This is a genomic window from Sphingobacterium sp. UBA7253 (genome assembly GCF_002472745.1).
Classification (GTDB): Bacteria; Bacteroidota; Bacteroidia; order Sphingobacteriales; family Sphingobacteriaceae; genus Sphingobacterium; species Sphingobacterium siyangense.
The window spans coordinates 1-57,671 of the sequence record NZ_DKSP01000119.1 but is presented as its reverse complement, the minus strand read 5'-3'; the positions used below and the strand labels follow the sequence as shown (position 1 = coordinate 57,671).

Below are 57,671 nucleotides of genomic sequence, written 5' to 3'. Positions count from 1 at the left end.
CGAAATATTCACAATACTGCCCTTAGAAGCTTTCAATGCATCCAAGGCATGATGTGCCATCAGATAGTAGTGAATTAAGTTCTTATGCAGAGAAACAACAAATTTTTCATAATTACCTGATGCTAATCCGACACCATCATTTTGCCCAGCATTATTCACCAAACCATCGATACGGCCATATACTTCCAATGTTTTTTGGACTGCTCGTTCACAATCTTCGGGTTTAGATAACTCTGCTTCAATACAGAGTGCATCCACACCAAATTGCTTGATTTCTTGCTTGACTTTTTCATTATCCGCCTGTTTACGGCCAACAATGACCGGAATAGCCTGTTCTTTAGCTAAGGCATGAACTACGGCCCGCCCGATACCTTTTGCTCCGCCGGTAACAATAACAACTTTATCTCTTAAATGAAGATCCATAATACTTTTATTGAATGGTTTGTTTCATTGATTGTGCTTAACATTCGCAACAATGAACTCGTTCTCTGGTTATTGATTAATTTTATATTGACGTTATTCAGCCCATTTATCCGGCTTCTTGGCCAATAAAAAACTTCAGCATGTTATTTTTCCCTTTCATAACATACTGAAGTTTTTCCTTTTAAAGATTATATACACGTATAGCGTTCTCTGCCCAAAATGCGTTCTTCTCTGCAGCTGTAAATTGCCCTAGTTTATCTTCAACTATGGCAATACTTTCTTCATAAGATGCCGCCAATAGACATACCGGCCAATCTGACCCATACATAATGCGCTCCTTTCCAAAACGTGCAAAGATATGCTCCAGATATTGTTTAAAATCATCAAGCTTCCATCCCTCCCAATGGGCCTCTGTGGCAAGTCCAGAAACTTTACATACAACATTCGGAAAAGCCGATAGCGCATCAATAAACGCTGCCCACTCATCAAATGCTTTCGACTTGATTGGCGGTTTGGCAATATGATCCAACACAAATTGTAGATTTGGATTTTGCTGCACACAATCTAGCGTTGCTACATAATGACGTGGACGGATGAGCAGATCATAAGTATAACCATAATCTGCCAATGCCTTCAGTCCATTTAGTACGGCAGGGCGGATAAGAAAATCAGGATCCGCTTCTCCTTCAACAATATGACGAAATCCTTTGATGACCGTATCTGATTGATAGGCATCCAACTGTTGTCGAATATCTGCTGCTTGAAGATCAATCCAGCCCACAACGCCTTTAATAAAAGGATAATCATTAGCCAGCTGAACCAAATAAGCAGTCTCTTCTTTGGATTGATCTGCCTGAACAGCAACACTCCCTCCGAATCCATTTCGTTCAAGCACAAACTGAATATCCAAAGGGCTGAAATCACGTCTTATGACCTGCATTTCTTCGGTAATCCAACGATCTCTAATTGGGTCGAATTTCCAGAAATGCTGATGGGTATCTATACGCATAATAAAATGAAAACCTGATGAGCAATTAATTTTTTGAATACGCTACAACAGTCTGACGGGACTCCCCAAGACCATCTGCTCCTAACTCGATAACATCACCGGGTTTCAAGTAAATCGGTGGATTAAATCCTAACCCAACACCTGCAGGTGTACCTGTTGAAATAACGTCGCCAGGCAACAAGGTCATAAATTTAGACACATACGATACCACATGTGCTACCGAGAAGATCAAATCCTTGGTATTGCCATCCTGATAGGTTTTTCCGTTTACCTTTAACCATAGGCGCACATTGTTGATATCTTTGATTTCCTCTTTTGTCGCCATGAAGGGTCCCATTGGTGCGAAAGTATCACATCCTTTTCCTTTATCCCAGGTACCGCCACGCTCCAACTGATACTCACGTTCGGAAACATCATTGTGCAACACATAACCAACTACATAATCTAAGGCCTCATGCTCTTCTACATAAGAGGCTTTTTTGCCGATCACGATACAGAATTCCACTTCCCAATCTGTTTTTAAAGAATCTTTAGGAATCATGACATTATCGTATGGCCCTACCAACGAAGTGGTCGATTTCATAAAGATGATCGGTTCAGCAGGAATAGGTGCATTGGTTTCCTTTGCATGGTCTAAATAGTTCAATCCAATACAAACAATTTTGGATGGGCGGGCAAAAGGTGCTCCGATACGCTCGTCTTGAGGAACTTCAATCAACTTACCTTCATTTGCCTTCACAAATTCTTCTAAACGAGCTACACCATCCTCAGCAAAGAATTGTTCATTGTAATCACCACCAAATGCGCTTACATCGTAATTTACACCATCGATCTGAACACCGATTTTCTCTTTGCCTTGAGCTCCAAAACGTATTAATTTCATTTTTATAGTATTGAGATAATAGATATTTTATTTTTAGCTTTTTAATTGTTCAATTTAATAAAACCACCGTCAATTGGATAGTCATTCCCAGTAATAAAGCCCGCGTCGTCACTACACAGAAAAAGTGCTAATTTGGCAATTTCCTCCGGTTGTGCCATTCGGCCTATTGGCTGGCTTGCTGATAATTTTTCAAACATTTCTTCCTCTTTTCCAGGATAGTTTTTTGCGATAAATCCATCGACAAATGGCGTATGTACACGTGCAGGCGAAATGCTATTGCAACGAATACCGTATGCCATGTAATCCCTTGCAACAGACATTGACATCGCGTAAATAGCACCTTTGCTCATCGAATAAGCAAAACGATCCGTGATACCAACCCATGCAGCGATGGATGCTAGATTAAGGATTGCTCCAGAACCTTGCGCTTTCATCATCGGCACGATAGCATGCAATGCATTATAAGCGCCCTTAACATTCACATTAAAAACACGCTCAAAATCTTCTGATTGACAATTTTCCAAATTACCAACATGAGCAATACCTGCATTATTTACTAAAATATCAATTTTTCCGATATTTTGTGCTATAGCAGTAATTTCTTGCTGATCAGTTACATTACAACGATTAAACACAGCCTGACCACCCAAAGCCAAGATCTCATCAACCACCGCATTACCACCGTCTTCATTCAAATCCAGAATATGAACTTTTGCTCCTTCTGCAGCAAATTGCAGACTGATCGCACGGCCTATCCCACTACCACCACCGGTAATTACAGCTACTTTTTGTTCTAATTTTCCCATTGTTATTTAATTGTTAATGTCAATACCAAATCTGCTTCATCTGTCGATGTTGGCAAATCCACGCGTAGACTATTGTTCTTATGACTAAACTTAATCTCTTTCTTTCCGATAAATGTGCTTACTTTTTTCACTTGATAAGGCAGGTTATTGATCAACAATTCCTTTTTATCCGTTTTAAACACATGTAGATACACCTGGTTTCCTTTTTTTGTCAACGCATAATCGTCTGTTGGCGACACCGCTCCCCCCTCTGTTCCATAGATTGTTTCACCATAAAGCGATAGCCATTTTCCAAGTTCTTTCAAACGCTCCTGTTGATAGTCCTGAATCTCACCGTTCGGCATTGGACCTACATTGAGCAATAAATTGGAGCCATGACCAGCTGCCTTGACCAGGTATTTCAGCACTTCCTGAAAAGATTTTCGTGTCCGATCTTTCAGTTCAAATCCCCACGATCCAGCAATTGTTCCACATACTTCCTTCGGTAATATCCCAACATCATGTGCTTTCGTGCCGAACCCAGTGGTATTCTCCCCAGGTAAATCACGTTCGAACATCTGAAAATCTTCACCTTCAAATGGTGCCAAATGGTGATTGTTACCCACCAAACATTGTGGCTGTAACTTATGAATCAATTCATAGATTTCTTTGAAATGCCAATCTTCATTGGGCTTGTCCCAATGACCATCAAACCAAATCCCATCGATGTTGCCATAATTGCTCAACAGCTCCGTTAATTGGCTTTTCATAAACTGGACATAATGATTCCAATCCCCTTTTGTTGAATCGCGGCCCGCAATGCCGCCGCCCGTTTTACCAACGGGTAGATAATCATCCCGGTGCCAATCCAAAAGTGAATAGTAGAACATCACTTTTATCCCTTCAGCATGGCAAGCTTCCACCAACTCTTTCACAATATCGCGTTTGAAGGGCGATTTCTTCACCACGTTATAATCCGAAATCTGGCTATCCCACATCGAAAACCCATCATGATGCCTGGTAGTAAAGGTGATATACTTTGCTCCGGCCTGTTTAAATAACTTCGCCCATTCTTTCGCATTGAAGGAAATTGGATTGAAAAATTTAGGCAGCAATGCATATTCATCCAAACTGATATTTTGGTTATTCATGACCCATTCACCATCTCCCAGCACACTATATACCCCCCAATGGATAAAAACACCAAACCGAGATTGTTCAAACCATTCCCTATTTTTTAAATTTTCGGGACTCGGTTGATAATGTTGCTGGCTATAGCTCGCGGATACAGATCCCATCAGCAAGGCCAAACCACAGATTACATGTTTAAGTTTCATATGTAAATAATTAGTTGTCATGGATTTTCAATAAACTCATTATACTCAACTACAATGAAACACCTCTACGCCATGGAATGAAATCGTCTTGCCCCAACAACACCGCTTTTGGTTGCACTTCACCGGAAGCAACTTCTATCACATAATCCAAAATACGATGTGCAACTTCCTCAATAGTCTCTGTACCTTCGATAATGGTACCACAGTTCAGATCCAGGATATCGGGCATTTTCTCAAAAGTTTTGGTATTTGTTGAAAGTTTCACAACCGGTGTAATCGGGTTACCCGTGGGTGTACCTAGGCCAGTCGTAAACAAGACGATATTGGCACCTGCGGCCACCTCTGCAGTGGTACTTTCCACATCATTACCTGGAGTACATAATAAGTTTAACCCCGGACCGTTGGCCAATTCAGGATAATCAATCACTGCTGCAACAGGTGAGGTTCCTCCTTTTTTGGCTGCTCCTGCAGACTTAATCGCGTCAGTAATTAAGCCATCACGAATATTTCCCGGAGAAGGATTCATATAGAAACCCGAGCCATCAGCCTCGGCTTTTGCATTATAAGTACGCATCAGCGACATAAAACGCTCCGCAGTTGGCTCATCGATACAACGATCACTCAACTCCTGTTCCACGCCACATAATTCAGGGAACTCCGCCAGAATCACCGATCCGCCTAAAGTCACCAAAATATCCGACACAAAACCGAGCGCAGGATTAGCAGAGATACCCGAGAATCCGTCCGAGCCACCACATTCCAGTCCAATACACAATTTGTCCAATGTGGCTGGTTTGCGCTCATTTTTATCAGCTTGCATCATCCCCGCAAAAGTTGCTTTAATAGCCTTTTGCATAAGTTCCTTTTCAGTTCCTTCTTTCTGCTGCTCGAAAATATATAGCGGGCGATCAAAACCAGGGCTTCGCTTTTCAATTTCCGCCTTCAGAATAGAAGCCTGCGCATGCTGGCATCCTAAACTCAATACGGTTGCCCCCGCAACATTCGGATGGGTAATATAGCCAGCCAAAAGACCGCATAATGCATCCGAATCCATACGCGTTCCACCGCATCCCATCTCATGATTCAAAAACTTGATTCCATCGACATTTTTGAATAGGCGTTCCTGCTCACTGGAAGTCGAATTAGCAAGCAGATCCTGACTAAGGATCGCATTTACATCAGCACCAGACTTATATAAGCCGATGAGATCTTCGACCTCGGAAACGTAATTATTTGCTTTTACTTTATAGCCCAGCTTCTCCTCAAAAGCAGCTTTCAAGGTCAATACATTTCTGTTTTCGCAAAAAACTAACGGAATAACCAACCAGTAATTGGCCGTTCCAACAGTCCCATTTGAACGGTGAAATCCATTGAACGTTTTATCTTTAAATGCAGCAACATCAGGTTTTGTCCAAGCTGTCTTACGGTTGCCCATTCTAAAATCTTCCGACGCATGGCGCAAGTTTTCGGTGGTAATAAGTTCCCCTTCAGCTAAAGGAGTATTCAATTTCCCTACCAGAACACCATACATCAATATCTCTGTATCTTGTTCCATTGGCTGGATCGTGAATTTATGTTTGGCAGCAACAGCTTGCTTTAATGTAAATTCCTTACCTTCAAAAACAATTGTTGTTCCCTCAGCCAAGTCCTGTAATGCAACAAGGACATTATCCATTGGATGGATCTGTAAATAGCGCTGTATAGCCATAATTATACTAATTCAAATATTTTCGTCATCATTACCCATTTCTCTCCTGGCTTTGCCCCCCGAATAGCCGCCTGATATTTCCACATCAGCTGTTCCCATTCCTGAACTTTTTCATTGGCAGCATCCATAGCTGATTTTTTCTCAAATGAAAAATCTTCACCCACCTCCATGTTCATAAACAATCTATTTTCAAAACGATAGATCTCCATCTGCAGAATACCTGCATCCAGAATCGAGCGTTTTATTTCCGGCCACACTTCGCGGTGGTAATCCTCATATTCCTTGATCAATTGTGGATCGTCCACAAGATCCAAGGCCATGACATATCTTTTCATTACTAACTAATTAATGTGATTTAAGATTTTCTGTTTCCGCAATACTGACATTTCTATTTTGGAAAGCAAACAATAAGACAACAATAAAACAAACCAATGGTACAAAATAGCCGTATTGGAAATGTCCCGTTTTATCGGAGATAAAACCCAATATTGGAGGCAATAAAGCACCACCTACAATAGACATGACGATCAAACTAGAAGCAGATTTGGTATCGGCACCAATACCTTGTACACCAAACGCGAATATTGTCGGAAACATAATGGACATAAAGAATGCAATGCCAATCAGCGCATAAAGGGTCTGAATACCCGATCCGAAAATGACAAATAGGGATAGAACGATCGCTATAGCGGAATAGATGATCAAGAGCTTGGATGCTGATACAAAACGCATAAAAAATGTACCGATAAACCGGCCCAACATAAAAGCCAATCCAGCGAACCCAGCATAATCGGCACCATCCTTACCCGATATTCCGGCAGCTTCTGTTGCATATAATACAAGGAAGCTTAAAATACAAACTTGCGCTCCCACATAGAAAAATTGAGCCACCACTGCCCAACGCACATTTTTATGACGCAATGCGTGGAAAAAACCGGCTCTACCTTCTTCCTCAGCATCTTTGATATCAGGTAATCTGGTAAAGAAAAACAACGCAGCAATCAATAAGATCAATATCCCCAGTACCACATAAGGCAATTTCACAGCAGCTGTTTCCGACTGAATATACGCCATCTTTGCCTGCTCAGCCATTTGCGCCAGTTCTTCCTGTGATTTGGGTTCATGGGATAAAATAAATTTTCCCCCAAAAATCGGAGCAACAAAGGCTGCTAACCCATTAAAAGACTGCGCAAAATTTAGTCTTTGCGCCGACGAAGCTGGATCTCCCAAAATCGCTACATACGGATTTGCAGCGGTTTCCAGAATGGTAAGACCACAGGCTACAACGAACAATGCCCCCAAAAAGAAAACATAACTTATCGTATTGGCCGCAGGTACAAAAAGAAAACAGCCAATGGCAAAAAAGATCAATCCGATCAGAATACCAGCTTTATAGCCGTATCTTTTCATGATAATTCCAGCAGGAATCGCCATCACAAAATAAGCGATAAATACAGCCGAATCGACTAAGGAAGCCTGAAAATGGGATAAACTAAACGCATTCCTCAAATGCGGAATTAAGATTGGATCAAGGTTATGAATAAATCCCCAAAAAAAGAACAAGGATGTCACCAAAATCAAGGCAAATGCGTAACTCTTTTTATTCGTCATATTTTTCAAATGGTTATAAGTAGTTATTTAATGTAAAATAAGCTTAAAAATGCTAGACAATATTCAAGTATATTATCAAATTATTAAGCTATATTACCATATCTAAACTGAATTATGTAACTTTACTGCATATATTTCATAATTATGAAAGCACAGCTGCTTCATTTAAATAGCAATCTTGAGCATTCGTTCAACGCGAGAAGAGACAATACGCCCCAATACCATAATCTTTGGCATTACCATGAAGAACTGGAATTAATTTATTTTGCCAAAGGCTCAGGCACCCAATTTATTGGCGATAGTGTCCGGCGCTTTGAATCAGGCGATATTACCCTTGTTGGTTCAAACCTGCCTCACTATTGGTTATTTGACGAAATTTATCTTCAAGAGGAAGGAGCAGAAAGCGCAGATATTCGTGTAATTCATTTTAAGGAAAACTTTTGGGGAAATGATTTCATTAATTTACCTGAAAATAAATCCATCAAAGACCTTATACGCGTATCCAAAAGAGGCATTTCATTATTGGAGAGCAGCCGACTAAAAACTGTGCAATTAATTGACGCTATCTTGGCAGCAACAGGTACCACACGTATTATTCATTTATTAGAAATCTTACAATTTATTTCGGCCGAAGAACAACATGATCTGTTAACGAGCCCCACTTTTACCATCCAGCTGCAAGATCAGGACGCCAACCGAATGCAGATTGCCATGCAATATATCGGTGAAAATTATCGCGACCAGATACGGCTGCAGGAACTTGCTTCCCTAACGGGAATGACGCCCAATTCTTTCTGCCGCTATTTCAAATCACAAATCGGAAAAACACTCTTTCAGTTTCTGATCGAAATGCGTGTGAAGACAGCCTGCAATTTATTAATAGAAAACAAACAGACGGTGAAGCAGATCTGCTTTGAATCAGGTTTTCAAAACTTTTCGAGCTTCCATAAATACTTCAAAAATGTAACTGGCACTACACCGCTCAGCTTTCAGCGATCAAAAACTTAAGACAATTTTACCCAATAAGCTTGAATCTTCCATCAATCGATGGGCTTCAGCAGCCTCCGCAAAAGGAAGCACGCGGTATAAGGTAGGTTTGAAATCGCCAACGCTGAGCTTCGGCCATACTTGAGACCAGATATCATCCCGTAGCACTTGCTTAAATTCACGGTCTCTCGCCCGCAGCGTACTTCCCGTTAGAACAATCCGTTTCTGCATTAATTTGAGCAAGTTTAACTCGACTCTTGCGCTTTCCATCGCATTAATGTAAACCAATCGACCATCAGGGTTCAATAGATTGATATTTTTCTCAAAATATGATCCGCCAATACTATCTAAAATAACATCAACTCCCAAAGGCTTCAGCGCCTCCAGAAAATCCTCCGTTTTATAATTTATTGTTTTACTGGCTCCCAATGATTTACAAAAGCTAGCCTTTTCAGATGAGCTGACTGTCGTATATACTACCGCACCAAACAAGGTCGCTAACTGAATGGCCGTACTGCCAATCCCTCCAGCACCACCGTGCACTAAAAAATGATCGTCGGCCTGCAACTTACCCCTTCGAAAGACATTGTCCCAGACTGTAAAAACGCTCTCGGGCAGCGAGGCTGCCTCCGCAAAACCCAAATGGTCGGGAATAGGTAAACAATGTCCCTGATAGACTTTCGCATAGGAAGCATAGCCACCACCGGCAACAAGCGCACATACACGATCACCAATAGCCCAATCGACCACATCCTTACCTTTAGCGACTACAATCCCTGCTATTTCCAATCCCGGTATTCGCCCATCTACACCGGCTGGTGCCGGATAGTTACCTTTACGCTGAAAGACATCAGGTCTATTCACTCCTGCAGCCTTTACTTCCACCAAAACTTCAAGTTCACCGATCTGCGGCATCTCCACATCACGGACTTCCAAAACTTCCGGTCCCCCCGGTTCAGTAATAATGACGGCTTTCATCATGATTTTTTCGGGTATTTCTGTAATCTTATATTGAGCGAAAGCATAAAATAACGAGCCAGGCGATTGTTCCGAACATCTAAAATATCATTTCCCACCACGGCACGTGAAATACCAGTATTCTGATTCATCAGATCGAATCCCTGAAATCTCAACATCCCCAAGTTATTCCTTCCAAAAGTATATTCCATATAGGCATTGATTATCGTCGGATTAATATTGTTCCATGAGCTCGAATAACCCGCATTAAATTTTTGAGAAAGCTCAAGTCCCATGGTAAAATGTTTCCCTAAATAAGCTTTAGATCCCAACCCAACAATCCCTGAATGTGCCGTGATATTATCTTGTACAGGCCAGTCAAATGTCGCCCTGTTTAAAGAATAGTTTCCATTTAATTCGGCTTCAAAGATATCACTCCAGGTATAGCGGAATTGAAGAGCCTGCGTAAACAAAAAGTGTCCACCAAAGCTCTTTTTATCATTGACATAGGAAATATTGTTGTAATAATCTGCATTACCATTCAAGCTCATCTGCAAATTATCCGACAATAAAGAAGCTGTAAACAAATAATAGCTCTTAATATCATAATAACCTTCTGTATTGCGATAGGTCGTTTTCTGTATCGTTGAATTGGGTTCAATTGTCCGGTTTGCTACAATCTTGTCATTTACCAAATTAAAAGCCAGACTCGCTTCTAAATATTGCCCTCTTCGTGTAATGGACTTCCGATACTTTGAAACAATACTATGTGCAAATTCGGATTTCAAATCCTTATTTCCGATCACAATATTTTGTGTGTTGGTATTATCCACCACAGGCTGTATCTGATAGAAGCTAGGCTGGTTATTACGTCCATAATAGTCCATGGAAAGATCCTCTTCTTTGGTAAACTTCCATTTCAATCCAGCAGAAGGCACGAGGTTAACATTTGAATAGGAGGTTTTTATCAGTTTGTCCGTTGAACTTCCCGTTAATTCGGAAGGCTGAACAGCAAAACCGAAGTTCACTTTCACTTTCTCGCTTAAATCTTGCCGATAAATCATGCCGACTTTATTGCTAGCAAAGGAATAGTCGTACTTCAAACTAAGGGAGTCTACCAGTATGGGGCCGTTGTTAAAATTATTGTTATTATCAAAAGTGGAGCGGCGAGCATCAATTTTGGTATAGTCGAAATCGTAATTAATCTCCAAGGTACCACCTAAATCAACAGGCTCCACCAACGACAACCGACTTTGGATATTTTTATTTTCATTGCTGGAACGGACCATTTGATTCAGATAAGTCTCTGTTATTTTTGGCACATTCGTGCTACTGTCGATCGCTCTATTAAAATCGCGCACTTCCTCATCTTTATCCAGGGAATTAAAATCCGTATGCAATGTATAAAGTACTTTCCGCCCCGGTTTAGTAAAACTTCGCACGTAAAAAAGATCTAAAGCCGCTGCAGGACTTTCTGTACTATTGGCCGCGCCATAGTTTCCCGTACTGCTCAACCGATTATTTTGAATCCTTCTATCTTTTAACGTATTGCTGGTCGAATTGGTCCAAGATAGTTTGGGTGATATTTTAAGCTGATCTTTGGGCGACAGCTTCATATCAAAATCCCAGTCCATTTTATGTATACGATCGATTGATTTTATCTTGTAGTCTTCATAATTACTAATCAAATTATTCGCTGCTTTGCCGTATCCATATATCGATTGTAATAAGGAATTTCCCTGGATATAATTATTGCGCTGCGTAAAGGAATATTTACCGCTTGCTGTTACCGTTTTAGAAAGTGGACTAGAGAAACTCCCCCCGACAGATCCGATTTTATTGACCCCATCCGTTGGATCCGCAAAGTCGGCTAGCTCGCCCATTTCCCGTTCCCGCTCCCCTCCATTGGGAGAGCCGAAAGAAAAGAGATTGGTATTCGTATTATTCACCGATGCGATAACAGAGTACTCTTTACCGTCATTGAAACGATTCAGCCCAGCACTCCCCAAATAACGATCTACCGAACCACCGCCAAGCGTGGCTTGACCAAAAGTAATTTTCTTCTTATCATCTTTGAGCACGATATTCAGGACTTTCTCAGATTCTGCACTTTTAATTCCTTTTGCGGTCGCCTCATCACCATAAAAATCAATAACCTGTACACTTTTCACAAAATCTGCAGGAAGGTTACGTGTAGCAGTGAGCACATCGCCACCAAAGAATTTTTTTCCATCCACCTTAACAGAGGATATGGGCTTACCGAAGGCATAGACAGAACCATCACGGGAGACCTGTATATTGGGCAATGCTTTAAGAGCCTCTTCTAAGAGTGCCCGACGATCAAATTGAAAGGCATCTAGGTTAAATTGAACAGTATCCTGCTTATATACAATGGGTTTATATTTCAGTACAACAACTTCTTTTAAAAGAGATACATGGGGAAACATGGTCAATTTTCCGACATCCAATTTAGCTGTCGTGCTATTATATAACGGATAACTACGCTCCAATATACTTAAGCCCAGCTGGCTACAGCTAATACGAATATCATTACCGAGTACACGACTAAAATGAAAATAACCTGTTGCGGAAGTGGATGAGAACAAGGTATCGCGAGAACTCGTCAGATGAACACTGACGCCATTTAAGGGCCTTCCTGCAGTATCTACAACAATTCCATAAACTTCTTTTTTTGACACCTGCCCTAAAGCGCTTTTGGGTAAAAAAAACAAGTTCGTTATAGCTAAAAAAAGTACTAACCGGATAATATTCCCGCCCCTTAGTTCCATCAAATAGACTTTGCAATAATACAATTCAATATAAGAATTCTTAAGCTATTAACGTAAAAAGTTGTGATTTTGTATATAAAAAAACGAGCTGTTTTCTCAACAGCTCGTTTTTTACACTATTTTTTACAATTTATTATTCACCCGCAAAGGCAACCTTAACGAGGTGTTTGTCAATTTCCCAACGACCAGTACCGTCTTCACCAATCACATCGAACAACTCAAGGATACGTCTTGCAACAAACTCCTCTTCTACTTGCTCTTCCAAGAACCATTGTACAAAATTAAAAGTAACATAATCCTTCGCTTTAGCACATTTATCGGCGATGTTGTTGAACTGTTCAGTAACAAACATCTCTTGTTCCAATGTTTGTTCAAAAACGCCACGGAACGATTCAAAATCTTGAGGGATACCTGTAACTTCCGGAGAAATTGCACGACCACCGCGGTTGTTGATATAATTGAAAAGCTTCAACATGTGCTCACGCTCTTCGTTGGATTGCTTCGCAAAAAATTCTGAAGCATTTTCCAAACCTTGATCATCACACCATGAAGACATTGCCAAATATAAGGCTGAAGAATGAGCTTCAACTTTAATTTGTGCATTCAATATATTTTCGATCTCTTCTTTCAAAGAAGATTTTAATTTCAATAAATCTTTCATATTTACCTTAAGTTTAATTTCTAAAATATCAACAGGTGAAACACATTATCACCTGATTACACTACAAAGATACAGTAGATCTTCAAAATCTGTATCAAGAATATGCAATACAAATTCAGTCTAAATTAGACATGGAAACCGCAACTTGTTTAGAATCAATACAATTACAAATACATAATATTGACACTTTCAATAAGCGATAAATTAAAACAATAAGTGGCTTAAAGGCCTAAAAACCATTGAATGTCAATAAAACCAGAGGACGACCACATTGACACTTATTTAAATTAAAATTAAATAAGGTCTTTCCAAACAAAAAGCGGTGTACATCACAGACGTACACCGCTTTTTTCAATTCTTTTATATGTATAGCCTTATGCAAAAACTGCAAATGGCGAAACCTGCAAACAAGTTCTGACTACGCTATTCAATTCCATCATAAATTTAGCGCCATCTAACAATTCGCGCAATTGAAGGACATCCTCTACAGCTAAGATGAAACACCTTTCGGTACGGAAAGGCATAATGACTTCAAAATCCGATGAACGTGTTGTGTCGTGAAGCATGTGCTCAACATCAATCGCATCGATACGCTTCTTAAACTTCAAAAAATCCGATACCGAGAAAGAAGTTGTTTCATTATTATATTCCAACCAGAAACAATTTTTGCGGCTACATTGATAAACTGTACCTGCTGTGGTTGAAAAAACTTCCTCAACATTTGCTAACGGACAAACCAATTTTGACATTTCTATTTCTCTTATCATTTAAATCGATCAAAAATAAATATTATTTATAATCAATCCAAGTAAAACAGAAGATTATTTTGATTTAATATAAATAAGCCTACCAACAACTCATGCAAAATAAATCCTTCCTAATTTCGCATGGATCAACAGACCTGAAAATCCACGCAAGGTTCTTACTAGCCAATTGCAATAGACGGGTAAAAAAAAGGAGGTCAGTAGCAACTGACCTCCTGTATGTATTTCTATATTTTAATAGTTATTAATCGTATTCTTCTTCCTCTTCTTCTTCCTCTACGGCAAGAACTTCATTACGCCCATTGATAACTGTATTTTTCGTCTTTGTTTTATGTTTGTTAATCTGTCTACGCAAGGATTCTACAGCAATATCTGTCGCCTCCTCAAAGCTTTTCGCTTGCCCTTTCGCAAAAAGCTGGCTTCCCGGGATATTCAATTTAATTTCTGAAATTTTATTTGCCTCATCATCGACATTTTCCAATCGCAGGTAGCATTCGCCCCCAATAATGGAATCCAAAAACTGCTCCAATTTTCCTGTTTTCTTTTTGATAAACTCGATTAGCTTTTGATCAGCAGTAAATCGAATGGATTGCACAGTAATGTTCATTTTTCCTCCTTTTTTTAAGCTTTTGGATGAGCTTGTTTATAAATTGACTTCAATCGTTCTGCTGAGTTATGCGTGTACACTTGTGTTGCCGCAAGCCCTGCATGCCCCAGCAGCTCTTTAATTGCATTTAAATCCGCCCCATTGTCCAACAGGGCCGTTGCGAAAGTATGTCTCAAAATATGAGGACTTCTCTTACCTTGAGTAGAAATCAGCGTCAATTGCCGATGTACAATATCATAGATCAGCTTGGCATATGCCGGCTTTCCTTCTTTCGTAACGATTAGTAAGCTGTTATTAGTATCAACAAATTGCGTCGCCTTTTGTTGCAAATAGTTTTTCAATTCTTTCAATAAAAGATTATTGATCGGAACCAAGCGTTCTTTGTTCCTTTTACCTAATATAAGAATATTTTTATTAAAAAAATCGATATCCTGCTCCTTAATTTTCAACAATTCGGCCAAACGAATCCCGGTACCGAACAACAATTCCATAACCATATAATCGCGACAGGATTCAAATCCATCCTGCTCCTGTTCCATCTGATCCAATAAACGCATCAGCTTTTCCTTTTCAACGACTACAGGTAGTTTTTTAGCAGTTTTTAACGCTTTAATGAGCGTCATGGGATTTTTCGCGATACACTCTTCTCTTTGCAAAAATTTAAAATAAGTTCGCATTGAAGACATACTCCGGTTGACTGAACTTGCATTTTTTCCGGACTCTACCATTTGCGCGAAATAATGACGTAAATCACGGTATACGATATCCTGCACAGTCAGTCCCTCACGATCCAAAAAAGACTGGAACATCTCCAGCTCATGCTTATAGGCAATAACCGTATGTTCTGAATACCTTTTTTCAATCTGCAAAAACCGAATAAACTCCTTTTCCAACATATTTTCCCTTGCTATATAGCTTAAATTACAAACTTAAAAGCACAAAAAAAAGGGAAAAGCATTGCTTTTCCCTTTATATTTTAAAATTCTCAGCGAATCAATTAGTTAGCTACATCTTGATTCAAAGCTTGTTTGTAAATCGCTTTTTTCACTTGAATGCGACGAGTTACAGATCTCTTTTCGTAAGCTTGACGTGAACGCAACTCTCTTAAAACTCCAGTTTTTTCGAATTTCTTTTTGAAACGTTTCAATGCTCTATCTAAAGATTCTCCTTCTTTTACATTTACGATAATCATGCGTTATATATACCTCCTTTCGCCGCTTTTAAATTTAAAGTGGGACAAAGGTAAGCTATTTATTTTTAAAAAGGAAAACAAAATTATTTTTTATAACAATTCGAATTCTTCCAACAAAATTCTTAGCGGTTTCTCCTTCGTACACAATGCCGTATGCCAACCCAATTGTTTTGCTGTCGCCAGATGTTGAGGACTATCATCAATAAATAAAGTCTCCGCCGGATCCAATTGTTGCTCTTGCATGACTAATTCAAAAATCTCCGCATCAGGTTTGCGCATCCCTACCAAATGAGAGTAATAGGTCTTTTCAAAAAAACCTTCATTGTCGGCAACACCATATTTCTCATGAATATCATTCATACAATAGGCATAATGAATTGCATTGTTGTTACTTAACAAAAAGGTACGGTATCGATCTTTCAACTGGACTAAAATCTCATGATTTCCCTGTGGTACACCGATCAGTAAACTGTTCCAGGCCGTATCAATCTGTGCGTCCGTCAGTGCTGGATTTTGGGTTAATTCTCTTATCCCCTCACGAAATTGCGTCGAATCAATTTTTCCTTTATCAAAATTATCAAAAAGTGCACTTTGACCATGATGTCCAAATACGGCATCAACATTTTCTATACCTAACTGAGTAAAAGCATCTTTCAATTTTACAAAGTCGATCATAAAGATCACATTCCCATAATCAAGAACAATATTTTTAATTTTTTCCATCGAATTATTTTGAAATATCGATACAAATATCGATAATTGCATCGTCAAAACGGCACAACAGCTGTTTAAATTGACAAAACAAAAGACCTGCTCCTATAGCTCAGTCGGTTAGAGTAGAAGACTCATAATCTTTTGGTCCCTGGTTCGAGCCCAGGTGGGAGCACAGAACAAAAAAGTCGCTTTTCTATATAGAAAAGCGACTTTTTTCGTTTCTACGCATCATTTTCCGACGATGTAAAGGTCTAGGAGAATCACACCATTTCGGCCTGTTTTGCATAGTTTTTTATTGAACTTCACGTAAAAAGATATCTAACGGGATTTTTCACCTGCTAAAGAAAAAACTATAGCAACCGTCAGCGCAAAAGTTTATGAACACCACAAGAAATCAGATGGTACCTACGACGTGGAAATAATACCTTTTCTGTAAAGTTTACACTATATTAGCACCTTAGATATTCGATCAATTCAAACCTATTTCCGAATGGATCTCGAAAAAAACATCGTTCTCGACCATCTATCTTGGACGAGTATTTTACGATTATATTCTGATTCTTCAAAAATAATTTAGCATGGGATAAGTCGAAAACTTCAAACGCAGGATGTATATCAGAATTTGTTTGATGGTACTTTTCTTCACGAATATGAAGCTGGATATCTCCGATTTCAAACCAAATAGCCCCCCTGGGATGATTACCAAGGATTTGATTCAAACGCAATATCTCAGCATAAAACCTTTGCGCTGAAGCTAGCCCGCCTAAAGGAACACTTATGAGTATATGATCTACACGTTTAAATTTGATCATTAGTGTATTTTTAAAACATTGGCCAACGCTGAATGCATAACAGAAGGCTCGACGTCCATATCCATCCAATATTTAATTGCTATTCTGCCTTGATTAACGAGCATACTAAGACCATTTAAAACGCTACATCCCTTTTCTCGAGCGGTTCTTATAAAATGAGTATCTGGGGGATTGGGTATAACATCTGCGATAATCATCTCCTTTCCGATAAGATCAAATTCAATATCGAGTTTTTGATCCACATTGGGAAACAGCCCTACACTAGTTGCATTGATCAAAATATTCGTTGATAATTTTATCTTATACCTTCCTTCCCAACAACTAAATAACGCGTTAGTTTTAGTATTACTATTTATCAGATCGGCAAGTTCTTCACCTTTAGATTTGTCCCTATTTACAATAATAATTGTATGGGCTCCCGCTAACGCCAATTCAACTGCAATTGCGCGAGCAGCTCCTCCAGCACCAAATATTGTAATACACTTGTCCTTAGGATTTTCAATAATTTCTAGCGCTTTTAAAAATCCTTTTCCATCTGTATTCTCACCTATCCAAAGGTCCCCCCTTCTAACTACAGTATTAACCGCACCTATCAATCGTGCAGAGCCTCCTAATTCATCAAGATATGGAACGACCGCTATTTTGTGTGGAATAGAACAATTGAAACCAATCCATCCCATGGCTTTTGCTCCTTTGATAGCATCTGCCAGATGCATAGGCTCAACCTCGCAATTCAGATAACGAGCGTTGATACTGTGATATCTATAAGCTGCTTCAATCATCATTACAGTTGGATTCTCAGAAGCTGGTTTGGCAAAAGAGCCCGTAATAAAAGGCAAAAAATCAATGTTATCTTGCATAAATGTGAAATAAAGTAATTGATACAAAATGATAAATCTTCTATTACAAAGATTGCATATTACCGGCGCCACGCCCAGGTATATTTAAAGGTATTTTTTGTATTTTTATCGTAAGCACTTTTTAAAATGAAGAAAATACAGTTTGATCAACTCGTTATTCATGATTATGAAGAAAAGACTTTTCATTTACCCCTTCATAGCCATACTTATTATGAACTGGTTTATATCCACAAAGGTAGTGGCATTCATTTACTGAACAATAATAGGTTTCAATATGGGGAAGGAGATCTGTTTATAATAAGTCCAGAAGACGAACATTATTTTGAGATAAACAAAAGTACTCACTTCACATTTATAAAGTTCACAGACGCATATCTGTCAGAACACTCACAGCATACAGTAGATAATTTCAATTTATATGAACCTGTCCGAATAATGAAGAATAAGTTATTAAAGGAAGTGAAATTAAAAATAGATGAACCTTCCAATGCTATACTTCGAAATATTATTGAGAATATAGTATTGTACAAATTTTCGAAGGATATCTCTCGTTCAGCGCTCATATTTTATCAGATACGATCTATCTTAGTCTTAATTAGCGAAGCTGCTGCTAAACTTCATATAAGAATTGACAATGGTCAGCCCGGTAAAGAAGAGCTCATTTCCTTCATACATCAACATATCTACCAACCGTCAATTATTCAGATTAAAAACATCGCCGCTCACTTCTCTATTGCGAATAGTTATTTCAGTGATTATTTCAAAAAAAAGTTTGGTATAAGTTATCGAAATTATGTCAACGAATACCGCATAAACTTAATTCAAACTCGATTAACTGTTCCGACCGTTTCACTATCGCAGATCGTATATGAATTTGGTTTTACCGATGAAAGCCATTTAAACAAATTTTTTAAAAACCATAAAGGTCTGACCCCAAAAGTATATAGAAATTTACACCTTGAAAATACAGTCTTGATCTCTCCAATCGCAGATTCAATACCTCAAATAAAAGTAGCCAAATAACTCTGACTCTATGATCAATCGTACTTTGATATTAACAACTATTGAGTTTCGTAGTTTTTATCGCAAATTTTGTAACTGCATTATTTTAGCATGAGGTTATTCTATTCTGGAGCAAATTAACTGGTCATCGATTTTCAAATCTGTATGGTCAGTATATTTAAATCTCCAAGTAGTAAAAAACGCCAATTTAGTCTACAATCTCTGATCAACTCATGTTTAATTGTTTTCTATGTGACTTATCCAAGGATCATCCCTTCCATAATCAGTTGGTATTTCCGACGATTCAATCTGTAGCGTCCCTCCCTTTCTAAGCTCTTCATGTGTGATCCATAACCTCTTCAAATCTTTTCCATTCAACTTAATCGATTTGATATAACGCGTTTTGTCGCTTCGATTCGTCACCTCAATGGTCAGTGGATTCCCTTTATTTTCCAGTTTGATTTGATCAAAAAATGGCACGCTGATATAAAAAACAGGTTCTCCGACCAAAGGTTGTTGCAATCCGATCGCAGAAAGCACCCACCAGCTCGACATAGCACCAGCATCGTCGTCCATGGTTCTTACAAAGGCTTTAGGCTCATTTTTATAGATCCGGTCGATATGTGCTCCGATTCCACGACTATTGTCATTAAAGTAATATTGTATGATGGTGTCCAATGCTATTCGATGTATCCACTCCTGATAGCGCCAAGGGGTCTTACTCGCATTATATAAGGTCAGCGATTGCATATCCGGTTCATTCGCCCTATTGAAATAATAACCGTCATAAAACTCATCCAGTTGCTGTGTAAAGTTTTCTTCACCACCTGCTAGCTTTCTTAATCCCATAACATCAAAAGGTACATTCCAACGATATTGCCTAATTGTTCCCTGATACATATCCCGTGCCGACATACGGTCGACATCCCGTTTGGTCAGATCTTTAAAATCTTTATTCCAAATTGCCTGATATGATTTTGCTCGCTCCAGATAGGTTTTGCTGTTCTGCGGAAAAAGCTTGGACATTGCCCACATATCATAACATGCTTCAAGGTACTTGTCCGGTTTCTTAAAATCATAGCGAAGGGTATCGTGTATTAACGAATCTTTTATTCCATCAATATCGACCCGATATCCTTTCTTGACCGCATCCAAAAGAACGACAGCGGCATGTTCTGTCCGGACCGAATTTGCTGGTTCATGAGCTCCTGCAAAGTCAAATTTCCCATAACGGTACAGGTCTGCAATCGAGGAGACAACGCCCTGATACATTTCAGTATCTATCAGCTCCAAAAGCGGTAGTTGTGTTTTATAATTGTCCCAAATTGCCCATCCATGATAACGTATTTCTTTGGAACGATGTATTTTCCCGTCTGTTCCCCTAAAATTTCCCTGCTCATCGCTGATAACATAAGGAGATTGTAAACTGCGGTAGAGCAAGGAATAGAATAAATCTACCTTATCCGAATCGCCCTTTACCTGCAGTACCGACAGGGCAGTTTTCCAACGATCAGCTGCACGTTTTTTTACCGTTGAAAAATCTAGCTTATCATATTCTGCAAGTGTCTTTTTTGCGTCCTGTTGATCCACAGCCGAAAATGCAATATTGACGTCTGCTATAAGGCTTTCCTCCTTCAGGTCTACCCAGATCTTGTTCCCCTCCTTTCGCCATTCGCTCGCTGTAGGAATTTCCAGCGCATAATAAATGGTATATGTTCCCACATGGCAGGTCGTTTTCGCACGTACTTTACCGAATAGCAGATTACCCTCCTGTGTAAATTCATTGTCAACAAAAGCGCCATTGAAAGCATGCCCCAAATCAATAAAAAAACCTTTCCTACCCACGGGAAAAGTATATTGTTCACGACCAAAATCATTATTCACAGCCACTTCAACTTGAATACCCTCTGCGGTTTTTAAAGCATAATACCCAGGTTGGGCGTGCTCGTCAATTTTATTCAGCGGCTTTGTATCATTTTTTATAAATGGTCTAATAAGGATCAGTCCACCACTGCCCATACAACCTACTCCCTCGAGGCGATTGTGTGTAAAGCCTTTAATTTCCTTGGCAAGATGCTCATAGCCCGTATGCGTCCCCGGATTAGTATAAGGAACAATACTCAATTGATGGAAAGGAGAAGAAGCCGCTGGTGAAAGCTGGCCGTGGTCGCCGGAAGATCCCAAGAAGACGTTTACACGATCGGTCTGCGCTCCAGCAATTGTAGCATAACAGAGCATCAAAGACAGCAGTAATTTTTTCATATATAGTCTATTATTTTTCATATGTATAAAGGGCGCAAACTGATTTTTCACGATACGAAAAGCTAACCTATACAGTTCTTGGCCATAGCAAACAACTATTTTTTTCAGCGCCTGATGTTTTTTATTTATTAATTCTTCTAGAATGCTCATTTCGATTTAGCAAATCATTAGATCTATTTTACTTCAGAAAACCGAACTTTCATCTTCCAAAATTAACCTACACAAGGTAAACCCAATATTAAACTACTGTTAATTCCATTAATTATTTTCCATCTACAAAGTTCAGAATGTAAACCTAAAATCGGAGGAGACAATTTTTATCACAAATTTTGTAAAGATAGTGTAACGGAGCTAAATTTTGATAAGTAAAAAATATTCGACTAACTACGTTATCAAAGCAGCGTCCAAGCTCTTCCAATTAGTAATGAGGTACAGAAGAAAAGGCTCATAATCTTTTGGGCCCTGGTTCGAACCCAGGTGGGAGCCCAGAACAAAAAAGTAACCACACCTTACGATTGCTAAAGCAAAAAAATAGCCATCTATATGCCAAAAATTTAAGAACAGTACAAAAAATCTGACGAAATAAACAGGCCAAATCATATAGCAGATGCCAATCTATTCCTTCATTTTTCTAGAAATATTTATTCAAAAAAAATACAAACGAGAATCTTATTTGTAATTATTCTAAATAAAAATGTAGATTTGCGCCATTCTTACCATGAAACAACATTGGACAGCTACATTAAAAGGTTCTTCTGAAGCTTTTGAATCCTTATATGACTTAGTATATCGAGAGCTTTTCGCTTATGGCGTTATGTTGGGGTATTCGCGCGAAGCCGTAAAAGACGGTATACAACATCTTTTCTTAGAACTATGGGAAAAACGTGACCGTCTGCCCGATGTTGATAATATCAAGTCTTATTTAATGACATGGCTACGCCGTGTCCTGAATGACCATCGCGTATTGAATGAAATATTAAATTCAGGAAATTATCAGCCCAATGATAATACACCTTCACATGAAGCTTTACTCATACAACAGGAAACCGTAAACGAAACCACTGCGCGTCTATCAAAAGCATTGGAATCCCTCACACCTAAACAAAGACAGGTGATTGACCTTAGGTTTTTTCAAAATATGTCCTATGAACAGATCGCTTCCAAAACAGGCAATAGTCAGCGCACAATCTATAACATTGTATATGAATCTGTTAAGATTTTAAAAGAAAAAAAATAAAAATAATCCGGTAAAAAAACGGAATTGCTCCCTCTACCTTCATATATACATGAAAAAAATTTATAACGACAGCGTTGATTTGCTCAGTGACGAGAGTTTTGTGTCTTATCATAATGGAACCCCAAATAAACAGGAAATTCATTTTTGGGATACATGGATCGCAGAAAATCCGGATAAATTGGATCTTGTTGCAGACGCGCGAAAGATGCTCGATACCCTAAAAATGCATATCACCGAAACGGAATATCAAGTTGAAAAAGACAAACTATTTGCGACACTCGAAAGCAAAGTGCCTACAAAAACTCGAAGACTGACAACGAGATGGCGCTGGATCGCCGCAGCATCAATCCTGCTCATAGGAACATTTACATTCCGTCAGTTTTTCTACAAAGACTCACCTCAGCGTACTTTAGCTGTAAATACAGTTTCCGCTGAACAATGGCTCAGTGTCGTCGCCCAAAATGGCAAAATGGTTAAAGTCAATCTAACTGATGGCAGCCAGATTACGTTGATGGGTGGTAGTAAACTAAAATACCCCAAACATTTCCGTAAGGATACAATGTATGTCCTGCTAGATGGCGATGCACGCTTTAACATTGCAAAAAAGCCTGATCGCACATTTGCTGTAAAAACAGGCAATACCTTGGTAACAGTATTAGGAACACAGTTTTTGGTAGAACAAGCTGACACTAAAAATACCAGAGTCAGTTTGTTTTCTGGAAAAATTAAATTGACCAACCAATTAAACAACAAACAAGCCCTACTCAGTCCAGGACAACAGGGGTATGTCACAAATCAGGAGATCCATCTCGATAAATTTACGCCAACAGAGATCAATAATTTTGCAGAAGGTATTTTGCATTTTCAAAATGCTTCTTTTGCTGAAGTCGCGCGAAAAATGGAGCAATATTATGGTATCCACATCTCTCTCAGCAAACCAAATGCACGATGGCGGTATAGCGGGCATTTTGAGAAGCTGCCTGTTGAGACCGCACTCGCCGCGATTTGTTTTTCAAAAGAATTGTCATCAAAAAAAATAGCAACAGATACCTATGTGCTTTATTAAAAAAACAGTAAGACGAACCTGTTTATTGAATACTTTTTTTCTATTATTCGCTGGCGCTGTTTCAGCTCAAAATGCTTCCAACCAAGGGAGTTTGGAAACTGCTTTTCAATTACTGACGCAGCAACATGCTGTACATTTTTCCTACGATGCATCCATCGGACTGCAGCGACGCGTTCCACTTCCGACAGCAAAAGAGAATATCGATACGTATTTGTCGAGACTTGCTTCAACGCTTCAGTTGCGCTTTCAGCGGATTAAACATTCAAATCTGATAGCCGTCAGCAAGGCGCCAAAACCCATACAATTAAGAGGTGTAGTGAAAGATGCCAAAACAGGCTTACCTATGGCCGGTGCGACTATTATGCTACGCAAAGAAAACAAAACCTATTTCACCGATAGTTTAGGGCGATATCGCATACTGACAGCAGCCGAAAATCGCGGCGAGGGAATAGGCGTACGTTACTTAGGTTATCAGAATTACGACTTCAAGGTGGATACCGCTGTACAGCAGATCAATCTGTCACCTTTAGATCAACAGCTTGAAGAAGTATTCGTCAGCAGTACTTACGAAGCGCCTAAACTGCGCGAAGAGATGATCGGAAGTGTCTATACCGTCAGCGCAAAGGATTTACAGGCCGATCGCCCTATAGAGAGTGTCGATAAGATGTTGGAAGGATTGGTACCGGGATTATATGTCGAACCCAGCACTTCCTTGGGCACATCCGTTAAGCTCCATATCCGAGGACAGGGAACATTGACAAACCTGACAAGCAATACTGGACGATCAACCTCATCGCAGCCTTTGTACGTGGTGGATGGTGTCGTTGTCCAAGAACAGGAGATTGGCGACGCCAGTTCGCTTTTTAATGGCGAAACATTGCTGAACCCAATTGCAGGAATCAATCCGTTAGATATTGAATCCATTTCGGTACTTAAGGATGCTGCCGCAACCGCAATCTATGGTGCTAATGCAGCAAACGGTGTGATTTTAATCACCACCAAGTCTGGGCGGAGCGGCAAACCGCAGTTGACAGCGTCATACAATACCGGTGTATCCACATTTATCAATCGGATGAAATTGCTCTCCGGGCCGCAATACTATGAGCTACTACGGGAGTTCCATATCAATACGGGCAAAACCGAGAGTGAAGCAACGCGTCTGGCGGGTAGCAATACCATTGATACAGATTGGTTTGGACTGACTTCACGCAATGCACGCTATGATAATGTAAATCTATCACTTTCGGGCGGAAAAGGTAACGATACGTATTACCTCTCTATGGGCTACCGCAATCAACAAAATGCCAGTCCGGGAAATGGACTGAAGCAATACACAAGCTCCATGCGTTATTACAATCAGTTTAGTGATAAACTGCAAATGACCACGACTATATCGCCGACACTGATGCAGCGTGAGGGGCTCGACCAATTTGCAAATGCTGCTTACATGCCTCCCAATATAAATCCCTACAAGGAAGACGGAACTTACAGTACCTTCTTAGGGCTCGTGAATCCTGTCGCAGCGCTGGCTGAAAATACAGATAAAGCCTTGGCTTTTACAGGGACTGCACGGATTGAACTGCAATATGCACTGTTACCCTTGTTAAGCCTGCGCGGAGCTATCGGCGGGAATATGCTGCAATCCAAGCAGGAAACTTTTCTTTCAGGCATAGCCGGTGCTTCCACAGCTAAAGATGGGCGCCTCCGAATCAACGATCGCACGACGTACAGCTGGACCTCCATGTTACAGTTAACCTATAGCCCAAAATGGCAAAACGGGCATCGTTTTGTTGGTATTGCGGGGATAGAACTAAAAGATCAATACAGCAAATTATTAGTGGGCCAAGGTACCGGCTTTACTTACGATAGGGTCATCTCACTCGGCCTCGCAAGTTCGACACAGTCGTCTTCCTCTAAAATCTCGGATGCGACAGTATCCAACTATGTACAAATGAATTACGACTATGACAAGCGATTTTATGCTTCTCTGAGTGGCCGTGCAGATCAGTCGTCCATGTTTGGTGGCGACAAACAGGTCGCACTCAATGGAGCGCTTGGATTAGGCTGGAATATCAGCAACGAAAAATTCATGCAACCCGTTGCAGCAATTGATTTCTTACGTCTTCGAGCCAGCTTCGGAACCACAGGGAATTCGCGGATCGGATCATATGCTTCCAGAGGGCTTTATGATTTAAACAACGTGACCTATGGTGGGCAAATGAGTGCAACTCCCTCTTCTTCTGCTGCCGAAAATCCAGATCTAGGTTGGGAAACGAATATCAAATTCAACTTCGGTTTTGACTTGAATGCCTTCAATAGATTGCGTCTTGTATTAGACCTTTACCGGAATAATATCCGCAATCTCATTACAGACATCAGTGTGCCATTAGAAACAGGATATGGCAAAATGCCAGTCAATTCGGGCAATATGTACAATCAAGGGCTCGATTTAAGCATTGCCTATCAATGGCTTAAACAGTCTAAGATAACCTGGAACAGTACCCTTATCGGTGGTTGGAATAGAAATAAGGTGACCTCCTTTAATAATCCACTCATTGAACAATATGCAGCAAACTCCTCCGATAATGTAGGTATAGGTCAGCGTGTTGGATACAGTTCAACTTCGCTCTGGGGTATCAAATGGGGCGGTGTAGATCCAAGCACCGGAGTGGAACAATTCTATACCCCAGATGGAGAGCTGTTAAATCGGACTGAAATACGGGCAATGGGTCAAAACGCTTACCAATTACTAGGCAATTCGATGCCTGATTTTCAAGGAAGTATCATCAACAATCTGGGCTGGAAGGGTTTTCAGTTCACCTTCAATATACAGTATAACCTTGGTGGCAACAAGTTTGCATCGACAACCTACTTACGGGATGGCAATAATCTGGCAAACTCCAATATGTCGGTCAACCTACTGGATCGTTGGCAGAATGCGGGCGATATCACTGCAATCCCCAAACTTAATTCAAGCTCACCACTCAACAATTCCTCCCGCTATTTGTACAGCATGACTTATCTCAAGCTGAGCAACGTATCCTTAAGCTATCGCCTGGCAGATCGATTGACCAAGCGCATCGGCATAGGGCAGACAGCTTTGAGCTTCAATGTTACAAATGTACTTTACTGGTTCAAAGACAAAAGCCCCGCTGGCAGAAACGGTATCCGCGAGTATAGGTTTGTCTATCCCGAGACACGTAATTTTTCGATTGGCCTACGCACCACACTTTAATCCTTTAATAATTTGAGCTATGAACATAAAGACGCTAAGTATTGCTTTTCTTGTCACTTTGGGCACAACGGGCTGTTCAAAATTTTTAGATAAAGAACCGGAAAACAAAGTATCGGTCGACCTGCTTTTTTCAGATATGCAGGGTGCTAAATCGGCTTTGGCGGGAGTTTACGAAGACCTATTTCAGTCAACTTACTACAATGGCTTGCGTATGGTTTACCCAGACCTGCTTGGCGGAAACTTAACGTTTACCGTAGCGAGCAAAACGACACTTTCGGATGTTTATTCCTTTGAGACAGATGCCGAAAATGGTTCTATGAATAGTCTATACAGTTATCAGTATACGCTACTCAATGCAATCAATAATATCATAAAGCGTGTCCCAGCGATGCAGAATGTCAGTGAACTCGAACGCAATAACGTAATGGCCCAGGCCTATGGTCTGCGGGCATTGGTTCATTTCGATCTTGTGCAGTTATATGCCCAGCCTTATCGTTACACCGAAAATGCTTCACATCCGGGCATCATATTGGCCAAAACGACAATTATACCCAATGAGGCACAGATTGCACGCTCCACAGTGGCAGATGTATATCAATTTATACAGGCTGATCTGTCCCTCGCTGATTCTTTATTTGCCAATAGCAAAGCTATATTTGAAGGCAATGCCAAAATATATATGAGCTTACAGGCAAGTAAAGCACTCCAAGCCCGGTTAGCATTAAATCGCAACGATTGGGAAAAAGCTTACCAACTATGTGCCGAACTGCTCAAAGCGAACTATTCGCTATATACCAATGCTGAGTATATCGACAGTTGGAAACAGGCCAACACCAAAGAATCTATATTCGAATTGGCTGTGCCGAGCAATTATTCCAGTAACTCAATCGGTAGTTATTATGTCAATGATTCAGGCAACTCCTACTATCAGTTTGGACCAAGTCAGGATCTAATCCATTTGTATGGGCAAAATGATGTGCGTGCTCAGGGTGGAATATTTAAATATCCAACTATACAAACTGCAGTAACAAGCGTCAAGTTGATCCGTCTTTCCGAAATATATTTGATTCATGCCGAAGCGGCAGCTGAACTTGGCTATGCTAATGAAGCTATTTCAGACCTAAATGTCATCAGACTACGCGGTAATCCGCAGCTCGGCGCTTATCTTTTCAACACAAAAGACCTACTGATCAAGGAGATCCTTGACGAACGTCGTCGTGAGCTCTGTCTTGAAGGCTTCTTATACCTGGATCTGATGCGTAGAGGTCAATCCGTTATGCGCAATGACTGTACTGGTGCAAACTGTAATGTCACTTATCCAAATGATCATATGGTACTGCCTATTCCACAACAGTCTGTACTCTCCAATTCACTGATGAGACAGAATCCCGGCTATTAATCACTCAATAAAACACAAATTAATAAAACAACACATGAACAGTTTAAAAGCAATCCTTAAGTTATCCAAGCTAGTCACTATTTTCAGCATCTTATTTTTTACCATGTCCTGTAGCAAGGACAGTACCGTGACTCCTGAGCCCGAGTCTGTTGCTAAGCCATATAATGCCGTAGCTGCATTTACCAGTACAGATGCTTATTTTGAACTCTATATCTACCGCTTCGATGATGCCACTCAAACCTGGGGCAAACGTATCCGAGCACACTATCCTACCGTGTCATTAACAGACACAACTTATATGGGCTTTACCAATCCTTATGTGACAGATAGCGGGGTAAACCTATTCCAGATGGTCACGCTTTACAGCGATAAAATCGACTCAACAAACATCAAAACGGCTGGTATAAATGTCGATCAGGTATTGCAATTTTTACCAAATGAGAATAATGATAAAATCGGTAAAGTGACTGTAAAAGAACAACAGGTAAAAATCTATAAGAAAACCGAATCCGCTGAAGAACGAAAAGATATGGAGTTCTTTGAAATTGGTATCAGTGGTTCGGGAACCTATGACCTAAATGAAGGTGTAATCGACTTGGAAGTGAATTTTAACGAGTCTGCGATCGGAGGAGCAAATAAGGTAACCCGTAAATACAAATTGAGTACCAAAGCGTTAGAACTATAAACAACGAATGATACGAAGAGTACTTGTATTTGGTTTATTGGGAGTCGTCCTGATCTTGCTGGCTTTTGTGCAGGATCAGGATATTCCTGATATTGCGCTATGGCGCAGACTGTATGCTTCCGGCGACAGCAGGCAATGGCCGACTCCCCACCTAGATGATGATGTAAAAACAAATTTTGTGGATATCGGATCACTGCCTGATGTAGAATACCCTTTGGACAATCCCTTTTCCAAGGAAAAGTCAGCGCTGGGAAAATTATTGTTTTTCGATCCCAGACTTTCTGCTACCAAACAGCTGGCCTGCGCAAGCTGCCACGATCCGCAACTGGGCTGGGGCGACGGCAAAAGCTTAGCAAATGGGCACAATCGACGGGTAGGAAAGCGAAATGCAATGACCTTGTATAATGTTGGATACTACCATACTTTCTTTTGGGATGGACGATCTCCCTCCTTGGAAGCCCAGGTATTATTCCCATTGACCGATAGCGTTGAGATGAACACCGCTCCCGAAGTAGCTGTACGTCATATTCAGGCAATAGCCGGTTACAGGCCTTTGTTCAAATCAGCCTTTGGAGACAGTACGATCAGTATCTCGCGCATTCAACAGGCTATTGCAACTTTTGAGCGCGGCATTCGTAGCTACAACAGCAAATTTGACCGCTTTATTAAAGGAAATAAAGATGCCATGACGGATGACGAGGTCTGGGGGCTTCATCTTTTTCGGACTAAAGCACGCTGCATCAACTGCCACAATACACCGTTATTTTCAGATAATCAGTTCCATAATGATGGTCAAACATTATATGGTACCAGGCAGCAGGACTTTGGACATTACCATATCAGTGGCAAGCAGGAAGATATAGGTGCATTTCGAACGCCCTCTTTACGGGAAATCACCCTTACAGGACCTTGGATGCACCATGGTAATTTTCCAACATTACTGGACGTCGTACAACTTTATAATCTCGGTAATCCTGAACCGATACAGCGTAGCGTTACGATAGATCCTAAAACCAAACCCATTCATTCGGCGAAGCTGAAAAAGCTGAACCTCACAAATGAAGAAATTAATGCTGTGCTTAAATTTCTAGGGGCTATCAGTAGTAGTACACAACAGCGTATAACGATGCCAAAATTGCCCGAATAAACCAAAATAAATAAAAAGAGAAATCCAGCATTAATACGAAGATAAATAAGGTGTCAACCTAGTCTTCTTAAAATAACATGTGCTTATCGCTTTAAATGAACAGCGTAAAAAACGAAGGCAGCACAAAGCCATAAAAAAATCCCCATCGCATGATGGGGATTTTTTTACCGGGCTCTCCTTATATTTCCTTTCGATTATCGTCCGATTCAATATCGATCAGTTTATTGTAAGGATCTATACCTACCTGTTCGGGTTTTTGATCAACAATCAGCGTCATCGTATTGTTGATTCGATCGATTTTATGCTTTTTTAGATAAAGCTCCTGACGTTTATTACCGTCTTTGCTTTTCTTATCCGAGAAAACACCTACCTCGATATAGTCTGCCAATGGCAATGATTTCAGAGTCACACGATCTGATTTCTTAAAGGACAGCGGCTGCCCACCTTCGTCATTGTAACTCTTTTTCCCATTGCCATCTACGCGGTACTTGGACACTTCAAATTGGATATCAACCTGGTATTTACCATCCTTAAGTTTCTTTGAACTTACTTTTTCTATTTTATTGTTATACAGGGTGATCGTTTCAAACATATCTTTAATCAGGTAACGTAATGAGTCAGGAGTCGCCTGTCTAAAACTATCCACAAACTCTGATGAAGTTGTATACGGTGGGTTTTGAAACGCTGTACGTTGTAAATAAGATTGGGCTGTCCTGTTAAAAAGATCCTCGCCCAGATAATCGCTCAAGGCATAAAGCACCAGGGATCCCTTTTGGTAATGGATGTACATTTGATTTTCATTATACATCAACGGCTTTTCACCTAGTTTTTCGGCACTTCGTCCTTGCAAATAGCCATCGAGCGCATCTTTGAGAAACTTACGCATCTGCCCTTTACCATATCTTTTTTCCAAAACCTTGAGCGATGAATATTCAGACATACTTTCGGACATCAATGTAGCCCCTTGCACATTGGCTCCTACCACTTGATGTGCCCACCACTGATGTGCAATCTCATGGGCTGTTACCGCGTAGGGATAATCGACCGCATCTTCTTTCTTCTCATTGACATCAGCAATAAAACCGATCGCTTCAGAAAAAGGAATTGTATTTGCAAAGGACTGCGCGAAAGTTCCCGCTGTGCGCGGAAATTCAATAATACGCAATTGTCGATGCGGGTAAGCACTGTATTCTTTCGTATAGTAAGCCAAAGAAGCCTTACTGGAAGCCATCATGCGATCGAGGTTATAGGTATGTCCTTTATGGTAATAAATCTCCAAATTAACACCGTTCCACTTATCTTTTTTGACTTCATATTCGGCCGAATTAAATGCAAAAAAGTTCAGGATTTCCGAATCCATTTTATATTGATAGTACTTACGACCATCTTTCTCCCATTGTTTTGTGAGATAGCCCGGAGCAATAGCCAACTGATTCTTGGCCGTACTTACTGTAGCTTCAAAACGGATCCAATCGGCATCGTTGGATATATAGTTATTCTGCAGGGCCCTTTTGTCAGTCTGCGCAGCCATTCTATCGCGATACGGAAGTCCATACTTTTTGCGGACATCATTGTCTACCAACTCGCCACGGTCAAGATAGCCTATATTCGGGAAAAGCATATTGTTGATAAACGTACCATTGCCCTTCACAGGCGACTTTTCATTTATCCAGGTATTGGCCGGACTAACAGTACTAAATTTCAACACAATAGAATCGCCCGGAGCCATAGGCTTCTCGAGTTTATAAATATTGAAATTATATTTATCGTCGGCAGAAATCAATTTATTTGGTACACTTAAAGAAAATATATAATCGTAATTATTGTAATTGACAAAAATAGAATCAATAGGCATATTGGTCTTGTTTTTCAATACATAGTCCGCATGCGCTTTAAAACTTCGCGTATCGGGAAAAATATCCAGATTAAACTTAATATCCACGACACGGGGCTGCGGCCTGTACTGATACTTCTTATATTTCTTTTCCCATTCTACAGCTTGTTTTTCATGATCTAAACTGGTATAATATGGATTTTTAATGTGGTTTTCGTAATATATTGCAGCACCGATGCCAATAAAGCCCGCAAAGGCAAAAATGAGCAGCGCCGTTGTTACCGGTCCCAAATTCGCCTTAAAAATACCCCAACGCTCCCTAACTCCCGAAAAACCACCTCTTCGCCATAACAGCAGGGCGATGACAGCAAAAAACACCGCAAAAAGCAGCCAATAAACCCGATACGTTAAAAACGGAAGAACATAGCCGAATCCATCCATATCCGAGTAATCCAGATCTGGTCCCTGATTAAACTGATAGATCTCCTGTTCTACACCGACCATGGATAAAAAGGGTAATCCAATAAAGAGGGTCAATAACACAAAAAATCCAGCCAGGTAATTTTTGAAAAGCGTATGTACAAAAAGTGAAATAAATAGCCATACCAAATTTGACAACATACCATACACCATCAGATGCATCACATATTGTCCAATTTCAAAATTATAATAGTGATGGTACACCTGAAACCCCATGCAGGTCGCAATCACAACGGCCAGCAAAGTCAATTGCATCAAAAGAATTGCGATAATCTTCGACCCCATAAAAGCCCAGTTGGGCGTCGCTGTTGTATCCAACAATCCTCCCATCCGCGTAATGCTGCCGCGGTGGACAAGAAGTCCCGTAAAAAGAAACGTCAGGATCAGCAGGAAAAACTTAAACGTAGTCCCCGGGATCATCAGCATTTTCCAGGTCACCGGATAAGTCGACGTTCCGAATATCGAGCCAATGGTGCTTGCCATCAAGATAATGAACAATACTCCTACCAAAGTCAATATTAAAAACACCGGATTTTTGACGATATAGCGATAGTCGTACCGTGCCATTGTCCATGTCGTTTTCAAATAATGAAAGGTCGAAAAATCATAGTTTACTTTAGGCAGATTGATTTTGAAGATACTATCAAAGTTATTTTTGGTTAAACGGGCTCCTTTTTTCGATGATTTAAAGGAAATCGAATGTTGTGAAAAAGAAAACAACATATAAAATCCGCCAATGAATAAGGCTGCGACAGCGAGCCATATTAACCGGTTATAAATAACAGCTCCGGTAAAGGGAAGATTATTGACATTCTTCTCATCTGAAGACCAGTATTGGGTATAGTATGAGATGGCACTATCCCCAAAAGGATCTATCAATGCCCCCACAAAACGATTGTCCATATTGTTCGCCAGATTCTGAACCAGCACCTGAAGAATAATAAGGATCAACACCGCGACAAAACCAACGTATACGTTTCGTGTCAATGTTACCAGCACAAAGATAATTGCACTAAAAATAATGAGATTTGGGATAACCTGTACAAGATAGGTCTGTAAATATGCCCAAACATGAATTGGTCCCAATAAGGATTGATTGATACCCGGCACGAATTGTGCGACGATAATACCCAAGGTTGAAGCAAATACAATAACCAATACAACAGCTACTGATCCAAAGAATTTACCGAGTAGATAGTCCGTTTTTGAAAAAGGGTAACTGAAAAGTATTGTATGCACCTGGTATTGAAAATCCCGGTAGACGCAGGCTCCAACGATGGACGGTATCAAAAAATAGATAATAGTCGACATGCCATTAACCATACCATTAATCGCCCATGGAGAGTTCATAATGGTGTTGGACGAAGTCGTTGCCGTTATACCATCAAAAATACCGAGCGAAGACAGCATAATAAACAACGAAAGCGCAAAGAAGAGTGCCATATAGATGTAGACGGCAGAACTCTTAAACCAACGCGCAAACTCAAAATGAAAGATGGCTTTAAACATGGCGTTGATCATTTTTTAGCGCTACAAAATAGACATCCTCCAATTGGCCTTGAGCGTTCACAAATGATTCATCGGGACGCACATCGCTGTACACCCGAATATTGAGTGTGTTGTCCTGATTGTAATTGGTTGAAATAACGTTATATTTTTGTGTATACTCATCCAGTTGATCCCGACTGATGATACGTACCCAGATTTTACCATCCAATTGATCGATGGATTCTTTAGGAGTGCCTCTCAAAAGAATCTTTCCCCCATTCAAAATGGCCAACTCATGACACAGTTCACGCACATCATCCACAATATGCGTAGAAAAAATGACGGTATGATCTGTACCTATTTCTCGTAGAACGTTCAAAAAGCGATGTCTTTCCGCGGGGTCAAGCCCTGCAGTCGGTTCATCTACAATGATTAACTTGGGATCATTCAGCAACAATTGCGCAATACCAAAACGTTGCTTCATCCCGCCCGAGTAACCACTTACGCTTTTATTGCGTACGTCCCAAAGATTGGTAACCTCAAGAACACGGTTGATAATGGCATCCCGATCAGCTTTCGATTTAATTCCTTTAAGCTTTGCAAAATATTGCAGCAGATCTGATGCAGAGAGATTGGGATAAACACCAAATTCCTGTGGCAAATAACCCAAAACTTTCCGCAAATCGAGCTGATTTTTGAGTACATCAATATCACCAAAAGTAATACGGCCACTGTCGGGTTTCTGAAGTGTCGCAATTGTCCGCATTAAAGAAGACTTGCCAGCACCATTTGGTCCCAGTAAACCAAACATCCCGGGCTTAATTTCTAAGTTTACGCCATCTAAAGCTTTTACTCCATTAGAATAGGTCTTACTAAGTGTCTCTATGGATAAATTCATAATTTATTTTAACTGTTAATAATATGTTAGTATACCAAAACAAGGATATGTTACATCAAGATAGTAAAAGTTAAAAACAAACGAAAATGAAAGGTTTCCAATGGACACATCTGCAGGCAAAAAAACTGTTTTTGCTTTTGGACAAATACCTTAAAAAGATGAGTCTCCAAGCGGGTCAGATAGCATTAAAAGATCTACTAAAAACTTCGCAATAATGGCTGTGTACTACATCGAAAGGATCCGCCAAAGCTACGGCTGATCCGGAAATCAACGTATTCAACATGGACACCACAAGCGGAGAGCTTATCTCCAATATAGCCAAAAACAGGATCTGTCACATAGACTGTCGGATTAATAGGCAGACCATTGGTTGCTAGCAAGCTCGCCTCCTTCAAATTGACCACAATTTTGTCCCATGTTTTCAGTTTTTGGGGTATCCCATAGGGTAATGCTTCCTCACAAACGATCATCAATCCTTCGCGGATCAGTCCTAGTGCACAGTCCAAATGAAGTATATTGGGATGAAGTTTCAACTCTTCAACCTGATAACCATAAGGCTGTAATAGTTTAGAGAGCCACTTAATCCCTAGGCTGTTCGAGGAAAGCCCAGAGTTGCCGACAAAAATATGTTTACCGTATACCAGGATGTCGCCTCCTTCTAGAAAAGGGCCATGCCATAATCCCAACTCCTCCTGCTCCGCCATGGCGGGTCTTGGCGCAGCCACATAAAGGCAGTCACTTTGATAAACTTCACGTTCCAACAGATCGCGAATGGGCCATATTTCATTGCGGCGCTGCATAAAACGGATTGACCGCTCAATAACGGCATTTCCGATGGTAAAAAATGGGTCACGGACAAAGAAATTAGAATAACCGTGTTCTCCTCCGGACACTTTTTCAAGTGTTGTTAGGTTACGCGGCCGCAACACTTCAACGCCATATTTCTCCAACAGCAAAGCAAAATTATTGCGCTCTTGTTCCCATGCCTTTTGCAATTCGGGATACACTTCTCCAAAATCTTTTCCTGCATTGGCATCGTCTCCCTCCAGCGCAGTGGAAGATAAAAACCGAAGATCTTCAACCTTCATCATTTCCGGAAAGCCAAATTCAGAAACCGTAAGAATAACTTTCTTTAAAGGGGCAAACTCATTTTCTACAAAGATCATAGCACTGATTTTAAGTCCAATTTGCTTTTTTTTATCAAAAAAAACAAATGTATAGGAAAGCGGAACCTAAATTCCTAGAACCCAGCGCACATTGAACAAATCAGTTACTTCAATAAATTTCTGCTGCATATCAAAATCTATTCTTCTTTTTTGTTGGGATGTAAGTCTTTCAATCAATTCCCCACGTTCGGAAATATCCTGACAGGGCAAAAACACAGCGACGTAGTTTCCCACTCTCCGTCCCTCGTTGTGCACCAAATCAGAGCCGTAAATTGCGATAGGTCCGGAAATAAGAGTGGCACTCACTACAGGTATTTCAGCACAGCCATGCAAGGGTTGGTCGAACATATCAAAATGTAACGTTCCCCCAAAACAGGTCTGATAAAACGTAAGTGCCGCTCTACAATTTCCTGAGAATGTAATGAAAATTCCGCTTTGCAAGCGTTCCATTGGCTGAACTAACATCATATCAATTGGCTATGCATCCGGTATTTCAGGCTCTACAAGTTTTCTCATTTTCTCCAACGACTCTTGCCATCCAAGGTAGCACATCTCGGCAGGAATAACCTCAGGAATTCCAGTCTGTTCAATCTTAAGTTCTGTACCACACATCACTTTACGCAAGGAGACAGTGGTAGTCATTTCACCCGGTAAATTGGGATCATCAAATCGATCCACGTACTTGATAAAGGTATCTTGTTCAATCTCGAGGTACTCACCACCAAAAGAATGGCTATGACCGGTACTAAAATTAATGAAGGTCATTTTGAAACTTCCGCCTACTTTAAAATCCATTTGCTGTACTGTACAGACAAAACCATAAGGAGGCAGCCAGCTGGCATGTGCTATCGGATCTGCGAAAGCACGGAACACCTTTTCAGGACTCGCCTGAATAATTCGATGCAATGAAACCTGATTCGTTTTCATAACTATATTGTTTATAAGTGAATAACTATTGCTTATTTTTTGTTTTACTCGCTCTCAGTACATTCTTTCAGTCCAATACAATCCGGTAAACTTGCTACACTACTGAAGTCTGATGATATACTCCTGTACCAACTGTCTCCTCGTTGCTTAAACGAGCAATCTTGGCCTGATAGAAATAAGAAACAGCAAGTATCCCCAATACTAAAATGGGCATCACCATAAATGCTGCATTTTTGTCAACACATGCGTGACTAATAAAAGCAAATATTAAATTGAATGTCAATCCAGCATAGGCCCATTCTTTTAATTTGGTCGGAACCTGCGGTACTGCAATTGCAATAACGCCCAACAGCTTACAGATAATTAAAGCATAGGCAAAATAGTCGGGATATCCCAATGGTTTTGTGCCCGCATTGATATATTGCGGCGCAAATAACAGTGTTCCAAGTGGCATCAGTCCTTCCCAGAGAACTATAAATACCGTTGCTATCCAAAAAGCAATTTTGTTCTTTTTCATCGTTTTTCTATTGTTTATATTGATATAACAAAGATGCAAAGGATCACAACATTTCGGCTGTTGCAAAGACGACAACTTTAGGGGTAGATTACGACAAAAACTATTTGTACCTTTATGTCATAAACCAAAAATGATATGCAAATCTCTGTTTTTGTTCCCGAATACGGCACTATCGAAGGTATTACCCCTGCATTCAGAACCTTTCATACGGCCAATGAATTTCTAACGGCCTTTGGAAAACAGCCTATTTTTGAAGTCGAATATGTAGGTTTAACGACTTACGTCCCGGCCAATAGCGGGGAGTATACCATCAAGACAAACCGACTACTACAGGACGTTCAGAAAACAGATCTGCTTATTATACCGCCTATTTTTGGCAACATAGAAAAAGGAATACGTGATAATGCCGAAGCGATCCCTTATTTTACAAAACTGTACCACAAAGGGGCTAGTCTTGCCAGTCTATGTGTGGGTGCTTTCCTGCTCGCTGAGACAGGTCTTTTAGATGGAAAAAAATGTTCGACACACTGGGCACATATCGAAGAGTTCAAGGAAAAATACCCTCACATTGAAATTGAGGATGGCGCTGTGATCACTGAACATGAAAACATCTACAGCAGTGGTGGCGCGAGCAGCTTATGGAATCTGATACTCTATTTAGTGGAAAAGTATTCCGACAGGGAAACAGCCGTACTCATAGCCAAATATTTTGCGCTGGATATCAGCCGGGATAATCAATCGCAATTCGCCATATTCAGAGGCCAACGTAATCATGCTGATCTGGATATCCAACAAGCTCAAGACTATATCGAGAAGAAGTACGAGGAGAAAATTACAGTCGAAGAACTGGCCAATCATGTCAATATTGGGCGGCGAACATTTGAACGGAGATTCAAAGAAGCAACCAACAACACGCCTGTCGAATACCTGCAACGCGTACGCATCGAAGCTGCAAAAAAATTCTTCGAAGCATCACGAAAAAACGTTTCCGAGGTGATGTTTGATGTAGGCTATACCGACACAAAAGCCTTTCGGGATATTTTTCGAAAAATTACAGGCCTTACACCAATAGATTATCGAAACAAATTTGCCAAGGTAACTGCTGATGTCGCCATTGAGCAATAAACTGTGATAAACAATAAAGCCACTCCTCTGAGTGGCTTTATCATTGCTCGAATTCCTTATAATTATTTTAACATCATTTCCCGAATATACTTCACGGGTGAATTACCAAAACTCAGGAATTTTTCATTGAACGCCTTCAAATTAAACTGTTTCCCTTCTTTTTGTTTAACAGCTTCCCTAAGGTCATAAATTTCTTTATATCCCGTAAAGTAAGACGTCAGCTGCACACTGCTCACAGACACACGTTTCCATTTACCGGCTGCTTCGGCCTGTTGTTGAAACGCCTCATCAACCAACAAATGCATGGCGTCTTTTTCACTCATATTTTTCACATGGACGCTATAATCGAGTATAGCATTACAAACGGTACGCAGATGCCATTTGTACCACATCAACCACATTTCAGGAGCATTGTCACCGTAACCATTTTCGAGCATCATTTGTTCGGTATAGACAGCCCAGCCCTCAATCATTGCACCATTACCTAAAATACTCTTGATGAGACTCGGCGATTGGTTCGCATACACCAATTGGGTGTAATGCCCCGGAATAGCTTCGTGTATATTCAGTATCTGTAAAATGTAATGGTTATACTCCCGAAGGTAACTCTCTGTTGCCTCTTTGGTCCAGCCTGTTAGACTGCCCACATTGTAATAGGTATTCCCACCTTTATCGTATGGACCAGGTGCACTGATTGAAGCTCCCGCAACACCAGCCATATAAGCAGGCTCTTTGCGCACCACAAGCGGCTTGCTATCATCGATGTACAATAAATCCTTTTGTTTGACAAACGCAACCAGCTTCGGTATCTGTGCTTCGATAGCGGATTGAAACTCTTCTGCTTTAACATGTTTGACAGACAGGGTGTCGATCATCTTTCGAATGACAAGCAAACTATCTGACGGCAAGGATGATTTTCCAAAATATTTAGGCCACAGCTCTTTGCTGATTTTATACATCTCACCATGTAAATAGCTTTTTCTTGCTAGAGCAGCCTGATAAATCTGTTCTGCCGTTGAACCCGATTGGATATCGAAATCAAATTTCTTGTCGTAAAGTTCTTTTCCTAATCTAAAACTTCGCGGAGAAGGATTAGGTGTCACTTTTAAAAATTGAACATATCCGTTGATCGCCGCAATAGCTTGTTGCGAAGCCTTCTGGATGGCCTCCTTTTCTGAAGCCGGCAGATCGGATTTTTTCAGTGAATCCCGTAAATCGCTTTCAAAAACAGATAAACCGCCCAAATTCTGTTGAATTGCCAAATCGGTCAATACCAAGGCCGGATTTTTAAGCTGTCCTTTCGCGGCCTCATAATAGGCTGGAATCTTCGTCAAACGTTGATAAATAGCTTTAAGTCGGGTCGATAATGGTGCATAATTCTCAGCAAGCATAAAAGCGATCGTCCCCCCAACATTGTACGAAGAAGGATTCCACTCATACGCGCGCTCTTTCTCAATAGACCACACATTGGATTCAAGATAGTTTTGAATCAGATGATAATCTGTTTGCTGAGAAAGATTCAAGGTGCTCAGATCAAAACTTTTGAGGCTGTCCAAATGTCGCTTTGAAAACTCCATACGTAGTTTTCGCGTATTGGCATCCGGAATTGTCAACAAGGAATCATACTGATGGAACCCTACTTGGGTAGCCCATTCCGGATTTTCTTTCCAAAGCTGCTGAATAAAACGGTCTTCATACGATTTAAATTTTTCATTCACAGCAGTATCAGCAGCAGATTGTCTGTTATGAGTTCCCGATCCACAGGAAGCCATCAGACCCAATCCGGCGATAGCAAGGGTATATGTTATAAGTTTCATTGGAGTAATTTGTCTAAAATTAACATTATTGTTGATGAATTTCAGCATTTTACTCCAATAATTTAAAACTATAACCAGGTATGAAATTTTTGGATAAACCAATTTTTGACCCACTGTGTAAGTAAACAATAGCAGACCAAAATGCCGATAAGCCATGGAAAATAAGTCAGAGGCAGTGCTTCCATTTTTAAGGCAGCGGCAAATGGCGTAAACGGCAAAACGACACCAATAATCATAATTAAACTCGTCAAGGCAACAACCGGTGCAGCAGCCCAACTTTGAATAAAGGGTATTTTCTTGGTCCTTATCATATGAATAATTAATGTTTGTGAAAGCAATCCCTCTACAAACCAACCAGTCTGAAAGAGTGTTTGATCCGATACCGTATTGGCCTTGAACACGAAAAACAATACCGCAAAAGTGGCGAAATCAAACAATGAACTTATAGGGCCAATAAATAACATAAACTTAGAGACACTACCAGCATCCCATTTCTTTGGCTCGACGATAAATTCCTCATCCATGCTGTCCCAAGGAATAGATACCTGCGATATATCGTAGAGTAGATTTTGAATAAGCAGATGCACCGGCAGCATCGGTAGAAAGGGAAGAAAAGCACTGGCCCCAAGCATACTGAACATATTGCCGAAATTGCTGCTTGCCGTCATCTTGATATATTTAATGATATTTCCAAAAGTTCGACGTCCATAAATAACCCCTTTGCGCAGCACCATAAGATCTTTTTCCAGCAGAATGATATCTGCACTTTCTTTGGTAATGTCAACAGCCGTATCTACACTGATACCCACATCAGCCTCCTTAAGTGCCGCCGCATCATTGATACCATCGCCCATAAAGCCAACCGTATGTCCTTTATCCCGCAATGCTTTTACAACACGAACTTTTTGAAGAGGGCTCAACTTTGCAAATACCGATACCTCATCAACATATTGATTTAACTCGGTGTCCGGAATGCTATCTAATTCATTTCCATTGACAATCCGATCAACCGGAATGCCGACATCCATACAAATTTTGCGTGTGATAATCTCATTATCTCCTGTCAACACTTTGATCCCGATTCCCAATTTTTGTAAGGATTCAATGGCCGGCTGTGAAGAGGGTTTGGCCGGATCCAAAAAGCCGATAAATCCCGTCAACGTCAATTTCGCTTCATCTGCAACAGCATAGGTCAAGGGGTGAGCACCTTCAAATTCGCGGATGGCAACCAATAAAACACGTAATCCCTCCTCATTCATCTTTTTCGAGGTTTTCAATACAATTTTACGCATCGTATCGTCCATCGGTACAGTACGGTCATTTTCGACATGCAGGCTACGGTCATCTCCCGGATCAAAAGCGTGTGTACAAAGCTCAAGCATTTCCTCTACAGCCCCTTTACAGATCAGTAGATGTTTGCCATTATGCTGTTTGAGGACCACAGACATCCGTCGCCGCTGAAAATCAAATGGAATCTNNAAATCTCGTCAATTTTCAGATATTGATCCTCCACTTTCAAGTAATCGTGCAATTCGGCATGTTCCAACACAGCCTTATCCATCAAATTCTTGAGACCAGTCTGATGAAAACTATTAAGATAGGCCCATTTGAGCACCTCATCATCTTCGACCCCATACACATTAAGATGTTTTTCCATGACGATCTTGTCCAATGTCAACGTCCCTGTTTTGTCGGTGCACAGAATATCCATGGCACCTATATTCTGGATAGAATTTAACCGCTTGACAATGACTTTACGCTTGCTCATATTGACAGCACCCTTTGCTAGGTTAGCGGTGACAATCATGGGCAGCATTTCGGGAGTTAAACCTACAGCGACAGCAATGGCAAACAGTAGCGCTTCTGTCCAGTTCCCTTTCATCAACCCATTGATCAAGAAGATCAGCGGAACCATGACCAGCATAAAACGGATCAATAAGAAACTCACCTTATTTATACCCTTATCAAAACTTGTTTCGGGACGTTCGCCGGTAATCGATTTGCTGATACTCCCAAAATAGGTGTAACTTCCTGTCGTTACAATCACGGCTATCGCCGATCCACTAACAACATTGGTCCCCATAAAACAAATATTACAAAGTTCAATAGGTGATTTTTCCGCCGCATTCCGGATAGGCAAATAATTCTTCTCTACCGGAAGCGCCTCTCCAGTCAGCATACTTTCACTCACAAAAAGATCCTTACTCTGAACAATACGGCAATCTGCAGGTATCATATCCCCAGCAGAAAGGTATACAATATCTCCCGGCACCAGTTCGACAATAGGAATCTCTCTTTTCCCTTTAAATTTCCGCAATACTGTTGCCGTAGTTTTGACCATACTTTTTAATTTTTCTGCCGCGGCATTACTTCGATACTCCTGTACAAAACGAAGCAGCGCACTGACCAAAATCATAATGGACACCACAACAACTGTTTTATAATCTCGTTCGCCAACCTCTGGAAGCCCTACATCGATGATAAAGGAAACAGTGGCAATCAATAACAGAATATATATAAAGGGGTTGGCAAAAGATTTCAATAGCTGCACATACCACTTTGGGGCCTTTTGATGTTTCACCTCATTTAATCCAAATTTCTGTTGACGTTCCTTAGCCATTTCATCTGTAATCCCCTCTCTGCTCGTTTCTAACATCGCGCAGGCAAGTTTTTCATCCTGACTGGCCACCCCCTGTAACTTGGTCACGGTCCCCACATTCATTCCATTGGAACTGATCATATTGTGCAATGGATTCTTTGTTGTTTTATTGTTCATTTTAATCATAACCCTATAGCCCCTTTCATGTTAATTTCCGTAAATCCCGTTCTTATTATAGATCCGATTCTTATTACAGGTCCGACTCTGTACCTATAATTTCCCAGCTTATTTTTGTTACTCTTTCCTCGATGGTCAATCGACTAGCCATCCGTTCGATAAGACTATCTTGCTGACCGATGGCTCTAACGATGGCCCTAATGACAACGCCGTTTGTAGCGAGGGTATCGTCACTCGAAAGCGAAGACAACAACAGTTTTTCGTTACTGCTCAGCATCTGCATCAGTAAAACACGAATATGATTTTCGATGTCTATCCCACAGCCTATGGTCAGTAGATATTCGGTTTGTGATGCTGCAGATTTATTAAAAGTCAAGAAGGCCATTTTTTGCCCGATTGGGCGAAAGATCAGGTGTGTAAGAATAATAGCCAACGCAACCACAAATGCTTGGGCATGCAAACCTAGACCACAGAGCGCCCCTACTGCAGCCGAACACCAAATCGTCGCCGCCGTGTTTAGACCATGCACATTCAAACCGTCCTTCATAATCACACCAGCGCCAAGAAAACCAATTCCGCTGACCACATAAGAAGCAATCCGTCCGGTAGCATCACCGCCAATTTCTATGGAAAGCAGCACAAAAGCTGCTGCTCCCAACGAAACTAAAGTATTTGTCCGAAGCCCCGCATTTTTCTGGCGCCATTGGCGCTCTACTCCCACGGCAGCCCCCAAAAGCAATGCTACAAATAATCGTATGGCAAATTCAAAAACACTCATCTCTTTGTCTTCCTTTGCCTGCAAAGGTGCGCATTCCTACCTCCATGATCCGTTAGAGATCTTTTAGAAAATTATTAGAATTTTATTAGAGAAATAATCAAATTAAAAAACTGTAATACAGCTACTTATAATTTAAATATAAAATTTACAGATCAAGCTGTCCAATTTCTTTAACTTCAAGCATTGTTGTGGTGTAAATCAGTTACACTAAAAACAATAAAAAATGAAACAACGCATCAATTTTTTCGCAAAAGGGCAAAACGCCATGAAATCAATGTATGGAATAGGTACATATCTGAGCAAGTGTTCGATAGAACAAGAGCTTTTGCATCTTATTTATTTCCGTGTATCACAAATCAATGGCTGTGCGTATTGTCTTGACATGCATTCAAAAGATCTACTGGCGACCGGAGATCAACCACAACGATTGTTCTTATTGGATGCCTGGCGGGAGGCACCTCTGTATAGCGAACGTGAACGTGCTGGGCTGGAATGGGCCGAAGCCGTGACCAAAATTACGCATGGTGATGTGTCGGACGAGGTTTATACGAAAGCAACTACTGTATTTTCGGAAGAAGAACTTATCGACCTGACCTTGGCCATTACAGCAATCAATTCCTATAACAGGATCAATATTTCCTTCCGCACACAAGCAGGAAGCTACAAAGTTGGGCAGCACAAAGTACAGCCAACCTCATAAACAGGAGGTCGATATTTATACGATAAATTAAACCATAAAAATGAAAGATTTCATCTTATTATTTCGTCAGGGGGCCAATGAACCAAGTCAACTGACAGAAGAAGAAGCAAAAGCTGTAAACAAAAGATGGTACGACTGGATTAGTGACATCGATGCGCAAGGTAAACTGAAGGATCATGGCTCCCGTCTTGAGCCAGCCGGAAAGGTATTAAAGCCAGGCGGTATCGTTACGGATGGACCTTTTGTGGAGATTAGGGAAAGACTCGGCGGTTTTATTGTCGTCGCAGCAGACGATCTTGACGAAGCCACAACCTTGGCCCATGGCTGTCCTATACTCGAATTTAATGGTAGTGTAGAGATACGTGCACTGCTCAACTAATCATATACGGGGCAGCTGTACACGCGCACAGCCGCCCCTGTTTTAGACTTATGGATCCGGATTTTCTAAAAGAGCTTTTCCAGCAAGAATTTACCAAAATAGTCGCTGTCATCAGTAAAAGTTTTGGTCTTCAATACATCGAAATCGCCGAAGATATCGTCAGCGAAACTTTCTTATTGGCCACAGAATCTTGGCAGACCAAAGGCGTTCCTGCAAATCCTAAGGCTTGGCTGTACACGGTTGCAAAACAAAAGACATTGGCCCAGTTTCGAAGAAATAAAATATTTAAAGATAAAATCATCCCTGCAGTGCGACAGAGCGAGCTGGAAGCGGAAACCTTCGACGACTTTAATTTCTCACAGGAAAATATCAAAGACAGCCAATTAAAAATGCTGTTTGCAATCTGCACGCCAGCAATTGCAAGTGAGGCTCAAATAGGTCTTGCCCTTAGAATCCTCTGTGGTTTTGGTATAGACGAAATTGCCGAAGCATTTCTTTCCAACAAAGAAACCATCAATAAGCGCCTATTCAGAGCAAAGGAAAAACTACGTTCAGAAAAAATCGAACTCGAACTGCCCTCCGAAGCAGAAATTATTAAACGCCTCGATAACGTACTCCATATTATTTACCTCTTATTTAATGAAGGGTATTATTCTAAAACCCAAAATCAAATTTTAAGAAAGGAGCTCTGTATTGAAGCTTTACGCCTTGCGCTAATGCTTTCGACTTATGAGAAAACAAATACACCTAAGACCAATGCGCTTATTGCGCTGATTTGTTTTCATTCCTCCCGTTTCGAGGCAAGGCTGACCAATGAAGGTGATTTCATTTTGTATGAGCAACAGGATGAGGAACGCTGGAATCAAGAACTCATACATCAAGGGCTTCATTTTCTCAAGAACGCTGCATCGGGCGGCGAACTCACATCCTACCATCTGGAGGCTAAGATTGCGCAATGCCATTGTATAAAGGAAGACAGTCCAGAAAAATGGGCCGAAATACTGCAATGGTATGACCGTTTATTAGTTGTCAATTATTCCCCGGCAGCTGCATTTTGTGCTGCTGGGAGAACTCTATAAGGAACTGGACAAAAACAAAGCCATCGCAAACTTTAACAAAGCAAAAATCCTGGCTAAAACAACATTGGAAAAAGAGATCATCCAACAGAAGATCGATGCTATAAAGTCTGCAATGGCCTAATTGTTTGCTATTGATCGATTACTTTTGCTCCTTTCCAATAGGATACAAAAAGTTGGTATAGCTCCGAGGGCTCCAAATCAATAGTTGAGGACGAATACATGATACACAGTTCTTGAGTGGATTCTTGATAAGCCATTTTCCATAACAGCGACGAAAGCTGCTCTTTATATTTAGGGGGATTACCCAATGTAACAATGACCATCGTATCACCACCGACTTTTTGTAAGTCGATGCTTTTGACATCCTGCCAGTCGCCTTGGCCAAAAGCTTTCGATACTGGTGTTGTCTTTCCAAGAAAATAGCGGTCGTTAAAAACAATTTGCGCTGTTTTATCCCGAAGGCTCAGTAGGCTGGAAAACAATAAAATTAAGAGTACTAGCAATGCTCCTGCAGAGAAAACTGTCGGTTTGGCTTTAAATACACCATCAAATAAACCGATACTGTACAATAAAACGATCAGAAGCAACAAACATAGGCCTCCCGAAATTGACAGTAGCTGACTTGTTTTCTTTTTATTTCTGTATAAGCTTGTTTCCTTCATCTGCTTAATTTCCCCAGTTAACATTCAGGTTATGTTTTTCAGCATAAGCTTTTCCTAAAGCATATACGTTGTCAAACACCTCGTTAATGGAAGGCATATCGTTTTTTTCGATCTTTTGGAGTAATGCCTGCTTTTCTTCAGCCGAACCTTTGCCATCACATAACTTTGCATAGGCGGTATATTCATTTTTATAGACAGGCAAAACTTTTTCAAATAATGCAATAGACTGCTCTTTCAGTGCTTTTGCATCGGCATCGGAAACATTCAGTTCCTTAATATCCATTAAGGCCTTTTCAACAACCTGAATTTTGATCCCGACAGATTTTTGAGCTTCATCGCCTACTTTCTTACTGGAGGGCATATCCGCAAATTCTACGGTCTCCTGCTTGAGCTGTTTGCCATAGCGTTCAGGGGCAAAATCTGCTACAAGATTTGTGTTTAAAACAACTTTTCCGAAAAAAGTCTCTGGACTTGGGGATTGACAAGCTGTAAAAAATAAGCTCATCGACATAAAAATAATAAATAGTGAGTGCTTCATATATAAATTCTGTTTGTGACCAAAGTAATTAATTATCATGAAATAGGCAAACATGTTGCCCCCGCCCTCCTGCTTTATAAAATTGTCATCAACCCTTCCTTTTAGGCAAAAAAGCACGATATCGGAGCGATTTATATTGCACAAAATGTTAATTTTTAATATATTAGCAATTACAACATAAGAGATTAAAAACAGTCATTATGGGCTATGATATTAGTTACCACCCCATCTCAGAACAGCAGATAGAAACTTGGTATTTTGACTTGCTCAAAAATCCTGAAAAGATTGAGGAAGTTTCTGCAACTCACCAACTAGAAGACTTCTATAAAACCAAATACCAAGACACCTTAAATGCGGGTCGGGAAACCGACAAAAATGATTATTTTGACAAAACCCACGGTTTTTTCATTGCTGTTGTACAAGGTTTTTTCGAAAAATACTTCTATGTTCGAGGTGGAGCCCTGTCCTTCTCCAAAAATGACCATTTATCCAGCTATTACAAACAGTGGGAACAATTTGTTCAACAAGAATTTCTAACCAATAATATCGAAAATAGGCTTGTAGAAAATTATTGTTCCGGTGTCTTTATCCCCGCAGAAAAAGTCGCGCAATTGTTGATAGATTACCAAAGTGACCCGACGATCAAGGATGAATTAGATACGCTATTTTCTGATAACCGTATTTCTATTTTCCTCAATGCACTGCAATATGCCAAAGATCGTAACCTTGGTCTCTTGGAAGCAACAGAAGTTGTCGAACCACAACCTTTTGATCTGAATGAATCAAAAAGTTACTCCAACCTTTTTAACTGCGACAAAGAAGGACCGCTTTTATATCAGACAACAGCATTAAAACAGATCCAGGAAATAGAACAACGCAATGGACTTCCAGAAAATGAGATTTTACCAAATGTCAAAACAGAGACAATCCATGCAGACCCAAAACATTTTGAAACCACAGACAGCTCTCAAAGCAGCAAAAAAAAGAATTTTTGGAAGAGATTATTCGGTAAAAATTAGGCGCTGGTCTCTGCTGGACATTGGCACTATAGCTACCTTTCATAGCATCTACACTGTTGAAGAAATCTTGAATTCCGACCCATTAAACACGTCAATAATATTGATTTCAATCTGTTATACGGATATATTTCAAAAACAATTGATCGCCTTGCGTCTGAATTAAACAAATGATTTGACGATATTCATCTTAGAATTATAACTGCTCACCCCATTATGATCTTCATTTTTCTCCTTATTATTCTTACGCTGTTCGGGATTGTATATCTGCTTCGTTCGGCTGTCAAAAAACAACAACGGAAAATAACAATTGCTGAGTATGCCATTATCATCGGCTACCTGATTTCATTAATGATAAGCGGGGTAGGGCTATTATTCCACTCGAGTCAATATAATCAAGCCGTAGATCCCGTAGATGGTGATTGTTATATTCCCTTCGGCGGAAAACACCTTGTATCGCTATCATTTTATTTTATTGCATTTAATATTTCAGCAATAGCGATTTGGCTCAAGGGACGAAAAATCCCCCCTATTCCTCTTGTTCTGATGCTGATTATGTTAATGATAGGTAGTATTATCAGTCTGTTTGTGCTCGTTCAGGTCAGTCACCACGATACGTCCACATTGGATATGTATGTTGGCAACGAAGGAACTTTATTCTTTATTTTCACGCCAATATGCTGCTTGATTATGGGCATTGGGCTAATCCGTAAAATCATCGTTGAAGAGCGGGGTTACGCTATGAACAGAAGCTATGCCAACAGCACGCTCAATAAAATCAATAACCTGCTTTCCTCAAAGCTGAATTATCCGACATGGGCTCTTATTTTACTTGTTCCAGTCTTTCTCCTACTAACTATCATCCTTGTCCTATTGGGGCAGGATCGGGATTCAATGGTGAAAGTTTTCACAGAAACAACTACTTGGGCTTTTTCACAAAAAATGCACCCTCCTATCCTCGATCATCAGGGCCATTACCTCTGTACAGTTGCGGCAAAAGGAGATCCCGCTCTTGTTAAACCCCTACGGCTAGGTACAAGACATGGCAACACGATCATTGTCAATAGACAGCTTCAGGTGGCCAACGCATTCGAAGAAATATTAAGCGATTTATCACCAGCATTACATCGCTATGTCAGATATTGCTACGATAAATATGGTTTTAATATCTCCGTCAAAATTAATTCCAGCAGCGCATCAAATGTGACTTATATTTTGATGAAACCACTAGAATATATATTTTTATTTTTCTTATATACATTCTACGTCGAACCCGAAAAGAAAATCGCAAAACAATACAGCTAATTTTTAAAATCGTAGCCAACAATCAGCCATTACCCCAATTTTCTCCATTTCGGGAAACATTTCATTTTAATCATTATGGATCAAACACATTATTTTATCGTTCTGACGGGAGGACCTGGAGTCGGTAAAACAACCTTATTAAATGAATTACATAAGCAGGGATTCAGCATTGTGGAAGAGGATGCACGGCGCATCATCCGAGAACAATTGGAAGCCGATGCTGATGGTCTACCCTGGAAAAATAAAACTCGCTATGCCAAACTCATGTTGGCCGCTTCGTCAGCCAGCTATTTGATGCAGGTGAGGCAAGATCACCAAAACTACATTTTTTTTGACCGCGGAATTCCAGATACATTGGCATATATTGCGATGGAAGGTCTTTCAATCGAAGAAGAACTGCTTCACGAAGCAAAAGGTCGACGTTATCATAAAAAAGTATTTATCTTACCGCCTTGGGCAGAGATCTATGCGAATGACAACGAGCGGAAACAAACTTGGCGGGAGGCCGAAAACACTTTCAAGATAATGAAAGAGACCTATACACAACTCGGTTATGAAACCATTGAGGTTCCAAAAACAACGGTAAACGATCGCGTTCAGTTCATCCTGAAAGCCCTGGAACAGCAAAACTATTGATTCCGCATTTCTTCCTCAATACGGCGGTCAGGTATAAGCCACATAATAGCGACTGTTCCATACATGAGCAAACTGATATAGGGATTAATAAAAGACAGTCCTATCCCCAAAAAATACAGCGCTGTAGAAATATTTTCCTTAACCTTCGATTTAACCGCTTTTTTCAGTGCAGATTCTTCCCCTTCGATTTGAATCACAAAATATTCAACGATATTATATGATATGGAACACATGATCAGGACAAAGCCATAAGCGATAATAGGATCCCTTTCAAAATGTGACTCACCAATCCAATTTGTTGTAACCGGCATTAATGATAGCCAAAACAATAAATTCAAATTGCTCCAAAGAACTTTTCCATTTACTTTTCGAACAATTTGAAAGAGATGATGGTGATTATTCCAGTACAGTCCAACGTAAACAAAACTAACGATATAGGAGATAATTTTAGGATATAATGGTTTAAGGCTCGCAAAAGTAAATCCTTCAGGTACTTTTAATTCAAGTACCATAATCGTTATAATGATGGCCAAAACGCCATCACTGAATGCTTCTAACCTGCCTTTAGTCATTTTTGAAGATCGGAGTTAATAGCTGATACTGCAGGCCTAAGCGGAATACATTTAATCGTGCCACACCGGGATCAGCACCAAGCATCCCGTTGTTATAATCCTTCAATCCCCATGAATAACCGGCAAACACGGTATAACGGTCATAATTTACATTAAACTGTAAACGAGGGCGTAGATCCAAATCGATAACCTTGCCTCTATCACGATCAAAACTTGTTTTATTCCCCTGTTTATCTTCAATGCTACCATTTTCTTTGATACTCAGCGTTTTGGCAATATCCATACCCAACTGAATATCCATTGTCATCGGTTCAAAAAAGACACGATAGCCAACAAAAGGATTAAAATTGATAAATTGTTGATTTAGACGGGTCTGACCACGGCTTCCATTCATAAACTCATTGCCTTCCAAATCAATCTTTGTCTGCAATCGTTCATATGCACCCTCTAAACCTAATATTAGGTTGTTGGCAAAAACATAACGGTAGTTTAAAGCGCCTCCAATATTGATTCCATATTTTTTTCCATAAGGATTATTGGTATAATAGTCCTGTTGTGTAGATCCATTCAACGTACTCTTTGCTTCCGTTCCCGATCCCGTAAAATTGGACACACCGGAGGTGACACCCACACGTAGTTCATGAGATTGCGAGAAAGCCATAAAATGGGTTATACCAGCAAAAAGTCCGACAAGTAAAAATCTCTTCATCATAACCGAAATATTAAATTAAAATCCTTTAAAAAATTGAGCGAATTTGATTGTTAAAAGTAAGAAAATTTATGTGATTCAACTTACTCCAATCTTTATTTTTTCTGTAACGATAAGCTGTATTCATCAGCGGAAATCCATCAATCTTATCAGCCAATAAAAAAATATCAGGAGACAATATGACTATATTTATTGAACTACATCAATGGAAATGAATCAATTCAGGCTTATTTTTGTTGTATTACAAACAAAAGAATAATCCGTATGAAATATATATTGGAAAACCCTATCCTTGGCCATATTACTGAGCAGAAATATAAGACCACAATACAATGGAGAAATGGAGAATTTATTACGGATGAACCTGAAAAACTTGGTGGCAAAGATCTTGGTCCTGACCCCTACACCCTTCTCATCTCATCGCTTGTATCTTGTACCTTAGCTACTTTACGCATGTACATCGATAAAAAAGGGCTTGATATTCCAGAAATTTCAGTCAGTTCAAATATGTACCTCAAAATTGAAAAAGGACAGGTGGTTACATATTTTGATCGCGAGATAGCTTTTGGACAAATCTTAGCAGAGGATACCCGAGAACGCCTGCAACAAATTGCCGAAGAATGTCCCATTTCAAAAATTTTAAAGGGTAATGCCATTGTCAATACGCTCATCAGGACAAATCCTTAAACAAGAACATCATGAAAATATTAACCTTTCTCATATTTGGTAAAAATGAAGAAATTCTCCTCACGCTCAAGAGAATCATTGAAAACACGCCCAACTGGAATGCAACGATACAATACGATTTGGATGCCTGTAAAAAACAGCTTATTGACGTCCCTGTAGATGTTTTGTTATTGAGTTCAGGACTCTCTCCTCAGGAAGAGCGTATAATAACAGATCACCTTACGCGGCTCACTTATCCGATTGGTCTGATCAAACATTATGGCGGTGGAAGTGGACTTCTAAAAAATGAAGTCTATAGTCTTTTTCCAGACTTACTCTCCGTTTAATAAAGCACGGGCAATAGCGTCCTAGAAAAACAACCGAAAACCGTTAAAACTCTTTCTTTATTGAACTAGATCAATAGAAATCGGCGGCTAATAGGCTAATTTTGGATACTAAATAATAAGATCATGAACAGACAGAACTTTATAAAAAAGGGACTTTTAGGTTCCGGGATATTTGCATCAACAGTGTCTTCAGCTGATATCTTGAAGAATGATATTGACGAGATAGAACCGCTTGAAACGCTGGATGCCGAAGCTGTAAACTATAATTCAGACAAATTGGAAAACCATAGTGTCCTCCACAAGGCGGCTACACGCGGTCATGCAAATCATGGCTGGTTAGATAGCAATCATACGTTTAGCTTCGCCAATTATCACAACCCCGAACGTATGCACTTTGGTGTGTTACGTGTACTAAATGATGATTTGGTGGCTGAAGGAAGAGGTTTTGGCAAACACCCTCACGACAATATGGAAATCATCAGTATCCCTTTGGAAGGTGATTTGCAACATGAAGACAGCATGGGTAACAAAGCTATTATCCGGAAGGGAGATATTCAGGTCATGAGCGCTGGAACGGGCATCATACACAGTGAATATAATAAAAATACCGATCAGGCGGTCAAGTTTCTTCAAATTTGGGTGTATCCTAATCAACGGAATGTGAGCCCCCGATACGATCAAATTACATTGGATATAACACAAAGACAGAATAAATTCCAGCAAATTCTTTCTCCAAATCCAGAAGACGAGGGTGTATGGATCCATCAGGATGCCTGGTTTTCCATGGGGCACTTTGACAAGGATGTCCAAACAAAATACCAAATCAAAAAGGCAGGAAATGGTGTATATGTTTTTGTAATAAAAGGTAGTGTTACTGTCGAAGGACAAGAATTAGAAAGCAGAGATGGCTTTGGAATATGGGATGTCGCTGAAATTAACCTGAAAGTGACCTCAGCAGATACTGAAATCCTGCTGATGGATCTCAGTATGATATTGGACTAATTAGATGCACTATTTAGACATCAATTAACAAAAAAAGGGAGCCTATGAGGCTCCCTTTTTTTGTTAAGGCTATTTATATTTTAGAAAGTAACGGAATTCAGCTTTTTATCAACCAAAATACCATCTATTGCTTTCAGATTGAAGTTGACATTACGTTTTGCTTTCAATTTGATCTTAAATAAAACTTCAGATCCATTCAAAGTCTCCTTGTTGCCCAGATTAACAAAAGTAGCATACAGAGCCTTACTTCCATTGGTGTGAAGACGATCGTTGCTATAATTGTTCATCTCTTTTAAATGTACGGACTCAATACCGACATATTCAAAATCACCCTGATTGTAAGGAAGAGCAAAACTAAGTGCATTGACAGCTTTAAGATTCTCTCCACTAACACTGATCTCCACAATATCTCCCGATTTTAAGGTCGTTTTTGAGGGAATCAATTTTAATTTACCACTGACCTTTTCTTCTTTATTTGGTTTTGCACCACCTTCTATGACAACAGCGACATTGGAAATATCATAAGCGTCAATCAGATTATTTTTATTGACATCGCCATTGCTGACATAACCTTCAAAATCTCCATCTCCCAGTCGCAATCCCGTGTAGTTAATATAGGAAGTCAAGTCATTATGATCGATCAATCGGTCATTATTAATATCGCCCGGTAAGTAGCTTGACGATCCTGGTACTTTAAACACATATAATTCTCTTCCTGAACCGAAACCTCCAACAGCTTCAGAAACTGAAATTTTGATAAATCGAGCCACCGGATGGGTTCCAAAATCAAAACGTTTCATTTCGCCATCACGTTTCCAGTCAAAACTACCAGCTTCCGTCCAGGTGTCCTTATCGTTGCTATAGAATACTTTTCCTTTTAAAATGATGCCATTTCCGCCATCGGTTCTTGGAAGATACTCAAACTTATCCAATTGATTAAAGGATTTTAGATCTAAGGTCATATCAAACGGAACCGCAGTCTGTCCCCATTTTGTATGCCACATATCCCCCTCATCATAATTGAACAATTTATTGATACCATTTCCGCCTTGGTTATCCACAGAAGTCTCTGCTTTGATTCCTTCAATGGCAAATTCCAACGGGTTTGCCTTTGTCTTTGCGGCAAATGTACTCCAATCTGAAACACCAGATTTATTGACAGCTCTAATTTTAAACTGGTAATCCGTTTCCGCGGCCAATCCTTCGAATAGCAATTGACTGTCTTTGATGGTCGAATAGATCAGATTATTGAATTCAATTTCATAATAATCAGCATTTGCAACCTTTTCCCAGGTTGGCGTTAAGGTATATGCTTGTGTATGTTGATCTGTGATAATAGCTTTGGGCGAAGTCAAAGCACCAGTCTGAGCCAGATAGTTGTCAACAGGAGCAAATTCGAAACCCTCCAATTGTACTTCTATTGCGGTCGATGAGACATCCTGTTTGGCTAGTCGTACCAGCAACATCGGATTTTTCACCAAAGGTACTTTTTCAAATTCAGATCCCTTGGTTGCAAACTGATTCAGGTTTGGTTGTGCGTCGTAGAAATATACATTTTCAGAAGTATTAAACGCATCTATGCTATTCACTTCTTTAAGTTTGCTATTTTTCCCATTGACCTTTACCGTCAATTTCTTCGGTGCTTTGCTAACGTTGAAACGAATTTCCGTAGACTTCATTTTCTCAAAGCCGTCAAATTCGCCTTGCGTTGGAGCAATCGCAAAAACAACTTTATTGTTGTTTAACTGTGAAGTTATGGATGTATTTGCGCCCTTACCATAACGATAAGCCTCTGTCTCTCCATCATCATCATATTCCAGGAAACTGGAGTTCCCATAAGGATATACTTCATAAATACGTTGATCTTTTTTGATTTCCAGCACATTATTATTTGGATTGGTCACCGGAATAATGGCTCCATTTTTCACGAAAACGGGCAGCTTCCAAATAGGCACATTAAAGTTATTGATAATACGCCCTCCCTTGTATTTTTCACCCGTAAAATAATCAATCCATTCACCATCCGGCAGGTAGATACCATTGCGCATATCATTTCCCTTCTCATCCACATGTGTTTCTTGGTAAATCGGTGCTACAAGGAAATTTGGACCATAGAGGTACTGGTATTGCGTTGCTTTTCCAAGCGTATAACTATTTGCTTGCTCTAAAAACATAGCACGAATGATGGGCAGTCCATCTACTGCTTGTTTCGCAACACTATAGCTATAGGGAACCAACTGAGATTTCAATTTCAGATACAGACGATTGATAGAAGTAGCTGGCTCCCCCAAAGCATGTGGGTATTTCTCGTTCGATCCCCAGCCATCCATATTGAGTTCCATTGGTGTCCAGGTCTTCCATTGAAAATCACGAATATTGACCTTAAAATTTTTACCACCAAAGATCCCGTCCATATCGGAGGTAATATTGGGCTGACCTGAAAGTCCCGAGCCAATATATGTTGGTATATGGAATCGAATATACTCCCATACGCCTCCAGTCTGGTCGCCCGACCAGATACCGGCATAGCGCTGTGTGCCTGCCCAACCATCCAATGAAATAATAAATGGACGAGCGTTGTTACCATAGTAAGGTATAGTATGTCCCACATCGGCGACCCCATTGAGACCAAAGGAGTATCCTGGACCAACCCAGGCCACATCCGTTTTTAGGACTCGTACACCCGCATCCCGAACCTCTTTTACAATATCACGTTGCAGTAATGCACTTATACTATCTTTCGGATGGAGATCAGACTGTGTCCATAAACCGATTTCTACTCCATTCTTACGTGCATAATCACCAAACTCTTTCAAATTTTGGATATTTCCATCTAAAGATTCCGTTTGGCCATAGCCAGCACCATAGCCATCATTTGGAAGAATCCAGCCCAAAGGCATATCATGTGCTTTATACCGGTCTATTACAGCGCGGGCCGAAAACTGATAATTGTTTTTCTCACCGTTCAGCGATTCTTTGATTCCGCCATTGTCCTTTTGACTTTCTTTATAGCGTTTGCCGTCTTCAAATAGAATTCCCTTTTCATCTTCTTTCCAAAAATCGCGGTTATAGGCATTAAGATGCCCCTCATACAAACCAAATTTCGGTAGAAGAATTGGGTTGCCCGTCAATTGATAGAAATCGTTGAGCAAAGGTACTATCCCGTCATTAATCATAAAAAAGACATCTAGATAATCTGTATCATGCGCCAATTTTACTGTCCCAGGGGTTTTGGCTCCAAAGGTATAACTTCCCTTCTTAAAGGTATGCCACATAAAACCATACCCTTTGGTTGACCAGTAATAAGGGCTTGGAGAGGCAACACCACCATCGGTCCAGCTGTTCTGATTTTCGATTGCAATCACTTTTCCCTTATGTGAAAAACGCCCGTTTTGAACGCCGCCACCAAAAAAGTATTCATCCGCATTTTCCTTCAATTCAACGCTTACTTGTTTCTCTTCGAAAACAATTGGCTTTAAGCTTTCAACGACAATTTTATTGCTTTTCCGATTGAGGATACTAAACTGAGAAGTCTGTTTATCCATTGAAAAAAGAATATCGTTAGTGGAGATGCTGACCTTATTACCTTCATCCTTTACCTCAAGCCCAGTGACCGTTTTCCGAGGTTGCTCTACCAATATTTTTGCTTCGGGTTTTGCTTCGGGATCACGGATAATACCGCCATGAACATCCTGGAACATCCTAAAAATATGATTACCGTAGAAATCTAAAGTCAGACGTTGACCATTATCGTATACTATCTCGACTGTTGTCGGATTAATTTTCTGAATCGTGATAATACGGTTGCCTTGATCGCGACCTATTGTACTATAATATTTGATCGTACTTACTTTAGCGTCAACTCGAGTGGGTTGAAAAATAAAAGGAGAAGCCAATCCCATCAGTAAACTGACTTGTGCTTTTGTGCTCCAAAAAGATATCTTCATGCGTATGATTTATAATGCATTAAATTAACTTAACAATAATACAATAGTAAATCGAAGTAAAAAAGAGATTATGGAATGCAAACGATTGTCCAATAATAATGTTGCAGGCTAGCGGCGGTTGCGGAACAGCTTCCGATGGAGCAGGCTCACCGACGGTCCTGTGCTGCGATAACCA

Annotated in this window: 51 protein-coding genes and 1 tRNA gene (1 of these 52 running past the window's edge); 19 read left to right on the top strand and 33 right to left on the bottom strand. The window is 40.2% G+C overall.

Annotated features, from left to right (window positions below; translation table 11 throughout):
• From B2X72_RS11800 to fucP, 8 genes are all read right to left on the bottom strand, one after another.
• Positions 1-423 carry the 5' portion of an SDR family oxidoreductase gene (locus tag B2X72_RS11800; RefSeq protein ID WP_075993921.1) on the bottom strand. Its footprint begins 369 nt before the window's first position, so only the first 423 of its 792 coding nucleotides appear in the window; it begins with the start codon at positions 421-423; the stop codon falls past the left edge of the window.
• 181 nt (positions 424-604) lie between these two features.
• Positions 605-1,432, bottom strand: coding sequence for an amidohydrolase family protein (locus tag B2X72_RS11795; protein WP_286849692.1), 828 nt, complete (start codon positions 1,430-1,432; stop codon positions 605-607).
• A gap of 25 nt (positions 1,433-1,457) precedes the next feature.
• Complete coding sequence (locus tag B2X72_RS11790) at positions 1,458-2,315, bottom strand: fumarylacetoacetate hydrolase family protein (RefSeq protein WP_075993923.1); 858 nt, start codon at positions 2,313-2,315, stop codon at positions 1,458-1,460.
• 41 nt (positions 2,316-2,356) lie between these two features.
• Complete coding sequence (locus B2X72_RS11785) at positions 2,357-3,121, bottom strand: SDR family NAD(P)-dependent oxidoreductase (protein WP_075993924.1); 765 nt, start codon at positions 3,119-3,121, stop codon at positions 2,357-2,359.
• A 2-nt stretch (positions 3,122-3,123) separates the two neighbouring features.
• Positions 3,124-4,437 carry an alpha-L-fucosidase gene (locus B2X72_RS11780; RefSeq protein WP_075993925.1) on the bottom strand — a complete coding sequence of 438 codons (1,314 nt, stop codon included), beginning with the start codon at positions 4,435-4,437 and terminating at the stop codon, positions 3,124-3,126.
• Between the two features lie 49 nt (positions 4,438-4,486).
• Positions 4,487-6,145, bottom strand: coding sequence for a UxaA family hydrolase (locus B2X72_RS11775; protein ID WP_075993926.1), 1,659 nt, complete (start codon positions 6,143-6,145; stop codon positions 4,487-4,489).
• 2 nt (positions 6,146-6,147) lie between these two features.
• On the bottom strand, positions 6,148-6,480 hold the full coding sequence (locus B2X72_RS11770; RefSeq protein WP_286849691.1) for an L-rhamnose mutarotase: 333 nt from the start codon (positions 6,478-6,480) through the stop codon (positions 6,148-6,150).
• Positions 6,481-6,490: 10 nt separating this feature from the next.
• Positions 6,491-7,756, bottom strand: a complete 1,266-nt coding sequence (gene fucP / locus B2X72_RS11765) for an L-fucose:H+ symporter permease (RefSeq protein ID WP_088162634.1) — start codon at positions 7,754-7,756, stop codon at positions 6,491-6,493.
• Between the two features lie 144 nt (positions 7,757-7,900).
• Here fucP and B2X72_RS11760 point away from each other — a divergent pair, with 144 nt between their 5' ends.
• Positions 7,901-8,764, top strand: coding sequence for an AraC family transcriptional regulator (locus B2X72_RS11760; RefSeq protein ID WP_075993929.1), 864 nt, complete (start codon positions 7,901-7,903; stop codon positions 8,762-8,764).
• On the opposite strand, the gene B2X72_RS11755 is transcribed toward B2X72_RS11760, so the two are convergent.
• The 8 genes from B2X72_RS11755 to B2X72_RS11720 all read right to left on the bottom strand — a co-directional run bounded on the left by B2X72_RS11755 (position 8,753) and on the right by B2X72_RS11720 (position 16,436).
• Entirely contained in the window at positions 8,753-9,724 is a 972-nt protein-coding gene (locus tag B2X72_RS11755; protein WP_312352184.1) for an NAD(P)H-quinone oxidoreductase, read from the bottom strand. The genes B2X72_RS11760 and B2X72_RS11755 overlap by 12 nt on opposite strands.
• Positions 9,721-12,399 carry a TonB-dependent receptor gene (locus B2X72_RS11750; protein ID WP_232475595.1) on the bottom strand — a complete coding sequence of 893 codons (2,679 nt, stop codon included), beginning with the start codon at positions 12,397-12,399 and terminating at the stop codon, positions 9,721-9,723. The genes B2X72_RS11755 and B2X72_RS11750 overlap by 4 nt, the downstream gene beginning before the upstream one ends.
• A 223-nt stretch (positions 12,400-12,622) precedes the next feature.
• The gene (locus B2X72_RS11745) at positions 12,623-13,150 is read right to left on the bottom strand and encodes a ferritin (protein ID WP_075993930.1); all 528 of its coding nucleotides are present in this window, start codon (positions 13,148-13,150) and stop codon (positions 12,623-12,625) included.
• A 374-nt stretch (positions 13,151-13,524) separates the two neighbouring features.
• Positions 13,525-13,917 carry a DUF6686 family protein gene (locus B2X72_RS11740; RefSeq protein ID WP_232475596.1) on the bottom strand — a complete coding sequence of 131 codons (393 nt, stop codon included), beginning with the start codon at positions 13,915-13,917 and terminating at the stop codon, positions 13,525-13,527.
• Between the two features lie 241 nt (positions 13,918-14,158).
• Positions 14,159-14,521, bottom strand: a complete 363-nt coding sequence (hpf, locus tag B2X72_RS11735) for a ribosome hibernation-promoting factor, HPF/YfiA family (protein ID WP_088162635.1) — start codon at positions 14,519-14,521, stop codon at positions 14,159-14,161.
• Between the two features lie 14 nt (positions 14,522-14,535).
• The gene (locus tag B2X72_RS11730; protein WP_088162636.1) at positions 14,536-15,417 is read right to left on the bottom strand and encodes a tyrosine-type recombinase/integrase; all 882 of its coding nucleotides are present in this window, start codon (positions 15,415-15,417) and stop codon (positions 14,536-14,538) included.
• Positions 15,418-15,518: 101 nt separating this feature from the next.
• The gene (gene rpsU, locus B2X72_RS11725) at positions 15,519-15,713 is read right to left on the bottom strand and encodes a 30S ribosomal protein S21 (RefSeq protein ID WP_088162637.1); all 195 of its coding nucleotides are present in this window, start codon (positions 15,711-15,713) and stop codon (positions 15,519-15,521) included.
• A gap of 90 nt (positions 15,714-15,803) precedes the next feature.
• Positions 15,804-16,436, bottom strand: coding sequence for an HAD family hydrolase (locus B2X72_RS11720; protein ID WP_175441966.1), 633 nt, complete (start codon positions 16,434-16,436; stop codon positions 15,804-15,806).
• Between the two features lie 89 nt (positions 16,437-16,525).
• Here B2X72_RS11720 and B2X72_RS11715 point away from each other — a divergent pair.
• A tRNA-Ile gene (locus B2X72_RS11715) sits at positions 16,526-16,599 on the top strand.
• A 639-nt stretch (positions 16,600-17,238) separates the two neighbouring features.
• Here B2X72_RS11715 and aroE read toward each other — a convergent pair.
• A complete protein-coding gene (aroE, locus tag B2X72_RS11710) occupies positions 17,239-18,099 on the bottom strand; it encodes a shikimate dehydrogenase (RefSeq protein ID WP_088162719.1) in 861 nt (286 codons plus the stop codon).
• 126 nt (positions 18,100-18,225) lie between these two features.
• Between aroE and B2X72_RS11705 the strand changes: the two genes are divergently transcribed.
• Complete coding sequence (locus tag B2X72_RS11705; RefSeq protein ID WP_088162720.1) at positions 18,226-19,122, top strand: helix-turn-helix domain-containing protein; 897 nt, start codon at positions 18,226-18,228, stop codon at positions 19,120-19,122.
• 216 nt (positions 19,123-19,338) lie between these two features.
• Here the strand turns inward: B2X72_RS11705 and B2X72_RS11700 are convergent, their stop codons facing one another.
• Positions 19,339-21,363 (bottom strand): glycoside hydrolase domain-containing protein, encoded by a 2,025-nt coding sequence (locus tag B2X72_RS11700; protein WP_286849687.1) that lies wholly within the window; start codon positions 21,361-21,363, stop codon positions 19,339-19,341.
• Between the two features lie 718 nt (positions 21,364-22,081).
• Between B2X72_RS11700 and B2X72_RS11695 the strand changes: the two genes are divergently transcribed.
• From B2X72_RS11695 to B2X72_RS11670, 6 genes are read left to right on the top strand one after another with little or no spacing between them, the layout of a single operon-like run.
• On the top strand, positions 22,082-22,600 hold the full coding sequence (locus B2X72_RS11695; protein WP_286849685.1) for an RNA polymerase sigma factor: 519 nt from the start codon (positions 22,082-22,084) through the stop codon (positions 22,598-22,600).
• Positions 22,601-22,649: 49 nt separating this feature from the next.
• Entirely contained in the window at positions 22,650-23,666 is a 1,017-nt protein-coding gene (locus tag B2X72_RS11690; RefSeq protein WP_286849683.1) for a FecR family protein, read from the top strand.
• Between the two features lie 25 nt (positions 23,667-23,691).
• Positions 23,692-26,901 carry a SusC/RagA family TonB-linked outer membrane protein gene (locus tag B2X72_RS11685; RefSeq protein ID WP_158638953.1) on the top strand — a complete coding sequence of 1,070 codons (3,210 nt, stop codon included), beginning with the start codon at positions 23,692-23,694 and terminating at the stop codon, positions 26,899-26,901.
• Between the two features lie 19 nt (positions 26,902-26,920).
• Positions 26,921-28,300 (top strand): RagB/SusD family nutrient uptake outer membrane protein, encoded by a 1,380-nt coding sequence (locus tag B2X72_RS11680; RefSeq protein WP_286735308.1) that lies wholly within the window; start codon positions 26,921-26,923, stop codon positions 28,298-28,300.
• A 34-nt stretch (positions 28,301-28,334) separates the two neighbouring features.
• A complete protein-coding gene (locus B2X72_RS11675; protein WP_286849680.1) occupies positions 28,335-28,985 on the top strand; it encodes a hypothetical protein in 651 nt (216 codons plus the stop codon).
• Positions 28,986-28,992: 7 nt separating this feature from the next.
• A complete protein-coding gene (locus tag B2X72_RS11670; protein WP_145330122.1) occupies positions 28,993-30,132 on the top strand; it encodes a cytochrome-c peroxidase in 1,140 nt (379 codons plus the stop codon).
• A gap of 178 nt (positions 30,133-30,310) precedes the next feature.
• Here the strand turns inward: B2X72_RS11670 and B2X72_RS11665 are convergent, their stop codons facing one another.
• From B2X72_RS11665 to B2X72_RS11640, 6 genes are all read right to left on the bottom strand, one after another.
• Positions 30,311-33,955 (bottom strand): M1 family aminopeptidase, encoded by a 3,645-nt coding sequence (locus B2X72_RS11665; RefSeq protein WP_145330172.1) that lies wholly within the window; start codon positions 33,953-33,955, stop codon positions 30,311-30,313.
• The gene (locus B2X72_RS11660; protein WP_075993939.1) at positions 33,948-34,832 is read right to left on the bottom strand and encodes an ABC transporter ATP-binding protein; all 885 of its coding nucleotides are present in this window, start codon (positions 34,830-34,832) and stop codon (positions 33,948-33,950) included. The genes B2X72_RS11665 and B2X72_RS11660 overlap by 8 nt, the downstream gene beginning before the upstream one ends.
• A gap of 197 nt (positions 34,833-35,029) precedes the next feature.
• The gene (locus B2X72_RS11655) at positions 35,030-35,998 is read right to left on the bottom strand and encodes a dimethylarginine dimethylaminohydrolase family protein (RefSeq protein ID WP_286849679.1); all 969 of its coding nucleotides are present in this window, start codon (positions 35,996-35,998) and stop codon (positions 35,030-35,032) included.
• A gap of 66 nt (positions 35,999-36,064) precedes the next feature.
• Positions 36,065-36,466: a VOC family protein gene (locus B2X72_RS11650; protein WP_286849678.1), complete on the bottom strand. Its 402-nt coding sequence runs from the start codon at positions 36,464-36,466 to the stop codon at positions 36,065-36,067.
• 9 nt (positions 36,467-36,475) lie between these two features.
• Positions 36,476-36,925: an SRPBCC family protein gene (locus tag B2X72_RS11645; RefSeq protein ID WP_088162732.1), complete on the bottom strand. Its 450-nt coding sequence runs from the start codon at positions 36,923-36,925 to the stop codon at positions 36,476-36,478.
• A 94-nt stretch (positions 36,926-37,019) separates the two neighbouring features.
• Positions 37,020-37,442: a DoxX family protein gene (locus B2X72_RS11640; protein ID WP_286849677.1), complete on the bottom strand. Its 423-nt coding sequence runs from the start codon at positions 37,440-37,442 to the stop codon at positions 37,020-37,022.
• A 135-nt stretch (positions 37,443-37,577) separates the two neighbouring features.
• Between B2X72_RS11640 and B2X72_RS11635 the strand changes: the two genes are divergently transcribed.
• Entirely contained in the window at positions 37,578-38,567 is a 990-nt protein-coding gene (locus tag B2X72_RS11635) for a GlxA family transcriptional regulator (RefSeq protein ID WP_088162733.1), read from the top strand.
• 62 nt (positions 38,568-38,629) lie between these two features.
• Here B2X72_RS11635 and B2X72_RS11630 read toward each other — a convergent pair whose 3' ends face one another.
• The 4 genes from B2X72_RS11630 to B2X72_RS11615 all read right to left on the bottom strand — a co-directional run bounded on the left by B2X72_RS11630 (position 38,630) and on the right by B2X72_RS11615 (position 43,938).
• Positions 38,630-40,384, bottom strand: coding sequence for a DUF885 domain-containing protein (locus B2X72_RS11630; RefSeq protein WP_075994945.1), 1,755 nt, complete (start codon positions 40,382-40,384; stop codon positions 38,630-38,632).
• A 68-nt stretch (positions 40,385-40,452) separates the two neighbouring features.
• Entirely contained in the window at positions 40,453-41,832 is a 1,380-nt protein-coding gene (mgtA, locus tag B2X72_RS11625; protein WP_286849676.1) for a magnesium-translocating P-type ATPase, read from the bottom strand.
• Complete coding sequence (locus tag B2X72_RS11620) at positions 41,790-43,004, bottom strand: HAD-IC family P-type ATPase (protein ID WP_422663691.1); 1,215 nt, start codon at positions 43,002-43,004, stop codon at positions 41,790-41,792. The genes mgtA and B2X72_RS11620 overlap by 43 nt, the downstream gene beginning before the upstream one ends.
• Before the next feature lie 229 nt (positions 43,005-43,233).
• Positions 43,234-43,938 carry an MgtC/SapB family protein gene (locus tag B2X72_RS11615; RefSeq protein WP_120336208.1) on the bottom strand — a complete coding sequence of 235 codons (705 nt, stop codon included), beginning with the start codon at positions 43,936-43,938 and terminating at the stop codon, positions 43,234-43,236.
• Between the two features lie 223 nt (positions 43,939-44,161).
• Here B2X72_RS11615 and B2X72_RS11610 point away from each other — a divergent pair, with 223 nt between their 5' ends.
• From B2X72_RS11610 to B2X72_RS11600, 3 genes are read left to right on the top strand one after another with little or no spacing between them, the layout of a single operon-like run.
• Positions 44,162-44,638: a carboxymuconolactone decarboxylase family protein gene (locus B2X72_RS11610; protein WP_088162735.1), complete on the top strand. Its 477-nt coding sequence runs from the start codon at positions 44,162-44,164 to the stop codon at positions 44,636-44,638.
• Between the two features lie 40 nt (positions 44,639-44,678).
• Entirely contained in the window at positions 44,679-45,017 is a 339-nt protein-coding gene (locus tag B2X72_RS11605) for a YciI family protein (protein WP_075993946.1), read from the top strand.
• Between the two features lie 50 nt (positions 45,018-45,067).
• Positions 45,068-46,096, top strand: coding sequence for an RNA polymerase sigma factor (locus tag B2X72_RS11600; protein WP_286849673.1), 1,029 nt, complete (start codon positions 45,068-45,070; stop codon positions 46,094-46,096).
• A gap of 128 nt (positions 46,097-46,224) precedes the next feature.
• Here the strand turns inward: B2X72_RS11600 and B2X72_RS11595 are convergent, their stop codons facing one another.
• Positions 46,225-46,782 carry a hypothetical protein gene (locus tag B2X72_RS11595; RefSeq protein ID WP_145330106.1) on the bottom strand — a complete coding sequence of 186 codons (558 nt, stop codon included), beginning with the start codon at positions 46,780-46,782 and terminating at the stop codon, positions 46,225-46,227.
• Complete coding sequence (locus B2X72_RS11590; RefSeq protein WP_286849672.1) at positions 46,763-47,296, bottom strand: hypothetical protein; 534 nt, start codon at positions 47,294-47,296, stop codon at positions 46,763-46,765. The genes B2X72_RS11595 and B2X72_RS11590 overlap by 20 nt, the downstream gene beginning before the upstream one ends.
• 200 nt (positions 47,297-47,496) lie before the next feature.
• Here B2X72_RS11590 and B2X72_RS11585 point away from each other — a divergent pair, with 200 nt between their 5' ends.
• The 3 genes from B2X72_RS11585 (at position 47,497) to B2X72_RS11575 (ending at position 50,253) form a co-directional block, all read left to right on the top strand.
• Positions 47,497-48,315, top strand: coding sequence for a hypothetical protein (locus B2X72_RS11585; protein WP_075993950.1), 819 nt, complete (start codon positions 47,497-47,499; stop codon positions 48,313-48,315).
• A 213-nt stretch (positions 48,316-48,528) separates the two neighbouring features.
• Entirely contained in the window at positions 48,529-49,617 is a 1,089-nt protein-coding gene (locus B2X72_RS11580; protein ID WP_286849671.1) for a DUF6688 domain-containing protein, read from the top strand.
• A gap of 75 nt (positions 49,618-49,692) precedes the next feature.
• Complete coding sequence (locus B2X72_RS11575) at positions 49,693-50,253, top strand: AAA family ATPase (protein WP_088162742.1); 561 nt, start codon at positions 49,693-49,695, stop codon at positions 50,251-50,253.
• On the opposite strand, the gene B2X72_RS11570 is transcribed toward B2X72_RS11575, so the two are convergent.
• Both B2X72_RS11570 and B2X72_RS11565 read right to left on the bottom strand, forming a co-directional pair.
• The gene (locus B2X72_RS11570; RefSeq protein WP_075993953.1) at positions 50,247-50,825 is read right to left on the bottom strand and encodes a TMEM175 family protein; all 579 of its coding nucleotides are present in this window, start codon (positions 50,823-50,825) and stop codon (positions 50,247-50,249) included. The genes B2X72_RS11575 and B2X72_RS11570 overlap by 7 nt on opposite strands.
• Positions 50,818-51,537, bottom strand: coding sequence for an outer membrane beta-barrel protein (locus B2X72_RS11565; protein WP_145330102.1), 720 nt, complete (start codon positions 51,535-51,537; stop codon positions 50,818-50,820). The genes B2X72_RS11570 and B2X72_RS11565 overlap by 8 nt, the downstream gene beginning before the upstream one ends.
• 261 nt (positions 51,538-51,798) lie before the next feature.
• On the opposite strand from B2X72_RS11565, the gene B2X72_RS11560 reads away from it, so the two are divergent.
• The 3 genes from B2X72_RS11560 to B2X72_RS11550 all read left to right on the top strand — a co-directional run bounded on the left by B2X72_RS11560 (position 51,799) and on the right by B2X72_RS11550 (position 53,549).
• Positions 51,799-52,221, top strand: a complete 423-nt coding sequence (locus B2X72_RS11560) for an OsmC family protein (RefSeq protein WP_075993955.1) — start codon at positions 51,799-51,801, stop codon at positions 52,219-52,221.
• A gap of 11 nt (positions 52,222-52,232) precedes the next feature.
• A complete protein-coding gene (locus tag B2X72_RS11555) occupies positions 52,233-52,547 on the top strand; it encodes a hypothetical protein (protein ID WP_088162743.1) in 315 nt (104 codons plus the stop codon).
• 123 nt (positions 52,548-52,670) lie between these two features.
• The gene (locus B2X72_RS11550; protein ID WP_286849670.1) at positions 52,671-53,549 is read left to right on the top strand and encodes a pirin family protein; all 879 of its coding nucleotides are present in this window, start codon (positions 52,671-52,673) and stop codon (positions 53,547-53,549) included.
• Positions 53,550-53,629: 80 nt separating this feature from the next.
• Here the strand turns inward: B2X72_RS11550 and B2X72_RS11545 are convergent, their stop codons facing one another.
• Positions 53,630-57,496, bottom strand: a complete 3,867-nt coding sequence (locus B2X72_RS11545) for a TIM-barrel domain-containing protein (RefSeq protein ID WP_286849669.1) — start codon at positions 57,494-57,496, stop codon at positions 53,630-53,632.
• Between the last annotated feature and the right edge of the window lie 175 nt (positions 57,497-57,671).

Excerpts from the sequence above, each read along its gene's own strand:
- B2X72_RS11795 (WP_286849692.1), bottom strand. The coding sequence starts at position 1,432 with ATGCGTATAGATACCCATCAGCATTTCTGGAAATTCGACCCAATTAGA.
- B2X72_RS11790 (WP_075993923.1), bottom strand. The coding sequence starts at position 2,315 with ATGAAATTAATACGTTTTGGAGCTCAAGGCAAAGAGAAAATCGGTGTT.
- B2X72_RS11785 (WP_075993924.1), bottom strand. The coding sequence starts at position 3,121 with ATGGGAAAATTAGAACAAAAAGTAGCTGTAATTACCGGTGGTGGTAGT.
- B2X72_RS11780 (WP_075993925.1), bottom strand. The coding sequence starts at position 4,437 with ATGAAACTTAAACATGTAATCTGTGGTTTGGCCTTGCTGATGGGATCT.
- B2X72_RS11775 (WP_075993926.1), bottom strand. The coding sequence starts at position 6,145 with ATGGCTATACAGCGCTATTTACAGATCCATCCAATGGATAATGTCCTT.
- B2X72_RS11770 (WP_286849691.1), bottom strand. The coding sequence starts at position 6,480 with ATGAAAAGATATGTCATGGCCTTGGATCTTGTGGACGATCCACAATTG.
- fucP (WP_088162634.1), bottom strand. The coding sequence starts at position 7,756 with ATGACGAATAAAAAGAGTTACGCATTTGCCTTGATTTTGGTGACATCC.
- B2X72_RS11760 (WP_075993929.1), top strand. The coding sequence starts at position 7,901 with ATGAAAGCACAGCTGCTTCATTTAAATAGCAATCTTGAGCATTCGTTC.
- B2X72_RS11755 (WP_312352184.1), bottom strand. The coding sequence starts at position 9,724 with ATGATGAAAGCCGTCATTATTACTGAACCGGGGGGACCGGAAGTTTTG.
- B2X72_RS11745 (WP_075993930.1), bottom strand. The coding sequence starts at position 13,150 with ATGAAAGATTTATTGAAATTAAAATCTTCTTTGAAAGAAGAGATCGAA.
- B2X72_RS11740 (WP_232475596.1), bottom strand. The coding sequence starts at position 13,917 with ATGATAAGAGAAATAGAAATGTCAAAATTGGTTTGTCCGTTAGCAAAT.
- hpf (WP_088162635.1), bottom strand. The coding sequence starts at position 14,521 with ATGAACATTACTGTGCAATCCATTCGATTTACTGCTGATCAAAAGCTA.
- B2X72_RS11730 (WP_088162636.1), bottom strand. The coding sequence starts at position 15,417 with ATGTTGGAAAAGGAGTTTATTCGGTTTTTGCAGATTGAAAAAAGGTAT.
- rpsU (WP_088162637.1), bottom strand. The coding sequence starts at position 15,713 with ATGATTATCGTAAATGTAAAAGAAGGAGAATCTTTAGATAGAGCATTG.
- B2X72_RS11720 (WP_175441966.1), bottom strand. The coding sequence starts at position 16,436 with ATGGAAAAAATTAAAAATATTGTTCTTGATTATGGGAATGTGATCTTT.
- aroE (WP_088162719.1), bottom strand. The coding sequence starts at position 18,099 with ATGCAAGATAACATTGATTTTTTGCCTTTTATTACGGGCTCTTTTGCC.
- B2X72_RS11705 (WP_088162720.1), top strand. The coding sequence starts at position 18,226 with ATGAAGAAAATACAGTTTGATCAACTCGTTATTCATGATTATGAAGAA.
- B2X72_RS11700 (WP_286849687.1), bottom strand. The coding sequence starts at position 21,363 with ATGAAAAAATTACTGCTGTCTTTGATGCTCTGTTATGCTACAATTGCT.
- B2X72_RS11695 (WP_286849685.1), top strand. The coding sequence starts at position 22,082 with ATGAAACAACATTGGACAGCTACATTAAAAGGTTCTTCTGAAGCTTTT.
- B2X72_RS11690 (WP_286849683.1), top strand. The coding sequence starts at position 22,650 with ATGAAAAAAATTTATAACGACAGCGTTGATTTGCTCAGTGACGAGAGT.
- B2X72_RS11680 (WP_286735308.1), top strand. The coding sequence starts at position 26,921 with ATGAACATAAAGACGCTAAGTATTGCTTTTCTTGTCACTTTGGGCACA.
- B2X72_RS11675 (WP_286849680.1), top strand. The coding sequence starts at position 28,335 with ATGAACAGTTTAAAAGCAATCCTTAAGTTATCCAAGCTAGTCACTATT.
- B2X72_RS11670 (WP_145330122.1), top strand. The coding sequence starts at position 28,993 with ATGATACGAAGAGTACTTGTATTTGGTTTATTGGGAGTCGTCCTGATC.
- B2X72_RS11665 (WP_145330172.1), bottom strand. The coding sequence starts at position 33,955 with ATGTTTAAAGCCATCTTTCATTTTGAGTTTGCGCGTTGGTTTAAGAGT.
- B2X72_RS11660 (WP_075993939.1), bottom strand. The coding sequence starts at position 34,832 with ATGAATTTATCCATAGAGACACTTAGTAAGACCTATTCTAATGGAGTA.
- B2X72_RS11655 (WP_286849679.1), bottom strand. The coding sequence starts at position 35,998 with ATGATCTTTGTAGAAAATGAGTTTGCCCCTTTAAAGAAAGTTATTCTT.
- B2X72_RS11650 (WP_286849678.1), bottom strand. The coding sequence starts at position 36,466 with ATGATGTTAGTTCAGCCAATGGAACGCTTGCAAAGCGGAATTTTCATT.
- B2X72_RS11645 (WP_088162732.1), bottom strand. The coding sequence starts at position 36,925 with ATGAAAACGAATCAGGTTTCATTGCATCGAATTATTCAGGCGAGTCCT.
- B2X72_RS11640 (WP_286849677.1), bottom strand. The coding sequence starts at position 37,442 with ATGAAAAAGAACAAAATTGCTTTTTGGATAGCAACGGTATTTATAGTT.
- B2X72_RS11635 (WP_088162733.1), top strand. The coding sequence starts at position 37,578 with ATGCAAATCTCTGTTTTTGTTCCCGAATACGGCACTATCGAAGGTATT.
- B2X72_RS11630 (WP_075994945.1), bottom strand. The coding sequence starts at position 40,384 with ATGAAACTTATAACATATACCCTTGCTATCGCCGGATTGGGTCTGATG.
- mgtA (WP_286849676.1), bottom strand. The coding sequence starts at position 41,832 with ATGTCTGTGGTCCTCAAACAGCATAATGGCAAACATCTACTGATCTGT.
- B2X72_RS11615 (WP_120336208.1), bottom strand. The coding sequence starts at position 43,938 with ATGAGTGTTTTTGAATTTGCCATACGATTATTTGTAGCATTGCTTTTG.
- B2X72_RS11610 (WP_088162735.1), top strand. The coding sequence starts at position 44,162 with ATGAAACAACGCATCAATTTTTTCGCAAAAGGGCAAAACGCCATGAAA.
- B2X72_RS11605 (WP_075993946.1), top strand. The coding sequence starts at position 44,679 with ATGAAAGATTTCATCTTATTATTTCGTCAGGGGGCCAATGAACCAAGT.
- B2X72_RS11600 (WP_286849673.1), top strand. The coding sequence starts at position 45,068 with ATGGATCCGGATTTTCTAAAAGAGCTTTTCCAGCAAGAATTTACCAAA.
- B2X72_RS11595 (WP_145330106.1), bottom strand. The coding sequence starts at position 46,782 with ATGTTAACTGGGGAAATTAAGCAGATGAAGGAAACAAGCTTATACAGA.
- B2X72_RS11590 (WP_286849672.1), bottom strand. The coding sequence starts at position 47,296 with ATGAAGCACTCACTATTTATTATTTTTATGTCGATGAGCTTATTTTTT.
- B2X72_RS11585 (WP_075993950.1), top strand. The coding sequence starts at position 47,497 with ATGGGCTATGATATTAGTTACCACCCCATCTCAGAACAGCAGATAGAA.
- B2X72_RS11580 (WP_286849671.1), top strand. The coding sequence starts at position 48,529 with ATGATCTTCATTTTTCTCCTTATTATTCTTACGCTGTTCGGGATTGTA.
- B2X72_RS11575 (WP_088162742.1), top strand. The coding sequence starts at position 49,693 with ATGGATCAAACACATTATTTTATCGTTCTGACGGGAGGACCTGGAGTC.
- B2X72_RS11570 (WP_075993953.1), bottom strand. The coding sequence starts at position 50,825 with ATGACTAAAGGCAGGTTAGAAGCATTCAGTGATGGCGTTTTGGCCATC.
- B2X72_RS11565 (WP_145330102.1), bottom strand. The coding sequence starts at position 51,537 with ATGATGAAGAGATTTTTACTTGTCGGACTTTTTGCTGGTATAACCCAT.
- B2X72_RS11560 (WP_075993955.1), top strand. The coding sequence starts at position 51,799 with ATGAAATATATATTGGAAAACCCTATCCTTGGCCATATTACTGAGCAG.
- B2X72_RS11555 (WP_088162743.1), top strand. The coding sequence starts at position 52,233 with ATGAAAATATTAACCTTTCTCATATTTGGTAAAAATGAAGAAATTCTC.
- B2X72_RS11550 (WP_286849670.1), top strand. The coding sequence starts at position 52,671 with ATGAACAGACAGAACTTTATAAAAAAGGGACTTTTAGGTTCCGGGATA.
- B2X72_RS11545 (WP_286849669.1), bottom strand. The coding sequence starts at position 57,496 with ATGAAGATATCTTTTTGGAGCACAAAAGCACAAGTCAGTTTACTGATG.